The following is a 57,671-nucleotide window of genomic DNA, read 5'->3' on the forward strand; positions in this document are numbered from 1 at the left end:
TCGGGGCAAAGACCCTGTTCTCGACCCATTATCATGAGCTGACCGTGCTTGCAGAAGAGCTCCCTGATCTGCAGAATATCCATGTCAGTGCCATTGAGCAAAATGGCAAGGTCGTGTTCCTTCATAAAATTAAAGAAGGAGCAGCAGACAAGAGCTATGGAATTCACGTCGCCCAGCTGGCAGAGCTGCCGTCAGAACTGATTGACCGGGCAAATGAAATACTGGAGAAGCTTGAAAAGAAAGAGGGAGAACCCGCTGAAAAGCCCGTCCGCGAAAAAGTAGCAGCAGGCATGCCTGAGCTCACTGCAGCTGACCCGGCCCCAGCTCCAGCTCCAGAAGTTCACGATGCCCAGCTGTCATTCTTTGATGGTCCGGCAGAGCCGAAGAAAGCAAGCTTGAGCCCGGCCGAAAAGAAAATCCTGGACAAGCTGGCCAAGATGGATATTCTTGAAATGACACCGCTTGATGCGATGAATACTTTATATGAACTGCAAAAAACGGCAAAAAGCACGAAGAAATAGTAAGAGGAGGTGTTGCTCGTGGGAAAGATAGTTCAGCTCGATGATGCCCTTTCCAATAAAATTGCCGCAGGTGAGGTGGTCGAACGGCCGGCATCTGTCGTAAAAGAGCTGGTGGAGAATTCCATTGATGCGGGAAGCACCATAATCGAAATTGATGCAGAAGAGGCGGGCCTCGCAAAAATCCGCATCATTGACAACGGGGAAGGCATTGAAGAAGACGATGTGATGACGGCCTTCCAGCGCCATGCCACAAGCAAGATCAAAGATGAAAATGATCTGTTCCGCATCCGGACACTCGGCTTCAGAGGGGAGGCGCTGCCCAGCATCGCCTCTGTCTCCAGGCTGGAGCTGAAGACCTCGACAGGAGATGCAGGCACAAGGATCCTGATTGAAGGCGGAAAGGTTGCGGAATTTGAAAAGGCCGCGAGCCGGAAAGGGACAGATATCACCATTTCCGATCTGTTTTATAATACACCGGCCCGGCTGAAATATATGAAGACGATCCACACGGAGCTTGGGAATATTACCGACGTGGTCAACCGCCTCGCACTTGCCCATCCCGAGGTGTCCTTCCGCCTTGTCCATAATGGCCGGAAGCTCCTGCATACAGCCGGGAACGGAAATGTCCAGCAGGTGCTGGCTTCTATTTATGGCATGAATATTGTCAAGAAAATGATTCCCGTCGAAGCAAGCTCGCTCGACTTCCATGTTCATGGCTATATCGCGCTCCCGGAAATCACCCGCGCTTCGCGCAATTATATTTCAACAATGATCAACGGCCGGTTCATCAAGAATTATCCGCTGGTTAAAGCGATCCAGGAAGGCTATCATACCCTGCTGCCGATCGGGCGTTATCCGATTGTGCTTTTGAATGTACAGATGGATCCGCTGCTTGTGGATGTCAATGTCCACCCTTCCAAAATGGAGGTCAGGCTGAGTAAGGAGCATGAACTGAATGAGCTTGTAGCGGGTACCATTAAAGAGGTCTTCAAGTCACAGGAACTGATTCCTGCCGGCTTTGCCCCGGCAAGGGCTGAAACACCGAAGTCTGAGCAGACCTTTTTTGAACTTGACCATCTTCCGGAAAAGGAGATGGAATATAAGGAACAGGCTCAGAACAGGCAGAATGACAGCAGGCAGGCCCCATCTGAATCCGGACAGCCAATGTTCATTAAAGAGGAAATAGCTGTCCGGCAACATGAGGAAGCACCGGCATTTAAGCCGCAGGATTTACTGCGGACTGACAGCATGGCATTTCCATTCAAGGCCGAACAGCCTGCGGAAAGCCAAGCCTTTTTGGAAGATGATGAAGAAGAGGTGATCGAGGGGACAGCAGAGCCGGAAGCTTCTGCCGTTCACAGGGTGCCGCCATTATATCCGATCGGCCAGATGCATGGCACCTATATTCTCGCCCAAAATGACCGCGGACTCTATGTCATTGACCAGCATGCTGCCCAGGAGCGGATCAAGTACGAGTATTTCAGGGACAAAGTCGGCCAGGTGGAAAGCGAGCTGCAGGAAATGCTCGTTCCACTGACATTTGAGTACCCTGCAGATGAATATATTAAGATCAATGAGCATATTGCTGAGCTTGAAAAGGTCGGGATCTTCCTGGAACACTTCGGGCAGAACACATTCATTGTTAGGTCCCACCCCCAGTGGTTCCCTAAGGGAGAAGAGCAGCAGATCATAGAGGATATGATTGAACAAGTGCTTTCCATGAAAAAGGCCGATGTGAAAAAGCTGAGGGAAGAAGCAGCCATCATGATGAGCTGCAAAGCTTCTATCAAAGCCAACCACCATTTGCGCAATGATGAGATACAGGCTCTGCTTGATATGCTCCGCAAATCGTCAGACCCGTTCACATGCCCGCACGGCCGTCCGATTATCATCCATTATTCTACCTATGAAATGGAAAAGATGTTTAAAAGAGTCATGTAGTTCTGTCATGTCTTACCTATATTTTAAAAGTTTTATGAAATCCTGCAGAAAGCCCTTCCCACAGAGGAAGGGCTTTCTATATGATAGAAAAGGAGGCGAAATGAAATGAAAAGGTATTGGCTTGTGAGACTCAGGAAAAAAAGGAATCTGACCCAGGCAGAAATTGCAGAGCTTATTCATATAGACAGAGCCTATTATTCACAAATTGAATCCGGCTTGAGAAATCCGAGCGAAGAAATCAGCCGATCGATCGGCAGGGTCCTTAACATTGATCCTTTGCTCCTTTTCTCAGATACCAATGCTTTTCAGGATGCATTTTTCCAGACCCAAAGCATCCTTGCCCACAGCGACCTCGACCTCCGCTATACATGGGTCTATAATCCGACCGGCATGGAGAAGGTCCAGCATTTTATCGGTGCCAGGGATGATGAGCTTAATTACACGATTGATGCAAAGAAAATACTCGACCTGAAAAAGAAGGTCATCGATACTCAAAAGACCGTCTCCGTCTATGACAGCTGTTTCCACAACGGAGAATCTTATAATTATTGCTTTATCGGCTATCCTCTGGTCGATCAGTCAGGCGTATTGATAGGGGTAGGCACCATTGCCATGAGGATGGATAATATGGCAGTGGAAGAATAAATACGATATGCCCTTCTGGCAGGAAGGGCATATCGTGTTTAACGCCCGATTTCCAGTCTTATCTGCTTTCTTTTCTGCACTCTCTTTTGATAAGCTCCTTTTTCAACTCTTCAAATGTGCCGATGAGATGGATAACCTGCGGCAAAAAATAGAAGGTGGAAGCTTCAGCCGGGTTATCCGTCAAATCTTCCCCAGCGTATAGATACACCCGTTTCCCAAAGCCAAGGGCGAAACCAAGCTCAATATGGCTTCCTTTCCCTGCCGGAAGGAGAATGACAACAAAGTCAGCTTCCTTCACTGCTGCAAATTCAGCTTCCCCGATTGAGCGGAGCTCCTCCGCATCTTCAGCCCGGCTATTGCTGGTCCAGTCATAGGTTTGCCGAAAACCCTGCTCCTTTAAGAATGCCGCCAGCTCCCGAACCTGAGAAATATTGGAAAAACTTGAGCCGATGTAAAATTTCATCCTATCATCCTTTCAAGTAGTTATTCATAGTGTATAGTGTCAGAACAATTTGTCAATGAGAGCCAGAGTTGAAGGTTATGATAATAATATTATGTAAACAAAGATCCTGATTTCTGCCTGCATCCGTTTTACACACCTTCCAGTATAGTTTCGGCAGAAGGGAAATAAGGCAAGAACAGCGAAATAATGATTGAGAACTGGAAGGGGGAGGATATTGTATGCTGCTCGGCTTAAATCCTGATGAAGTGAGGCTGGCAGACCATTCACCAGGCTGGAAAACAGAATTTCAAAAGGTGCGCAAAAATCTGCTGGAAAACACAAATATCCCTGACAGCCATATTGCACATATTGGCAGCACCGCAATCACAGGCATCCCAGCCAAACCCGTCATCGATGTTATGGCAGCTGTTGAAGACCTGGCTGCTATTGATAAACAACTGATTGCCGGACTGAGAGCCGCAGGATTTCTTCAATTGAAAGTCAAACGGCCAGGGGAAATGGTTTTTGCCAGATTTGCGGATGAAGATTATAAAATCAAAACCCATTTCCTGCATCTTGTCGAATATGAAGGAGTTTTATGGAAGAATCTCCTTTTCTTCAGGGACTATTTAAACGATAACGAAGATGCAAGAAAAGAATATGTACAGCTGAAGCTTGATTATATTAAGAATATTTCCACAGGCATTAAAGCGTATACAGAGTACAAGGAAAGCTTTGTGAACAGGATTACAGAGCTGAGGGGCACAGAGGAAAAGTGATAGGTGGCCAAAACGGAAAAGCCATTAAACTGAAAAAAGAAGTCCGGTGGATCTTTTTTGATGCGGGCGGTGTACTTTTTGATACACCTGTAAAACTGGGTGAAAGGGTTCAGGAGTTCCTGGTGAAGAAAGGATTCAGTCTTTCAGAAATAGAGAAAAGCATTATAGCGGCTAAAGGGATACAGACACCCTTTGTGACGTCTTTTCAGGAAGAAGAGGACTTTTATAAAAGGTTTTATGGGACGATGGCAAGGGAGCTCGGTGATGAGGCACTAGGAGATGAATTGTTTTCTGAAACTCATTATGCAGCCCACTGTGAGCTTTACCCTGAGGTGATCCCTGTTTTGGAAGAGCTGAGCAGGAATTATGAACTGGCTGTCATCTCGAATGCGATGCCCAGTATGGACCAGGTGTTCAGCAGGCTGGGGATACGGCACTATTTTAAAACCATCATTCTCTCTGCTTTTGTACATACCGAAAAGCCGGATCCAGCTATCTATCAAAAAGCCCTTGACTGTATGAATGCTAAAGGTGAGGAAAGCGTCTTTATTGATGACAAGTTGATCAATATTGAAGGAGCCGGCAGGTCTGGGATAAAAGGTTTTCACCTGGACCGGAGCGGAATGGATCTAGCCGCGCTTCTGATAAAATATAACCTGCTGCAAAAAAATCTGTCCGGCTGAAGCCATGACTGGGGGATAAACAAACGGGCAAAGTTCCAGGAAGTCTGTCTTTTAAGGACTTTTTGCTCGTCTGCCAATCCAGTCGGAACAAGCTTTTACCACTATGCCTAAAACAAAAAGTGACAAGAACGAATAGGTATAATTCCATTTATACAAAATGTATAAACGATAATGCACAAACAATGGAATCATGATATACGAGACGAATAGGAAAATGGCCGCACTGGCAATCAGATAGTTTCTCCATTTGCGGAAGAATTGATAGCTTAAAGTGATCATAACCGGAATAACCGCAAAATCAACAGCATTGAAAGAGCGCAGGACGGTTATAAACTGATGCGGATAGGTCCACAGGCCATAAAAATAGCCTAATTCATCCACAATCCCGACAAGGATAAAACTTATAAGGAAAGCAAGGCTCATTTGCATCAGCCGGTAGCGGTCAATCAGAACCAATAACAGAAGTATGAATAATAGATTTAAGATAGTAATGAACCACCAGTGCGGACTGAATAAATCTTCAATCAGCCAGTATTCCAATTCCAGCCGGCTGGCTCTTTCATTCAGGTCCTGGACCATCTTGAACATAATGGGTGCCTCCTATTATATTATCTAGTTGTTGATTATATCCAACGAGGCTTAAAATTATTCAGCAGTTGCTGCCCATAAAAAACAGCCTATAAACGGCATGAAAGACCGTTTATAGGCTGTTTTTTTAAAAAGAAATACACTATCTCACTGCTGTCTGCAGCTTATCAATAAACTTAAGCGCCTTGCCTGTCCCGATTGCTACAGATTCAAGCGGGCTGGACGCGAGGTGGACGGGAACGACGATTTCTTGTGAAAGCCAGTCCTGCATGCCATTCAGCAGTGAGCCGCCTCCTGTGAGGATAACGCCGCGGTCCACTATATCGCCGCTCAGTTCTGCCGGGCTGTCTTCAAGAGTGGCCCGGATCGCTTCAAGGATATGAAGCAGGGATTCTTTCATTGCATCCCTGATCTCATATGAGGTAAGGCTAATGGTCTTCGGCAGTCCTGTTACCAGATCCCTGCCGCGGATATCCATTTTCATTTCCTCATGGTCGATGAGGGCATAGCCGATTTCCATTTTGACCAGTTCGGCTGTTCTTTCCCCGATCAGGACATTGTACTCTTTGCGCACATATTGGATAATATCGTCGTCAAGCCTGTCTCCGCCTATGCGGACAGAATGGCAGGCTACCACTCCGCCAAATGAAATGATCGCCACTTCTGTCGATCCTCCGCCGATATCGACGATTACATTCGCGACTGGTTCATCGACCGGAAGCCCTGCCCCGATTGCTGCAGCTACAGGCTCTTCAATCAGGTGAACCTTCTTTGCTCCCGCATTCCGGACAGCATCATGGATGGCCCTTCTTTCAACGCTTGTTGAGCCTGATGGTGTGCAGACCACCACATTCGGCTTGCGGATGGCAAAGCCAAGCTTTTTCGATGCCTGTCTCATGACATGGCGAAGCAGCTCGGTCGTAATATCATAATCAGCAATTACTCCATCCTTCAAAGGACGGATGGCAACGATTTTGCCCGGCGTCTTGCCGATCATTTCCTTTGCTTCCGTGCCGACAGCAAGCACCTTCCTTGTATCTGTGTCAATGGCCACAACAGAAGGTTCGTTAAGGGCGATGCCTTTATTTTTGCTGTACACCAGTATATTAGCAGTTCCTAAGTCAATTCCAATTTCAGAAGTTGAAATCATCCTATCACCTATTCTTTCATTATGATTGCCTAATAATCTTCTGTAACATTAGCACGAAAAAGGGGGTCTTCTGACGAATGTTATCGAATCGTTAAATAAATGTAATGAATGATGAAATTTTTATCATAAATGGTAAAATAAAAGGGAGGAATTGGCTGAATAAAGAAAAACCTTGTTGGCAATACTGCATAGATATTCAACTGCACAGTCAAGTTATGGTAGGATATAGGAAAGCCAAAAGGATCAACAGCCCTTATGGCCCAGAGAATGAAAGATAAAGGCAGTGTGAATGGATTGGATACAAAGCAGAAATTGATCGTGCTGATCGGCCCGACAGCTGTCGGCAAAACCAGGCTCAGCATTGAATTGGCCAAAAGGTTTGATGCTGAAATCATCAGCGGCGACTCTATGCAGATTTATAAAGGCATGGATATAGGGACAGCCAAGATTACAGAGAACGAAATGGATGGGATCCCCCATCATTTGATTGATATTAAAGCGCCAAATGAACCTTTTTCAGCAGCTGAATTCCAGGAGCTCGTCAGAAAGGAAATCGCCTGCATCGCTTCCCGGGGGAAAATGCCTATGATTGTTGGGGGAACAGGCCTTTACATACAATCCGTCATCTATGACTATCAATTTTCAGAAGCCCCGTCAGATGACGCCTTCAGGGGTGAGCTGGAAAAGCGCCTTGAAGCAGAAGGGGCAGAGAGCCTATTCAAGGAACTTTGTGAAATCGATCCTGCCAGTGCCGAAAAAATGCACCCCAATAACACGAGAAGGGTGATCCGCGCGCTTGAGGTATACCATTGTACAGGAAAGACCATGTCCCAGTACCAGGAACAGCAGGTGCCTGAGCTGCTGTATGATACAAGCATCATCGGGCTCTCCATGGACCGGAAAAAGCTGTATGATCGGATCAACAGCCGGGTTGATAAAATGATGGACGATGGCCTTCTGGAAGAAGTCGAAGCTCTTCACAGGCAGGGGCTGAAGGACTGCCAGTCAATCCAGGCAATCGGCTATAAGGAAGTCTATGAATACATAAACGGCCGCATCTCTTTAGAGGGCGCGGTCGAAAATCTGAAGCAAAATTCACGCAGATACGCAAAAAGGCAGCTGACCTGGTTTCGAAACAAGATGAATGTGGAATGGTTTGATATGACATATGTATCCGATCCAGGCTTGCTTGAAAAAAAAATCGCGGAAATTTCTGCGTATATTGAAGGAAAGCTTCAAATAAAATCGAATACATAATATTAGAGACAAAAGAGGAGGATTTATCATGAAACAATCCGTTAATATTCAAGACCAATTTCTTAACCAGCTTCGCAAGGACGGCACAGGGGTGACTGTATTCCTTTTGAACGGATTCCAATTGCGCGGGCAGATCAAAGGGTTTGATAACTTCACGGTGCTGTTTGAATCAGAAGGGAAGCAGCAGCTGGTCTATAAGCATGCCATTTCCACTTTTTCTCCGCAGCGCAACGTCCAGATCGATCTTGAAGGACAGCAATAGTCCATACTATAAACGCAAGTCCGCTTCTTCCTGGGAGCGGACTTTTTATATTGAAGGCTAAGTTAAAGTTCAATGGTGATATTACTTATACTTGCTTATTACACTGACACACTCGATAGTTAAAATTCATCTAAGAGCCATTCCCCGCCCAGCTATAAAAGAGCGGACTTTCACGAGCCTGAATGAGGGAATCAGTGACAGGCTGAGGTGGAAATTAGCGGAGGAACTCCCCTTAACTTCGAAAAAACACTAAAAACAGCTCAAATAGACGGAGAAATTACAACTATCAACTCAGAAAACAGGAAAACGGACACCTTCGCTACCCTTAACCGGAAATTCTCCGCTTATTTATACCTACTCTGGCCAAATTCAGCAGCTTAACAGTAGAATCTCCGCTTATTTTAAGGCTTGGCTGACACTCAATCAAGGATAGGACTTCCTGGTTTATCATTCCATTTAAACATTTATCACCAACAGAGTTTAACAAAGCGATATTGAAAGAACAATTTCCCTTTTCAGCAACTTTCTTTAATGATTTTGGAGGCTTGTGAATATATATAAAAATAACGGTTATTTCTCGGGAAACCGCAGGATATGACATCTGGAAGCTCCTGTATGGAGAAAAATCCGATAATATGTCGCTTCAGCAGTAAATATGGCTTTTTTTCTGCCTGAAAGATAGGCATTTGTCACAAGAGTCAGCTTCAGGGAGTATACTGGTGGGAAATAGTGAGGTGAAAGCTTTGGACCAGCCGATACGCATGAAAAATAATGGCCAGATCAGCATTGTGCTCAATTCGCAGAAAAGGAAGCCATTTACAAAGGAAAGCCCGGACATCCAAGTTGTTCCAAGGGTATTGCCTCAGGAGCATGCAGCACTTAAAGAAATTGAGGAAGAGCTCGGGGCTCTTGTCGGCATGGAAGAAATGAAGCGGATGATAAAAGAAATTTATGCATGGATATATGTGAACAAGAAAAGGGAAGAAACAGGGCTGAAGGCAGGGAAACAGGCTCTGCATATGATGTTCAAGGGAAACCCGGGTACAGGGAAGACGACGGTCGCCAGGCTGATCGGCAAGCTATTCCTCAGGATGAATGTCCTTGCCAAAGGCCATCTGATCGAGGCGGAAAGAGCCGATCTTGTCGGTGAATATATCGGCCACACTGCACAAAAGACCCGTGACCTTATCAAGAAGGCAATCGGCGGCATTCTTTTCATAGATGAGGCCTATTCACTCGGCAGGGGAGGAGAGAAAGATTTTGGCAAAGAAGCGATAGATACGCTTGTCAAGCATATGGAGGACCGGCAGCACGAGTTCATCCTGATTCTTGCCGGCTACTCAAGGGAAATGGATTATTTCCTCACACTCAATCCCGGACTTCATTCAAGATTTCCGCTCGTCATCGATTTTCCTGATTATACAATCGAGCAGCTGATGGAAATCGCGCAAAAGATGCTGGTGGAAAAAGAATATTCCCTGAGCCATGAAGCGGAGAAGAAGCTGCGGGAGCATCTTGTGTGGGCAAAATCGGATATCAGCACAACCGCTTTTTCCAATGGGCGCTATATCCGCAATATCCTTGAAAAATCGATCCGTGCACAGGCGATGAGGCTGCTGATGCAAAGCCATTTCGACCGGCATGAGCTGATGACGATCAGAAGCAATGATTTAATGTTTGAAGAAGATATGTAAGAAAAGCGCAAGCGCCTTGTTCACCCTTAAGGAACGCAGACTAAGAACGCCACGTCCTGTGGCAACGTCTGCATAACCCCCATCCTGGGGGCCTCAAGACGATCATCCCGGAAAGGCGTTCTTTGCCTTTTTGGGATGATTGGCTTGTGACCTTGAGGGGGTAGGCGCTGGAGCTAGACAGTAATCAAATTCGTAAAAGTTATATTTTCTTATCTTGTAAGAAAAAAAAGCAGGCTGCCGGGCCTGCTTTTTGCTTTCTGTATTTTATTGCCTGGCTGCGCCAAGCCGCCTCGCCGGAAGCTTCCAGTGATAGGTGTATGACAGCACCCGGAGAAGGGTGATGGACACAAACAGGCTGTATAATGCAACGGCCGAGTCTGCCAGCCCGAGCCCGATGGCAAAGCCGCAGAGGATGGCCCAGACTGCGTAGATTTCCGATCTCAGCACCAGAGGCTTCCTTCCGGCAAGAAGGTCGCGGATGATGCCTCCGCCGCTTCCTGTCAGGACAGCAGCCACGATGACAGCGCTGAGCGGATGGCCCATTTCCGATGCGTAAATCGCACCCTGGATCGCAAAGGCAGAAAGGCCGATTGCATCAAAGAAGTTCCCCCATTTTTGCCAGTGCCTTAACAGATTATTAGGGAACAGAAATACCGCTGTAATGGACAGCAGGGCAATCTGGAAGAACATCCCCTGCTCCCAAAGGGCTGAAACCGGTACCCCGATCAGAATGTTGCGGATGGCGCCTCCGCCAAACGCTGTCACAATCCCGAGTATGTAAACCCCTAAAATATCATATTCTTCTTCCATGGCAATGATCGCGCCGCTTACTGCAAAAGCAATCGTGCCAATCATGCTCAATACTTCCCAAGTCATGGTGCATTTCTCCTCTGGTGAAGGCCGTAGCAGGCCAGCTTTTCATTTATATAAGGCAGTGCGTTTTGCGTATTCCCCTGCATAAAATTCTATTCAAACCAAATATGATTTTAACATGCAAATATGATTTTTCAATCTTTATTTTCCAGCAGCGGAAAAGAATAAGAAACAGAAGGGTTTTAAAGCGCTCAGGCTGGTGAAAATAGTAGGATGGAAAGCATATTTTTGGTATGATATTTGAAGGTCAGCTGTACGTGATTATGTTTGAAGACTTATACAGAAAAGAGGGATTACTTGGAAAATAAAACGAAATTCGAAAGGGTTATTCTCGTAGGCTGCCAGACTGGCGAGGACGACAGGCATTTCCAGTATTCAATGGAAGAGCTTGCCTCATTGACAGAAACAGCCAACGGCAAGGTGCTCGCCGAGCTGTCCCAGAAAAGAGAAAGAATCCATCCTTCTACATATATAGGAAAAGGCAAGGTTGAAGAATTAAAGATGCTTGAGGAAGAGCTTGGAGCAGACCTGATCATCTTCAATGATGAACTTTCACCAAGCCAGGTCAGGAATGTTTCCAATGAAGTGAACAGCAGGGTCATTGACCGGACTCAGCTGATCCTTGATATTTTCGCACAGCGGGCCAGGTCGAAGGAAGGGAAGCTGCAGGTTGAGCTTGCCCAGCTACAGTATCTGCTCCCAAGGCTTGGCGGGCAGGGTATCCAGCTTTCCAGGCTTGGTGCTGGGATCGGGACAAGGGGGCCGGGGGAAACGAAGCTTGAATCCGACCGCCGCCATATCCGCAGGAAGATCGATGATATTAAGTCCCAGCTGTCTGTCATTGTGCAGCACAGGGACAGATACCGCGAGCGCCGCAAAAAAAATAAAGCGTTCCAGATCGCCCTTGTCGGCTACACAAATGCCGGGAAATCGACCCTGTTCAACCGGCTTGCCGAAGCTGAATCCTTTGAAGAGAACCAGCTCTTTGCGACGCTTGATCCGATGACAAGGAAGCTCATCCTCCCAAGCGGTTATCTGGCGCTTGCAACCGACACGGTCGGGTTCATTCAGGATCTGCCGACAACGCTTGTTGCAGCCTTCAGGTCGACGCTTGAGGAAGTGAGTGAAGCAGATCTGCTGCTACATGTCATTGATTCATCAAATCCGGATTATTTTCAGCATGAAAAGACCGTGAACAAGCTGCTCGAGGATCTTGATATCCAGCACATCCCGCAGCTGGCGGTTTATAATAAAAGTGACCAGGTGCATCCGGATTTCGTTCCATCGGCAAAGACCGAATCCGTTGTGATCAGCGCATTTGCGGATCAGGACCGCAGCATGCTGAAGCGGAAAATCGAGGAGCTTGTCCTGGGCATGATGAAGCCTTATCAGGTAGAAATTCCGTCAACTGAAGGCAGATTGCTGTCGCAGCTGAAAAACGAAACCATATTGAGGGAGCTCTCATTCCAGGAAGAGACAGAGGTTTATCTCTGCAAAGGATATGCCCTTGAAGATCACCAGATCACTGGAGAATTAAATAAATACACAGTATAAAAAAGGCCGGAGGGAATGAACCCTCCGGCTCTTGGATTGGAGAACAGCATGTTTCAGCATTTAGAATACGGAAGCCGGATTCAAGAACTGGCTTCACAGGCAGAAGAAAAAATTGCATCCGTTCATAAAAAGATTGACCAAAGAATCGAAGCCAACCAGTTCAGGGTGCTTGAAAGCTTTCAGCATTATAAGGTAAGCGATTCTCATTTCATTCCTTCGACAGGCTATGGGTATGATGATATCGGAAGGGATACACTTGAAGAAATATATGCGAGGGTGTTCGGAGGGGAAGCAGGTCTTGTAAGGCCGCAGATCATCTCAGGAACACATGCCATCTCTACCGCTCTTTTCGGTATCCTCCGCCCAGGGGATGAACTGCTTTATATGACCGGTAAACCTTATGATACCCTTGAAGAAATCGTCGGCATCAGAGGCAAAGGGACAGGCTCTCTGAAGGAATTCGGCATAAGCTACAGCAGCGTTCCGCTCGGTGAGGCTGGCTATGTGGATTTTGAAGCCGTCAGGAGCGCCATTAAGCCGAATACGAAGATGATCGGAATACAGCGGTCTAAAGGCTATGCTGTCAGGCCTTCTTTTACAATTTCCCAGATCAAGGAAATGATTGAGTTTGTAAAAGGAATCAAGCCGGACGCGGTCGTCTTTGTGGACAATTGCTATGGGGAATTCATCGAGGAAATGGAGCCTTGCCATGTTGGCGCTGACCTGATGGCCGGATCCCTCATCAAGAATCCAGGCGGCGGCCTTGCCAAAACCGGCGGCTATATTGTCGGCAAAAAGGAATTGGTTGAGGCTTGCTCTTACAGAATGACATCGCCAGGGATCGGTGCGGAAGCGGGAGCCTCCCTATACAGTCTCCAGGAGATGTACCAGGGATTCTTCCTTGCTCCGCATGTTGCCGGCCAAGCACTGAAAGGGGCAGTATTCACTGCGGCACTGCTTGAAATGCTCGGGATGAATTCTTCGCCAAAATGGGATGCAGAGAGGACAGACCTGATTCAATCCGTCCAGTTCGATGACCGGGATAAAATGGTGGCATTCTGCCAGGCCATTCAATATGCATCTCCGATCAATTCCCATGTAACCCCTTATCCTGCTTATATGCCGGGCTATGAAGATGATGTGATCATGGCGGCAGGCACATTCATCCAGGGTGCGAGCATTGAGCTTACCGCCGATGGACCGACGCGTCCGCCGTATGTGGCCTATGTCCAGGGGGGGCTCACATACTCGCATGTAAAAATTGCCGTATGCACAGCGGTCAACCTTTTAGCAAAAAAGGGTTTAATACAACTTTAATAGGTGAATATATAAAAGGGCAGCAGAGGCTGTCCTTTTTAATTTTTGTCAGGGGGAAAATTTTTTGTGTTTTTAATGTTATAAAACCTTACATAAGGTTGACAACAAATCTTACATTACATATAATAAACACAAGAAATGCTTGAAAAGGAGGAGAAATCGGATGAAAGGCAGTGAAATACGCCGTTCCATGCCGCTATTTCCAATTGGGACTGTAATGCAGCTGACTGAGCTGACGGCCAGGCAGATCCGCTATTACGAAGAGCACCAATTGATTTCTCCAGCACGAACTGACGGAAATAGACGGCTTTTTTCCTTAAATGATATTGATAAGCTCCTGGAGATCAAGGATTTGATCGATCAGGGAGTCAATATGGCGGGAATCAAGCAATTATTCGCCATGCAGGAACAAACATTATCAGCTGAAGTACAGCAGCAAGCAGAAAAAGTAAGGCGCGATTTGTCTGATGATGAATTGAGAAAGCTCCTGAGGCAGGAAATGATGCAGGCCGGCCGATTCAACCGGCATTCACTCCGCCAGGGAGATATGTCCCGCTTTTTCCATTAAATAAAATTGATGTGTCCTAAGGGAGGAAAAACTAATGGCTAACTACACTAAAGATGACATTAAACGTATTGCTGAAGAAGAAAACGTAAAATTTATCCGCCTTCAATTTACGGATATCCTCGGAACAATCAAAAACGTGGAAATCCCGATTTCCCAGCTTGAAAAAGCGCTGGACAACAAAATGATGTTCGACGGCTCTTCCATCGAAGGCTTCGTCCGCATTGAAGAATCAGATATGCTTCTGTATCCTGACCTCAGCACTTGGGTTGTATTCCCTTGGACAGCTGAAAAGGGCAAGGTTGCCCGCCTGATCTGCGATATCTACAACCCGGATATGACTCCATTTGATGGCGATCCGCGCAACAACCTGAGAAGAATCCTTGATGAGATGAAGGAATTAGGCTTCACAGACTTCAATCTCGGACCTGAGCCGGAGTTCTTCCTGTTCAAGCTTGACCAGCAGGGCGAACCTACTCTTGAACTGAACGATAACGGAGGCTACTTCGACCTTGCGCCGACAGACCTTGGCGAAAACTGCCGCCGCGACATCGTGCTCGAGCTTGAAGAAATGGGCTTTGAAATTGAAGCTTCCCACCACGAAGTGGCTCCAGGGCAGCATGAAATCGATTTTAAATATGCTGATGCGCTGACTGCATGCGACCAGATCCAGACATTCAAGCTAGTTGTTAAAACAATCGCCCGCAAGCACGGCCTGCACGCAACATTCATGCCAAAGCCATTGTTCGGCGTAAACGGATCAGGGATGCACTGCAATATGTCCCTGTTCAATGAAGGCAAGAACTCATTCTATGATACTACTGGAAACCTTGAGCTAAGCGATACTGCCCGCCAGTTCATCGCCGGCATCATCAAGCACGCTCCGGCTTTCACAGCTGTAACGAACCCGACTGTCAACTCTTATAAGCGCCTTGTGCCCGGCTATGAAGCACCTTGCTATGTGGCATGGTCTGCAAGGAACCGTTCACCGCTTATCCGCATCCCGGCATCACGCGGCATGAGCACACGTGTTGAAGTCCGCAGCGTTGACCCGGCAGCCAACCCATACCTGGCTATGGCAGTGCTATTAAAAGCAGGGCTTGATGGAATCAAGAACAAACTGACTCCTCCTGCACCGGTAGACCGCAACATTTACGTGATGAACAAAGAAGAGCGCGTAGCAGAAGGCATTGAAGATCTTCCTGCAACACTAGCCCAGGCGCTTGACCAGCTGAAGAGCAATGAAATCATGGTTTCAGCCCTCGGGGAGCACATCTTCGAACACTTCATTGAAGCGAAGGAAATTGAGTGGGATATGTTCCGTACGCAAGTTCACCCTTGGGAGCGCGAGCAGTACCTGCAGATGTATTAATAGATTTAGCCCCTTGATACCATTGGTATTGAGGGGTTTTTTATTTCATGCATTCTCAAATGTTAGCCTCTGCCAGAAATATATTTATTAGAAATGGCCGCCTGCTGGCGGCTTATTTATTTTGGCTTGAAAAGAAGATTGATATGAGATTTTTAGTGAAGTGGGGTATTGTACAAGCAGTTTTTGAATAGAAGCATACATCATAGTGAGGTGATATTAATGGTAAAGATTTTTATTGATCCGGGTCATGGCGGTACAGATTCAGGAGCAGCAGGAAATAGTCTGCAAGAGAAAAACCTGACGCTTCAAATTGCCACAAGAATTAAAAATATATTGACATCAGAATATGACAATGTTTCCATCTTAATGAGCCGTACTGGTGATACCTTACCGACACTTAATGAACGGACAAGCAAAGCGAATGCCTGGGGGGCAGATTTTTTCCTGTCCATCCATGTCAACGCCGGAGGCGGGACAGGTTATGAGGACTACATTTATCCAGGTGCCGGTTCTCGAACTTCTACCTACCAGTCCACCATTCATGCAGAAGTTCTGAAGCTGGTCAATTTTACTGATCGGGGAAAGAAGAGCGGGAATTTTCATGTGCTCAGGGAATCGAATATGCCGGCACTTTTAACGGAGAATGGGTTCATTGATAATGTTAATGATGCAGCCAAGTTGAAGTCAGCTTCTTTCTTAGAGTCGATTGCCCGCGGCCATGTGAATGGAATCGTGAAGTGCTTTAATCTGCCTAAGAAAGCAACTGCAGTTTTTCACACAGTTGTTGCAGGCGATACGGTGTATGGATTAAGCAAGAGATACGGCAGCACAATAAATCAAATCAGACAATGGAATAATCTTGATGGCAGCTATACCATATATGTTGGCCAGCGCCTTAGAGTAAAATAATCTCTTGCGAAAAAAATTAGACAATACACAAAGTTATTGTTAAAAGTATATGCTAAATGATAATTAATAAAAGTCCAATTTCAACCCACCCATTTATGGTGGGTTCAATATTTCCTCTGAAAGATCATTAATGCTGTCTCTGCATGCAAAAAAACTCCTATAATATACGAGCAGCGAGTCTTGTCTTTTTCGCAGCAAATCAATCTTCTTTCACTGTCCAGCCATCTACACATATACCACTAACCCTTACTCCCCAAAATCTAAATATATATAAATGAAATAGGAAACTTGCAAATAAAGAGTATGATGTTTATGAATTAAACTGACTTTTTGAGATTGCTTGAGTGAACATTGTAAGGACATTTTCTGCCATCAAATTATAGTCCCATTTATTCAATGCCCATCGGATGGACTGTTCTCCAAACTCACGCCTTTTTTTTGCGTCATCCAGGAGAAAATGAAGCTGAATTTTCAAAGCCTCAATGTTATGAGCCCGAAAAATAAATCCGTTTATCTGATGCTGAACCATTTCGGGGAGACCAGTAGCATCACTTACGATAACTGGTAGCCCGGCTAACTGTGCTTCCATGACTGAATGAGGCTGGGTGTCCTGCAATCCTGGAAGGACAAAAATATCAGCACTTTTTAGATATGGGAAAACATTCTTGACGTTTCCAAAAAACTTTACTGAACTTGTAATCCCAAGGTTGCTGCACTGCTGTTCCAAATTAGTTTTTTCCTCGCCATCTCCCAAAATCCAGCACTCCCAATCTTGCCTTTCCTTAACCAGCATGCCAAGAGCTGATATGAGGGTGTTCACACCCTTTAAGGTTACAAGCCTGCCTGTGAATATAATGATTTTCTTTCCCCCAGTATCCAACTTTTCACTGGTTCCAAATGTTTCAAGAATGCTGCTTGTATCTACTCCGTAAGGGAATAAGACAACTTTTTCCTCCGGAACTTGTGAGCCGTTTACTATCAGCTCTCTCATCCATTGGGATTGGGAATGAATCATGTCACAGTAATAATACCCCAGCTTTTCAAGAGATTGAAAAAAATTATATACTTCAGTTTTTTGGAGAGTTTCATCTGAGGCATTTGGGAATTTACTCTTAAGATAAAATAAAATTTCACCTAGCAAATATCCATGTGCGCTCATTACCATAGGGACTTTAGAGGGTTTAATTCTTCCTATTACTCCCGCTGACATGACATCCTGAGCATAAATTACATCATAGTCTTCCAGACCATAATATCTAGCAGCATTATAAAGAGAGTACCGATACACCTCTGTTTGAAATATAAAGCTATCCGGATTGTAATCTGGATATGCTTTTAAAATTTCGCTAGAAGAAAAGGCACTCTGTTCAGTAAGCTCTTCAATCCTGTCATGAATTCTGTAATTATACGTTTTGAGATTCATGCTAAGGATAGACACCTCATGGTTAAGTGAGCGTAATCGATTAACCAGCTTGGACACGTACGTCCAAATGCCTCCTACTGAGGGTTGAGGATAATAGGATACAATCAATATTTTCATAATTGATCACTGTTCATATTTTTATAATGCTTCATATTGTTTATCTCCCTTTTTAACTTAGCTAAAAGTTATTGGTAATTTGGCAGAAAAAATTGGAGCACATTACCTTATTTTAGAGTATGTACTTAATCTTTTTAGGTGCTGGGTATCAGCCAAATCCCTAAAGGTCATTGTAAATAGGTGGTTAAATCAAATGCTGTAATTCGAAAAAATATAACTTAAAAATAGGTTTTTGATTTATAGTCTTAACCCAATCCGCCTTATTGGGACTTGCATAGAATAAAATTAGAAAGGTGGTGAAAAATATGGGGATATTTTTAGACGGTCGCACTAGTCAAAATGCTAGTCTTGCCAATTCATCAGCAGTTCCTATTCTTGTAGGAACTGAATCATTGTTTGGAGGTGTTGGTCTTCAAGTTGGACAACAACCACCTGGCATTATCAGGGTTAATTTCAACGGTACTATAGCCGTTCAGTTACCACTGCTCCCTGTTTTAACATCAGTTACAATTGAAGTTGTAAGGGGTACTGAAGAAACTGGTCTAACAACTGTTTATAGTGCTGAACAGCAGTTGAGTTTAGAAATTTTAGGCCCTCAAGTCATTAGCTTCAATGGAGCAGATTTTAATCCGCCTAAGCCAGCAAATGGACAACTAGTCTATCGCGCCTACATTACTGCATCGGCAGTCGGAACAGTAAGAGTCGGTCCTGAAAGCTTTAATGCTTATGCAACGGCTGGATAAATAATCTAACTAAGCTATTATTAACGCTTGGTGCGATTTATTACTCTAAAGTGTCGACTTTTCGATATATATGGAAAAAGAGGACAGTTTCAAATTCTGTCCCCTTTTTTTATTCTTTAACAGATATAAATCAAATTTTAGTCGAGGAAGGCTTTCACGCACACTTGCTGTTTAGGATCATGAATATAACTGTTAGAAGCATAAACTTTTTGCACTGCTATAAAACACTTAACATTCCCATTGTGATGTTTATATTCCTTCGGATTGATCCTTACTTTGGCTGTGCCTCGATGACCGTCGTTCCGAGTAATGAGTTATCCACATACGTGTTTATTTTCCAGCGTCCTTCCCTGACAGGGGTAATATTTGCTATAAATTTTAGTGCATTTTCCGAATAGGGCATGCTTTGTTTTTCATCGCTGGACAAATCAACCAACTTGGTGTCTGCTAGGTATATTTCTTCGTTTTTATCCTTCTCGCTGATTCCCTTAATTGTAACTTTCTCATGAAGCAATTCTTTTTTTTCTTCTGGTTTCATCCATAAATACCAAGTGTGTTTTCCTTGGGTATCTACCCTGATTACATCCGGAGAAAGGGCATATTTCCCTATTTCTCCATATAAATTCAAAGACTTCCCTTCCAGTTCTATAGCTGTGCGAGCTGTAGGCGACCAGGTTTTCAGTTCTTCTATAGAATTGTGGCTTACGGCAGGAAGTTCTTTTATTTCATTTTCATTAGAACATCCTGAACTTATCAATAGTGTGAAGAGTACATAAGCTAATATTTTCTTCAAAAGTCTATCTCCCAACTGTATAATATATACAATTATAACGTGATATTTTAAGAGCAGGAATAACAAGACGGTTGGGAAAATTTTAAGCACATGGTTTATAAGTGATTGCACCCTTCTAATATGAGAGCGAATTTACGCCGTAAAGGCAGGCAAAAAGTTGATAAGGGGGTTATATGCATGCACTTTGACAGGATACTGAATTCTACTGAACTGGAAGCATGGGACATTTTTTTGGATGATAAAACGTATCGAATGATAATCATTGATGAAAAAAGACCCAGCACTCCTGATGATTTTTCTCAGGAAGATAGTTTGCCATCTGACGAAATGAGATCGAACATCATCAAAGCAGAAGTTTACTCAGAGGAAAAAGTTCTGGATGACCACATATATCCTCTGGATCAGCTGGCAAAAAGCTTTACTGATCATCTTGCGCTTGCTCATTGCCATGTAAGAGTGAATTTTTATGTGGAAGATATAGAAAGTGCACTGAATGACCATGTAAAAAGGAAATTGGGCTGCAGTTACGATGAGATTCCTATGGAAAGATTTTTTTATCTCAATCAAAATCCGGATTCGAAATAATGGCCAATCGTTATTCATTGAAATTACACATTGACTAAGTTCTATTCCTTCTCTTTTCACCAAGGGGGCCGTATTATGATAAAGAGGGGGGAATAGTATGAAACGCGACTGGCTGATAACGCTTAGAAAAAATAAAAATCTGACTCAAGCGGACGTGGCAGACTCGATTTTTATCGACCGGGCCTATTATTCGCAGATCGAATCTGGTACAAGAAATCCCAGTGTGGATATAAGCAGGAACCTTGCTAAGGTTTTAGATATAAACCCTTCGCTTCTATTGTCTGATTTAGCCGCCTTTCAAGAGGTGTTCACGCGAACGAAATGCATGCTTGCGCATAGTGACCTTGATCTGAGATATACATGGATTTTTGATTCGGCCAATCAGGAGGAAGTCAATCAGTTTATCGGTGCAAGGGATGATGAATTAAGCTTTTGCATCGATTCCCAAAAATTGATCTCTCTTAAACAAAGAGTACTAGATACCAAAGAAACATCAGGAACATTCGCAGAATATGAATATAACAATGAAGTACACACTCATTATATAGTAGGATATCCCCTGCTAGGGGAAGAAGGCGAATTAATTGGCATTGGTACATTTGGGATCAAAATAAATGCTTTGGGTTTATAATTCCTGGATTAATGTAGGATGCAGATATTCTAGATGGCCATAAACAAATAGCGCGGCCAGCTAAAAAGGGAAATGCCTTGAACAAAAGTTCAAGGTATTTCCCTTTTCTTATACTATCTCACTGCATCAAAAGCATTGATTTGCCACTTCCCGCGTACCTTTACAAACGTAACCTTTTTCTTTTCATGCTGCTTTTCGCCGTAAGGCACCGTGAATTCAAACTGGCGGATATCTTTCCTGGAATAGATCAGCTTTGCCTTAGCTTTATTCCACTGGAGCAGGCTGCCGCCATCGGCATTTGGCTGTGCCATTTTTCCTTTATACTCAATGAATCTGTATTTCTTGTAGCCTTTATCGATTGCATTTAAGGTGAAAGATTCGTTAAGGTACTTGGTCAGCTTTGCTTTCGTATTGATTTCACTGCAAAGGTAGCGATATTCTGTGCCTTTGTACTGAAAAGTCTTGATGGAGCAGGCTGTATTCTTCTTAGATGGGATATGTCCGTTCATAGCATTCCAGTGATGCACACGTGCGCTCTGCGCCAGTTCGACTGCTTTTTTGCTGCTTAAATCTCCGCTCGCGGATTTGGCCGAGGCGCCAAGGCTGAAAGTAAACAGGGCGACAGCAGCCAGCAGGATGGATAATAATTTTTTCATTTTAAAGCCTCCAATAAGTTGTAGTCACTTGCTAACCTTATATTATCGTTCCATCTCTTCAAAAGAGTTACAGAAAGGTTACCGAAATGCAGATAATTGTTTACAGTTTTCAGGCATAAAAAGAGCCTCTGCCCAATTTCCCGGGAGAGGCTTCTTACGTCTTTACTTTTGCTGTTTTAAGCATAGCTTCTGCATTTCCTCCTGCTTCATTTCTTTTCGGCCCTGATGAGGTCAAGGCTGCGGATCAGAGCTTCACCGCCAAGTCCTGCCAGCATGGACAGGAATGCTACCTTTAAGAGGGAGCTTGCATCTGATGAAAACACAAGCAGCGCTGAGGCGAGTGATCCTAATACCATTTCCTCCAAAAAGCCGAGATAGATGAATTGCTTTGTTCTTTTCGGCATGATCAGCTTCCCGTGCTTCTTAAGATGCCCAACCGCGCCGACAAGGCCACCAATGAATATTGCGAAGACGACATGCTGCCACATTTGCCTCACACTCCTAAAGCCGGTATTTTTGGTGCGACCTTAGGTCAATCATGGTGCTGTCTCTATTATATAACAGAGCGGGAGAGGAAAGATATGCATAAATCGACTGAATTTTCAGCACACAGCGAATGGTACATATGTACTCTTCAGGAAAAAGTAAGCAGCAAAGATGCGACTATTCTAGTGCTCGCAAGGTTTTTGGGCAGAAAAAAACCCAGGCAACACATGGCCCGGGCTGAGAGAATCATATAATCAGTGGATATGGCGGTAGACGCCAATGACCTTGCCAAGAATGGAAACATTCCTGAGAATGATAGGCTCCATTGTAGAGTTTTCAGGCTGAAGCCTGATATAATCCCTTTCCTTGAAGAAACGCTTGACAGTTGCTTCATCCTCATCTGTCATTGCAACGACGATATCGCCATTGTTGGCTGACTGCTGCTGGCGGACGATGACATAGTCTCCGTCAAGGATGCCGGCTTCAATCATACTTTCACCCATGATTTCAAGCATGAAGACCTGTTCGGCTGCCGGTGCCATGCTTTCAGGAAGCGGGAAGAACTCTTCTACATTTTCAATCGCAGTGATCGGCTGTCCTGCTGTAACCTTCCCGAGGATAGGAACGTTGACGACATTATTCCTTGGAATGTGAGATGTTTCATCAAGCTCCAGGATTTCAATTGCACGCGGCTTTGTCGGATCCCTTCTGATCATCCCTTTGCTTTCAAGGCGGGCAAGATGCCCATGCACAGTCGAGCTGGAGGCCAGGCCGACTGCTTCCCCAATTTCCCTGACTGAAGGGGGATAGCCCTTCGCTTTCACTTCTTCCTTGATAAATTCGAGTATATCCTGCTGCCTTTTTGATATTTTAGCCATGTATTCGCACCCCGTATGGTTATTATTGATTAAATTATAGCATGTACCCGGAACAGATACAAACATAAGTTCGAATTTTTGTTGACGGAAAACACATGTTCGGTTTATAATAAATTTAACGAAATGCGAACATATATTCTTGCGGTGGGGTGTCTTGTATGAAAAAATTGTGGAATCAATACTCATATGCTATTATACTTATCGTTTTAAGCTTTGGGGCGGCTTTGCTGCTTACCGGATACGACAGAATTTTCGGTGAAGAAGACTACATAAAGGTGACGGTTGATGAAGGAGATACATTATGGGGGCTGTCTCAGCAATTTTCGGACAAGCATAAGCTGTCTGCAGAAGACTTTGTGATGTGGGTGGAAGAGGAGAATGGAATCGCCGGCAGTGCAATCCAAGCGGGGGAGCAGATTATGATCCCGGTTAAAGCAGACAGCCATACAAGGCAGCTGCAGGATGATCTGCAGAACTTTGCGGGTGAATGACATAAAGGAGCATATATGAAAGCAGTAATCTATTGCAGGGTATCGACAACAAAAGAAGCGCAGGAAACATCCCTGGAGAGGCAGGAGGAGGAACTGACTGCGCTTGCCGGGGAAAAAGGCTTTGAAGTAGCCGCGATCATCAGGGAACAGGCAAGCGGGTATGACCTGGAGAGGGACGGTGTACTCGAGCTTCTTGATCTTATAAAGGATGAAGGCATCAAAGCGGTCCTTATCCAGGATGAAACGAGGCTCGGAAGGGGCAATGCCAAAATCGCCCTGCTTCACTTCATATATAAAGAGGGCGCTGTGCTCTACAGCATTTCCCACAATGGTGAGCTGCAGCTTTCCGAATCAGATTCCATGGTTCTTAATATCGTCTCGATGGTGGAAGAATATCAGCGCAAGCTGCATAATATCAAGATCAAAAGAGGCATGAAAAGGGCAGTGGACAAAGGATTCAGGCCAGAGAAGAACCTGAAGAATCTGGGGGAGCACTCTGGAAGGGAACGGATCGAGGTTCCAATAGAAGAAATTGTCCGCCTGAGAGCCAGCAGGCTGACATTTTCGGAGATCGCGGCAACTCTCAGGGGCTTCGGCTATCCCATTTCCAAGGCGACAGTGCACAGGCGCTATCAGGAATACATAGATGCACAGGAAGAGTAAGAGTGTTTGCCTTGGCAAACGCTTTTTTTTATAGTAACATTTGATGTATTCTCCGGCCGTTTAGACCAGGGCCCTAAGGGGAAGACGACTAGAGAAAGCTAAATGAAATGAATGAAAAAGGAGCGTTATTATGCTGCCTAAAGATAAAATGGCCAGAATCAATGAGCTGGCAAACAAAGCTAAGACCGCAGGGCTGACGAATGAAGAGGCAAAGGAACAGACAAAGCTTCGCAGCGAGTATCTGCAGACATTCCGTTCCAATATGCTCACAACCTTAAAAGGTGTAACCATCATGGATCCAAAGGGGAATGACGTTACACCGAAAAAGATAAAAAAGCTGCGTGAGGACGAGAAGAAGCGCCTTCATTAATGCATCAGGCCAAAAAGGAATACAACAATCTGTGTTCCTTTTTGGATTTATTTTTTGGTTCTCTTTTACATACAGGTTTCCAAAATGCACAAGATATACAGAAGCTTCTCAGTTGTGTAAAATAAAGAGCCGCTATAAAATTAATTGAGCAGGATTTTTTTAAAGAGAGGATGTAGTATATGTTTGAATCTATCGATGATTTGTCCATAAGCTCGATCAGAACTCTATCTATCGATGCTATTGAAAAAGCAAATTCCGGCCACCCTGGCATGCCTATGGGGGCAGCTCCTATGGCGTACACACTCTGGAGCCGTTTCATGAACCATAACCCGGCAAACCCTGAGTGGTTTAACCGTGACCGTTTTGTCTTATCTGCAGGACATGGTTCCATGCTTCTATATAGTCTGCTCCATTTATCAGGCTATGGTCTCACAATCGATGACCTGAAAGAATTCCGCCAATGGGGAAGCAAGACTCCCGGACACCCTGAATACAAACATACAAAGGGCGTTGACGCGACAACTGGTCCGCTTGGACAGGGAATCTCAATGGCAGTCGGCATGGCTATGGCTGAGCGCCACCTGGCAGCCGTCTACAATAAAGACAAGTATAATGTAGTCGACCACTTTACATACAGCATTTGCGGCGACGGTGACCTTATGGAAGGTGTATCTGCCGAAGCAGCATCGCTGGCAGGCCACCTGAAGCTTGGCAAGCTCGTTGTCCTTTATGATTCAAATGATATCTCCCTTGACGGCGACCTTGACCGCTCTTTCTCTGAAAGTGTGGAGCAAAGGTTCAAATCTTACGGCTGGCAGTATATCCGTGTTGAAGATGGCAATGACCTTCACGAAGTGGCGAAAGCGCTTGAGGAAGCAAGAGGCGACCTTGACCATCCGACTATGATTGAAGTAAAAACGGTCATCGGATTCGGCTCACCTAACAAATCCGGGAAATCAGATGTTCACGGCGCACCGCTTGGTGCAGATGAGCTGAAGCTGACGAAGGAAGCTTACAAGTGGACTTTTGAAGAAGATTTCCATGTTCCGGATGAAGTGTACAGCCACTTCAAGAAACACATCGCTGAACGCGGAGAAAAGACTGAGCAGGAATGGAACTCTATGCTTGAAAGCTATAAGCAGGAATTCCCTGAGCTCGGTGCACAGCTTGACGGAGCAATGAAAGGCGAGCTTCCGCAAGGATGGGATAAGGATATCCCTGTATACGAAACAGGTTCAAGCCTGGCAAGCCGCGCCTCTTCAGGCGAAGCACTGAACGGAATCGCGCAGAATCTTCCATTCTTTATCGGCGGATCTGCTGACCTTGCCGGTTCAAATAAAACGATGATCAAAGGCTCGGGCGACTTTACCCCTGCTTCATTCGAAGGCCGCAACATCTGGTTCGGCGTAAGGGAATTCGCCATGGGTGCCGCCCTAAACGGTATGGCCCTTCATGGAGGCTTAAAGGTATTCGGAGGAACATTCTTCGTATTCTCTGACTATCTTCGCCCGGCAATCCGCTTAGCTGCCCTGATGGGTCTGCCTGTTACTTATGTATTCACGCATGACAGCATCGCTGTTGGTGAGGACGGCCCTACACACGAGCCGGTTGAACAGCTTGCATCACTTCGTGCGATGCCTAATCTGTCTGTCATCCGCCCGGCTGATGGCAATGAAACCTCTGCTGCCTGGAAAGTGGCGGTAGAATCACAGGATAAGCCGACAGCTCTTGTGCTGACGCGCCAAAACCTGCCTACCCTCCAGGATACTGACAAAAACGCGTATGAAGGCGTATCTAAAGGAGCTTATGTTGTCTCACCGGCTGGCAAAGATCAGGCAGATGCCCTGCTGCTTGCTTCCGGATCTGAAGTGCATCTTGCTGTAAAAGCGCAGGAAGCACTGAAGAAAGAAGGCATCGATGCAGCAGTTGTTTCCATGCCTGCATGGGACCGCTTTGAAGCACAGTCCAAGGAATATAAAGAAAGCGTCATTCCGAAGGCTGTCAAGAAGCGCCTTGCCATTGAAATGGGCTCTTCACTTGGCTGGCACCGTTATGCCGGTGATGAAGGCGATGTATTAGCGATCGATACATTCGGGGCATCTGCACCAGGTGAGAAGATCATCGAAGAGTACGGCTTCACAGTTGAAAACGTGGTTGCACGTTTAAAGGCCCTTCTGTAAAGGGTATAAAGAGAGCGTCAGAGTACGCTCTCTTTTTTATTTCCTTACAATTGATTGAATATTTTTATTTTTTATATAATTGATAGGCAAATAAGCCTGTTCGACAAAATTAGTGCCTATTTTTGACGCTGAAAGACAAAGTAACTGATTCTGTTCCCTTATACTTGAAGCAATATAGAAGATATTGGAGGAGATGTTGGTGAGAACCTATCAGCTTTATTTAATAGAAGACGAATTTGCTTCCCATTATTTCGGCAGAGAGCGGATGTTCTACCAGCTCTTTCAGGAATACAGCCGTTCGAAGGGAGAGCTGAAATCGATCCTGTCACGCCAGATTGAGTTTATCACAAGGCCGATTCCCGCCCTCAGGCTTCACCAGTATCTTACACAGCAGCTTTCAAGGAAAAAAGGAGCATCAGCCGATCAGGGGGCCTATGTTATCCAAAACGGAAAAAACAGTTCAGCGCGGCTTGAAATCTATGACCGATGTTTAGTGATTGAATCACATGGGAATTATGATGCAGAAACGGTGTTCTTTGAAATCCTCCGGAAAAATGAATCCTCTTATCTGGCGGTTGATATGACGAACAGGCGCTTTGGCTGGCTGAAGCCGATCAAAGAAAGAAAATTTATTTAAATAGGGGAAAAACAGGTGCAAATATTGTATAATAACCTTTGGTTTAGTACACTGTATGATAGACAACATGAAGGAGGAAGTTTTGAATGTGGGACGTTATTCTAGTTGGTATACTGGCATTGATCGCCGGTGTAGCACTAGGATTTTTCATCGCTCGTAAATATATGATGAGCTACTTAAAGAAAAATCCGCCAATCAACGAACAAATGCTTAAAATGATGATGATGCAAATGGGTATGAAACCATCTCAGAAGAAAATTAATCAGATGATGTCTGCCATGAATAAGCAGTCCGGCAAGTAAGGCTTACATAGGGCTCCCTATTGTAATAAAGTCTATTACATGGCCATCACTGTACATCAAGAAAGCCGCTTTTTCTGTGATTATGACAGAGAAAGCGGCTTTTTAGATAAATATAGTAAATGTTAAGCTGAGGGTAACATGAAAAAATACAGATTGAAAACCGGCTTTAACGGCAGATTCAAACGCGGTACAGTATTCTGGCTGATTGCTGAATCCGAATTCATCGGCATTAAGGAATATGTCCTGCGGACGAAAGACCTGGAGCACCGGATCCAAATTTCAGAAGAAGAGCTGATGAAGCATTTTGTGCGTCTTTATGACGGAAACGGAAGCTGATAGAGGACAAGCACCCTGGGTGACAGGGATACTTGTCCTCTTTTTATTATGCTTCTGGCGTGGATGTGAAAACGGAAAATCCGTAGATGCCGAAATCAAGAAGGGTCACGAGCTGAAAGCCGTTAGCCAGAAGGCATTCTGCAGCAGGGTTGTATCGTGCTCCTGTTTCAAGTGTCTCAAGGCAGGCTTCTGCATCATTTCCCAGAACAGTCGCCTGGGAAATCCTTCTCAGTGATACAGGACTTAATGGGTTCCGGAACCAGCAGACTGTTACGACTGTCGGAAGGCTTGGCAAAGATGGAATACCAGCAGACATTTAAACACCTCTTTTCCTTTTTATCTCTATAGTTAATGCTTGTACGCTCCAACTTGTCCCTGCCAATATCACGGATTCCGATAAATGATGAATATGTCTTTAGTGCGCCCCTTGAAAAATCTTTCTTATTTTTAAAATATTTGATAAACTATTTGGAGCATAATTGAGGAAAAATCAGGAACACGAGAGCCGGGGGAAGCAAGCATGAAAGTATTTGCAGATTTAATGTGGTTTTTTAAGCAAGAGAAGAAATCGTATGTGACAGGGATTTTCCTGCTGCTGTTTGTAGCATTCCTGCAGCTGATTCCGCCGAAGGTCATCGGGATTGTGGTTGATCATATCAAAAACGATACTTTGACCAGCGGCCTTCTTGTCAACTGGCTCCTGATATTGATTGGAGCCGCACTCATGATGTACATATTGCGCTATTATTGGCGGATCATGATTTTCGGATCTGCCGTCAAGCTGTCCAGGCAGCTGAGGAACAGGCTGTACCGGCATTTTACAGAGATGCCGCAATCGTTTTACCAAAGAAGGCGGGTCGGGGACCTGATGGCCCATGCGACAAATGACCTTCAGGCGGTCCAGCAGACGGCCGGCTCAGGCGTTTTGACCCTTGTCGACTCGCTTGCCACAGGTGGATTTGTCATCATCGCCATGGCTGCGACGATTAGCTGGAAGCTGACGCTCATCTGCCTGATCCCGATGCCTCTCATGGCGATTTTGACGAGCTGGTATGGGACGCTCCTCCATAAGCGGTTCCATGGGGCACAGGAGGCTTTTTCTGCTTTAAATGATAAGACACAGGAAAGCATCACAGGCATCAAGGTCATCAAGACCTTTGGCCAGGAGAAAGAAGATATAGAGGATTTCCGCAAACAATCACATGATGTGGTGGAGAAAAATATTTCAGTGGCCAAGGTGGATTCACTTTTTGATCCAACAATCAGCATCATCGTCGGCATTTCCTTTTTCCTGTCTGTCGCTTTTGGCGCCAGATATGTGATTTCAGGTGAATTAACAATCGGGGAGCTTGTTTCATTTACAACGTATCTCGGACTCTTGATTTGGCCGATGCTTGCCTTTGGCTGGCTCTTTAATATCGTCGAAAGAGGGCGGGCTTCCAATGACCGGATCATGAGCCTGCTTGCCGAAAAGGCAGAGGTGGCTGACAAGGAAGGTGCACTTGCAATCGTTCCGAGCGGGGATCTTGTTTATGATATCAATAAATTTCTTTACCCTAACGAGGAAAAGCCTGTCCTCGAAGACATCCGCTTCCAATTGAAAAGGGGTGAAACCCTTGGGATCGTCGGGAAGACAGGTGCCGGGAAAACAACGCTCCTTAAGCTGCTGATCAGGGAATTTGACGGTTTTGAAGGGGATGTCCGCTTTGGCAGCCATTCAGTCAATGATTATACGCTTGAAAAGCTGCATGAGGCCATTGGCTATGTGCCGCAGGATCATTTCCTTTTTTCAGCCACAGTCGCTGAAAATATTGCCTTTGCGAACCCTTCCTCTGAGCGGGAGGAAGTATTCAAGGCAGCAAAGCTTGCCAATATCCATGAAGATATCCTTCAATTTACGGAAGGTTATGAAACGGTTGTCGGTGAGCGCGGCGTTTCCTTGTCTGGCGGGCAGAAGCAGCGGATCTCAATCGCCAGGGCGCTCATGATGGACCCGGAAGTACTGATCCTGGATGACTCTCTGTCAGCGGTTGATGCGAAGACAGAGGAAGCCATCCTGAACGGCCTCAGGAAAAACCGGGCAGGCAAGACGACCATCATCACCGCCCACCGCTTGAGTGCGATACAGCATGCGAATCTGATCCTTGTGCTGGATGAGGGCAGGATCGCGCAAAAAGGCACACACGATGAGCTGATGGAAGAAGAAGGCTGGTATAAGAGCATGTATCTCCGCCAGCAGCTTGAAGAACTTGTAGAGCACGGAGGCAGAAATCATGGAGCATAACCAGCAGGATATCAATAAGAAAGAACAGCGGACCGTCCTATACCGGCTCCTTGCTTATACAAAGCCGCATAAAGCAACGCTTATCCTCGCCTTCAGCCTGTTGCTGCTGACAACGATCGGCGATATCATGGGGCCTATCCTTGTTAAAATATTCATTGACGATTATCTGACCCCAAGGAATCTGGCATTTGAGCCTTTGTTCCTGCTCGGGGCAGGCTATATCGGCATCCAGGTCATGAATGTCCTGATCTCTTATTTCCAGCTGCTTAAGTTCCAGGAGATCGCACTAAAGATCATTCAGCAGCTGCGGATCGACGTTTTTTCAAAGGTGCAGTCGCTCGGCCTGAAATACTTCGACCAGACGCCGGCCGGAAGCATTGTCTCGCGGGTCACGAATGATACAGAGGCCATCAAGGATATGTTTGTCAGCGTCCTGGTCATCTTCATACAGAGCGGCTTTCTGCTGATCGGGATATTCATCGCGATGTTTGCCCTGAATGTCCAGCTCGCCTTATTCTGCCTGGTGATCCTGCCGATTATCTTTATGATCATGCAGATGTACCGCAAATACAGCTCGCGCTTTTATCAGGATATGAGGGAAAGGCTCAGCCAGCTGAATGCGAAGCTCAGCGAGTCGCTCCAGGGAATGGGGATCATCCAGGTGTTCAGGCAGGAAAAGCGCCTGCGCAAGGAATTTGCAGACATTAACCAGAAGCATTATGACGCAGGAATGAGGAACATCAAGGTTGATGGGCTGCTACTCAGGCCGGCAATAGACCTGGTCTATACACTTGCGCTTGTAATTGTCCTGGGCTTTTTCGGGATCACCTCATTCAGCAATCCGATTGAAGTCGGAGTTTTATTCGCATTTGTCAGCTATCTGGACCGCTTTTTCGAGCCGGTCAACAATATGATGCAGCGGTTATCCATGTACCAGCAGGCCATCATTGCCGGCTCCAGGGTCTTCAGGCTCCTGGATGAAGAAGAGCTTGCGCCCGCTCAAAAGGAAGAGAAGCTTTCAATCGGGGACGGACAGATTGAATTCAAGGATGTCAGCTTTTCGTATGATGGAAAGCGGGATGTGCTGAAAAACATCAGCTTTACTGCCAAGCCGGGCGAAACAGTGGCGCTGGTTGGCCATACAGGAAGCGGAAAGAGCTCGATCATCAATCTGATGATGAGGTTTTATGAATTCTCAAGAGGTGACATTCTGATTGACGGGCAGTCGATTAAGTCTTATCCAAGGGAAGAGCTGAGGGAAAAGCTTGGTCTAGTCCTCCAGGATCCTTTCCTGTTTTATGGAACGGTCAAGGACAATATCCGCCTCCATGATACAGAGATGACCGATAAGGAAATAGAGGAAGCTGCCCATTTCGTTCAGGCGCATACCTTCATTGAGAAGCTTGATGACCGCTACGATCACAAGGTAGTTGAGAGGGGCTCGACCTTCTCCAGCGGTCAAAGGCAGCTGATCGCTTTCGCACGGACGATTGCAGCCAACCCGAAAATCCTTGTGCTTGATGAAGCGACTGCCAATATCGACACTGAGACAGAGGAGGCCATCCAGACGGCCCTGGAGAAGATGAGGAAGGGGCGCACAACCATTGCCATCGCCCACAGGCTTTCCACCATCCAGGATGCTGAATTGATCCTTGTCCTTCACCAGGGGGAAATCGTGGAACGGGGCACCCACCAGGAGCTGCTCGCACTGAAAGGCTTGTACCATAAAATGTACCTGCTGCAGAACGGTTCAGTCGAGAGGGTGGAAGATGCTGTCGGCAACGCTTAAAAGACAAAATAAAAACAGCTTGGGCTTATATAGCTTCCAAGCTGTTTTTCTATTGTGTCTGAACCTTTTTTATAAAAATACGGTTATATTCGTTCAAGAGATGGTCAAGCTCCTGACTGTACTTAATCGCAGCAGTTGAATGCAGGCCATTCTTCATGGCGACTTGGATTAGTTCAGCCCGCTTATTCTCAATCAAAGACAGTAGTTCTTGTTTTCCTGCCACGGCTGATAGTCCTTTCCTGTGGATTTAAAAGAGGCCCCATTTTATTATTGTCTGTATGTAAGTTTCCAAATCAAAACCATGTAAAAACATGAAAGATTATAACAAATAATGTTAGTTACTCATACAGTATATCGAATAATGGTAATAAATTCAAAAGAAAGTTTCTCTGATATGACAAAAACATTATCAAAATTATAACATGTCCTTTATATGTTTTTAATATAATTATAGTAGGTCACAAAGTGTTCACAAGGTGTCCATTATCTTTCTTGGCGAGATTTTGTTAAAATGGTAAAGAATCAAGAAAAAGTAGGTGTCTTGAATGACTGATGTCAATATATTCATCGCCCTTGGAGCGGGCTTCCTGAGCTTCATTTCTCCCTGCTGCCTGCCATTGTATCCCGCATTCTTATCTTACATAACTGGCATGTCAGTGGGCGAGCTGAAAGAAGAAAACGCGATGCTGCAGAAGCGCAGCATGCTGCATACCCTTTTCTTCCTGCTCGGGTTCTGCATTATTTTCATTGCCCTCGGTTTTGGGGGATCTTTTATCGGAAGAATATTCAGCGATCATAATGATCTAATCAGGCAGATCGGCGCCATCTTCATTGTCATTTTCGGATTGATGGTTGTCGGCGTTTTCAAGCCGGAGGCGCTCATGAAGGAAAGGCGCCTGGAATTCAAAAACAGGCCAGGCGGCTACCTGGGTTCAGTCCTGATCGGCCTTGCATTTGCAGCAGGCTGGACGCCATGCACAGGACCGATCCTCATGTCCGTTTGGGCACTCGCTGCCTCAAATCCTGGCTCAGGCCTTGTGTATATGATTGCCTATTCACTCGGATTTGCGATTCCATTCTTCGTGCTGTCGTTCTTTATCGGCAAAATGCAATGGATCCGCCGCAATAACGTAAAAATCATGAAGATCGGCGGCTATGTGATGATTGTCATGGGTATTGTGCTGTTCTTTGACTGGATGACTCAGATCATATCTATAATGACTGCTATGTTTGGCGGATTTAAAGGTTTCTAAAGGATGGCCCGGCAAAAATGCCGGGTTTTCTTTTATCCTTCCATAAATTACAACTTGAAATTTGAAGAAAAAGCGAAATTTGTCGGATTCTTTGGATTGAATTCTCACTCACATTCCGTTATATTGAAATATGTGCTCTTTTATCTAATACTGTTTTTTGACGTGTGAAATATAGAAAGAAACATAATAATAGATTGATTTCTGTTGCAGTGTCGAGGGGGAACCAGCATGGCAAGAATATTAATTGTAGATGACGCAAAATTCATGAGACTCACCTTAACCGGCATCTTAAAGAAAGCCGAACATGAAATCGTCGGGGAGGCCGAAAACGGCCGCGAAGCAATTGACCTTTACCGCGAGCTCAAGCCGGAGCTTGTAACCATGGATATCACCATGCCGGAGATGAGCGGCCTGGAAGCCATGAAGGAAATCAAACAGGAATTTCCTGACGCCAAGGTAGTCATGTGCTCAGCGATGGGCCAGCAGAAGATGGTCGTCGAAGCCATCGAGGCCGGCGCCAAAGACTTTATTGTTAAGCCATTTGATGAAGGCCGCGTGCTCGACGCAGTCAACCGGGTCCTCAGCTGACCCAAAGCCATTTAAGCCTGCTTAAATGGCTTTTCTTTTTGCACCGATGCCCAAAGTCCCGAAAAATATTTTCTAAACAGAGGAATTTAGGATATAATATAATGGTAAATATTAAACATACAAAGGATGAATGCTATGAACATGGTTGTAGCTTCTTCGATCGGAGCCATCTGCATGGCTGTTTTTGTCATGTTCATCCGGATGCGGGCAGCCAAGAAACCTGCTTCAGCCAAAAAGATCATCTTGCCGCCGCTTTTCATGAGCACGGGCGCCCTGATGTTCGTCTTTCCGTACTTTCGCGTCACACCGCTTGAGATATTAGAAGCTGCCGGAGTCGGCATGCTGTTTTCAATCCTGTTGATCAAAACCTCGGCATTTGAAGTGCGTGATAATGATATTTTCTTAAAAAGATCAAAGGCCTTTGCCTTTATCCTGGTCGGCCTTCTTGTCGTCCGGATTGTGGCCAAGCTGATCCTCAGCTCCACGATTGACGTCGGACAGCTGAGCGGCATGTTCTGGATCCTTGCATTCGGTATGATCGTCCCTTGGCGGATCGCCATGTACCTGAACTACAAAAAGATCTACAATGAGCTCAATGGTACCTCATTGAATACAAAAACAACCGTATAAAACAGTGAAAACATCGAACTCGCTTTCGGTGTTTTTTTTATAAAATATGAAAGTATATTTTTTATCCTCGATTACTGTCTAGCTCCAGCGCCTACCCCCTCGAGGTCACAAGCCAATCCTCCCAAAAAGGCAAAGAACGCCTTTCCGGGAGGATCGTCTTGTGCTTGTCGGGGGTGACCAAGGCGCTTGCGCTTTTCTTATGAAAAAAACCACTCCACGGACAGCGGAATGGTTTCTAGAATAAATGCTCATAAGGAGCCATATCAATTTGTCTTTCAGTCAGTTTGCGGCGCAGGAATTTGTGATCACGCTTGGGAGTCGCCAAAATATAGCCGCGAATGATGAGATCCTCCGTAATGCGCTTCGCCTTCTCATTCAATGCCAGCTCGCCGATCTTCCCGGCAATCTTCTGCCGTGCCACATCACGGAAAAGCTCAGGCACTGGACTCACCAAATCCTCCAAGAGCACCTTCTGATCCTTAGCCCAAAGGCTCCGCGTCTGATTCACATAATGCTCTTCCCAATCAAGAATCGACTTCCCATCCTCTTTCGGCATCCGCTTCAAAAACTTCCGGAACATAAAAAAGCCGCCGATCGCAAACAGTGATACCAGCACAACCACCCAAAACAAAATAAACACCAAAAACCAGCCAGTAAGCTCTGTTGTCATTCTATTCACCTACATTACAATAACTTATTTAATATTATTATAAGCATATGATGGGAAGGAGACAAGCCGAATCCTGCATAAAAAGTGAAACATAAGGGAAATGGCCAAGCCATGAAAACTTGTTTGATGGTACAATAAGGAAAAAGGGGAGGGGAACTGATTGGAAAGCATAGGCCGTCTTCAGCAGGAAAAAGAAAAGCTGCAAAAGCAAAAGGATGGGTTATTATTGCAGATTTTTCTGCGCATCGGTCTTCTCGTTGCAGCAGGTATCGCCTACGGACTCTTCATGAGCTTTTTCAGCCCTATTGAAGGGGCAGTCGAAACCATCATTTTCTTTGTCCTCGCCGCATTGGCCGTCTTTCTATGGATCCGCTTCATGGTGCAGCTTTTCCGGGTATACAAGGTGCAATTTGAAATCAACAAGAATAATAAAAAGCTTCTGAAAAAGATCGCCGAAGAAGACCAGGGTCAGAATAAAGGCAAAGGAACCGGCAGCTGGAGCTAAAGGCTTGAAAAGTAAGTTCAAATCCTGCATAATATCATTATTGCTAAATAACAAAAGCAGCACATAACTGCTTTACTCACGGGGCTGAATGGGGTACTGGTGTCCCTCACGGTCTTCAAAACCGCTCGTGACCTGCGTGCCAGGTCAGCTGGGTTCGATTCCCAGGCGGTCCCGCCATAATATACATATTAGTGCCGAACAGTGATAGTACTGTGCGGTTTTTTGTATTGTTTGTGGTTTATTGTGGGGTGGTGCCCCCCTGACTTATATATTTTTGTTTCAAAGAAGTTAGATTCGGATTGCTACCATACATTCCTTGTTTTCCCCACGCAGAAACTCTTTCGACACTGGAGGCTAATATAAAGTATGCAAAATGTTATAATAATTTACTTTAATAGTGGAATTCAAAAAATCTAACAAAAGTAGAAGACATCAATCTTCAAGATAGCTAATTTCCCGGGCTTTTACTTGTTCAGTGTCCTAAGTATTACATCCCAGTTTAGTAATCAGCTCCTCCACTACCACCTCTCAAATAGGGTTTCTTAGAAGATGCGTTCTGAATAAAAAGCTCTTCAATATCGTCATCATTCAGAAGTGCAGTTAACCAGTCGTCATTTTTGATTTCCGCTTTTCTATCATTATGATAAAACTCAACTTTACTTTCAAACAGTTGATTGTAGAATGTATCCTTCTTGACATATTCTTTTTGTTGATGAGGTTTTAGCCAACCTTTCACACTCATCTCATAAGCAAATAGCCAATTTCGCCCATATAACTCGTTCTCATTTAATAAGGTTTTGAAGTATTCTGGTTCGTAACCACCCTCAATATAACCATTTGTATAAGCTTCCATTGTTAAAATGTTTGAAAACGAATCTTCTAAGTTAAAGAGTAATTTACTTGACTCATTGCTAATTTTTAATTGAAGTTTATTGCTTAACGATAAAGCCCACATAATTTCGTAATTATTTCCAACTGCTATATTAGAAGCAAAAATTTCTGCTATTGTATCTTTTATTTTCTGCTCATTTATTGGATAACCAATTTCTTTATAACCAAATAAAATATTTTCTATGAGTGGTAAGGTTGTGGGGTCAATCAACATTATATGAAGAATTAACGCTTCAAATAATGACCAATTATCTTCTTTAATTTTTAAATTCTTAATTTTTTTTAAGCAATATTTTAGTACGCCTTCATAAGGTGATTGATTCTGGTAATAAAAGGCAGTACTGAAAAAGGTTTTAATATCATTCTTTTGTGCGGTGGCCGAACTTCTAAATTGATAGAGCTTTAAGTTTGATAGCCAAATAGGTTCTAAAAGATTGGGACTTGAAATTATTTCTGTTTTTACTGGATTTATATCTAGTTCAAAGTGCCTTACAATTTCTTGAATAGTATTAAGCACTTTTTCCGCTTCTGATTGAGTTTTAAAATAAAACTCAAAGTCATCTGTATAACGGCTGCCTATGATATTAGGGTGAGCTTCTTGAAGTTTTATATCAATTGCAGTTCCGATAACTTCTGAGATTATCAAGGATGTATCTGGTCCAACTGGTAAACCCATTGTTTGTCCATCTTGAATATTCCTGACATATTCATCAATAGTGTTTCCAAGCAAAGAATCTCCTCTTGTTTGTTTGGCAACTTCCTTGGTGTGTAAGGCCCATGGTATACTATGGGTATAAATTGTAGGAAAATACCTTGAAATGTCAGTTTTTAATATATATTTCTTGTCATTAATGCTTTCTATTCTTCTTTCGATTATTTTGGAAAAATGATATTTTCGCTCAACAGCTCTGTCGGACTCTTCTTTTACTATAGGCCTTGTCAATGAGAGTTTGGATTGACTATAATACTCATTTAATTCTTCAGTGTTTTTTACAAGCAATTGTGATAATCTCATTTGTGGAAAGGGTGCAGGTACATTTAAAATCCTTCTTGAATGAGCGAACTTGGGTATACTTATATTACTTGTTTTATACCATTTCCCTCTTTCTTTTTTAGTGAAAGTAGAAAAGTCAAGGTTAGAAAACTTTTCGGCCAAACTATTAGTACTAAATCCTTTTGGGATTTCTTTAGGAAAATAACCTTTACCTATCAAATCTTTAGCAGTCAGATCTTTCAACTGTGCTACTCCTTTTTTTTATGAAATTTGAAATTGTCAACATTATTTCAATATTATACCAAATAATTTCAAAGTATTTATAGTAACTTACAACTTTATTAAACCTAGCAGTTAAAAAGTTTATCATCAAGGAATCAACATTTTTTGAATATTGCCAAGGGACCCGTTCTTGTGGCTCATCATAAGAAATTCTCCTCACACCATGTCCATTTCCTATTCAAATCCATATATAAGAGATGAACAAACATATAGGAGTGATTAGGAATGCATATGCAGATCAAAGGGTGGACTCAGTTTAGAAGTCTGGTGCGCTGGAGTGTTGTGTTTCATCATGTGGAGGGCTTGTGGTTTTATTTGCTGCTGAAGTATGGTGCGATGTTGAAGGATGGAGTGCCTTGTGAGGGAATTATGCTGAATTCTGGGCAGTATGTCCGTTTTATTTATTTACTGCGGAAGGACCTGTGGTCTTATAACCTGAAGAAGAGGGATCTTTACAGTCATTCGCAGATTCAAAGTTCAATAATGCTGCTGAAAAAGCTCAGTCTGATTACGGCGGAGCTGTTTTCGCATGACTTTTTATTTCCGGTTCCTGGTGTGGGGAAGTATGAGAATAATCGGAAGCTGGCTGAAATGGAAGAGGCAAGTGCTGCCGAGGTACAGCCTAAAACAGACCAGAATCTTTTTTTTCGCCCGTAAGTGAATCGGTCGTGAATGACTCGTGAATCAAACCTGCATACACAATAGAGAAAAGAAATAAAGAAAGAATAGAAAGAATAAAAACAACAACAGCATCTCTGAAGAAGTCCTGAGAGCAAAAATCGCTAGTGCTGCTGACCACTTATGAGTGATGAGGGGCAAAAACTTTTTCCTAACAACAACGGAGTTGGCAGTCATTGAACAGGATCTGTAAGCTGCTATATTCAACTGAGCCCCTGACAGCATTTATGGACTAGCAGTGAAGGTACAGAGCGGGATACGTCACTGTGCATCATTACACTTTGACAAATACACTGTTGTCTTAATTGATATGTCCTTTACTAATACAATCAAAAAAATAAACCCGCCTACGCTGAAGGCGAGTTCACTTTCTGTATGACAGGCTCAGAACGATCTTGCGATTGCATTTGCTGCAGTCTTAACCTCCACCATCCGATTGAAACCGCAATGATGGAAAATGCGCACGTGATTGTGAGTACAGTGGCTCCATCAAGCTTTAATAAAAGAACTCCTCCCAATAAAACACCAATGGGCTGCGCTATAGTGGCTCCTGAAGATAATACCCCCATTGCGCTTCCTAAAATGTTAACCGGTATAGCTTCCTGCAGAGTTGTTTGAAAAATGATCGTTATTGGTGCCGCGAGCAATCCGAATAGGCCAAAAGCTATTAAACTGAATACGGTTGAATCTAAGAAGTGGCCACCCATGATGGCCGCTAGTGCTGATCCTATGTATAAAAATATAGAGGTATTAAAGTTTATCTGTTTGAATTTGTAGGTTAAAGCTGCCCCTATTAAGGTGCCAGCACCAATTGCAGTGAAGCACAATCCTAAAGCAGCTGAGCCATTAATTTTCAAATCAGAAAATAGAGTTGGCAAAAGAACATCCATGATCATAACGAATGACATATTCGTAAATACAGCTGAAGAAATAGCAATGAAAATCCATTTTTGTTCTTTCAGATCTCTGACAGTTGTCTTAAAGGCAGTCATTACACTATTATTTTGATTAGAGGTGTGAGGAATCTTTACTTTAACTAACAGAACGATATAGCAAAGGACAGAAAAAAATGACAGGATAACAGCCACAATCATGGATAGGGAAAAACCGCCTGTCAGCAGAAGTATCCCGGCTGCGCTGGTTCCCAATAAATTGGACACTTGTGTGACAACAGTTATCACACTATTAACGGACTTTAATTCTCCAGGATTGCATAATATCGGTATCAGAGTTCTTTCTAGGGGAGTGAGAACAGCGGATGAGATCCCTATGAATATGACGACTCCTGCATATATCCAATAATTAGCCCCGGATGGATCAATTTTTAACCATCCCACCACCAGCAAAAGCAAAAGAGAAAAAAGGTGCCAGATGCTTGACCACAGTCCTAAAGGTATCTTGTTCATACGATCAATGGCAATTCCGCTTAAAGTAGTTAATAATATGCCCGGTATGTAACGGAAAGCCATGAGTGATCCGAATACCAAAGGAGAATTCGTTATATTAGTGAAATACCAAGCCAGTGTTAAGAAAACAATGCTCGATTGCAAGGACTGAGTCCCTAAAGCAATTACTATTATGCTTACTCTCTTATTCATACGTCTTTACACCTTGTTTCATATACTCCATTAAGCTCCAACGTTGAGTTGGATAATTCATTGAACTTATACTGCTCTCCCAAATACAATCACCAGCCTAGTTGAAATTCTCCATTATTATGTGGATTTTTTTTCCTACTAACCAATCTTACTTTATATTTACTATTTTTGGTATTGGGAAAATGATTAAGTAGTTCATTCCTCCCGTATGAAGCGTTATAATCTTAATCAACAAGTGATTTACATAACCGAATTTAAACTCACACAAAGTATAAAAAACCCTGTTTATTGGAGTGCAAGGCACGCAGACTCCAGCGGGAAAGCAGCGGCAATGCTGAGACCCCGCAGCGCGCAGCGGGAGGAGGCTCAGCGTCGCCTCGCGGAAAGCGAAGTGCCTGGAACGGAAATGAACAGCCCCATGATACCGCCACCCTTGTAAATTTTTATAAATCTCAGTTGAAAAGAAAGAAGATTATCAGGGTACCCTCAAACGGTCTTATCTTTCATACTAATAAGAAATTAATCGGCACTGACCGCCGTTAACTCACCTGCAAAATTAAGCAAGCTAAAGGAAGGATAATCCATGTATTATATTAGAAGCATACTAACACAAACTGCAGGATTCCTTGTTCTGTTGCTGGTTGCTGCACTGCCATTATATCTATATAACTTGGATGGGAAGGTCATTTTTCTTCCTTCAAATATTCCAGGCGAGGTACTTGCTTTCATAAAAGGTCTATTTACAGGTGAGTCCTACTATTACATGCAGGGGGACAGAAGGAGATTTTTGCTTTTTGACCTATTGAGCTTTTTTAGTGTCTCATATGTCTATGTCTCAGTCTCATTAGCTATTGTTATTGTATTATCCTTTATTTTTGGTATATGGCTATGGAAGAAAAGTGAAAAGTGGGTAAACTCCATATTAGGATTTGTGGGGTTTATACCGGATTTCATTTTAGTTTTAATGCTTCAGCTTTCTGTTACCTATATTTATAAACAAACTGGTATGCGCGTTGCAAAGGTTGCTTCGTTATCGCTCGAGGAACCGGCCATTTTACTGCCCGTTTTGACGTTAACGATCCTGCCCCTTTTGTATTTAGTCCGTTCCTTAAACGACCGCACTTTTGAGGTGGCTTCTGAAGATTACATACTAACAGCTGTTTCCAAGGGACTTACGAAAAGACAGATTTATCTTTACCATGTGACCAGCAATGTACTTCCTTTTTTAAAGGCTGATATCTATAAGATTGTGGGGATAACGACAGCTAATCTTTTTATTATCGAGCATCTTTATAATACAAGGGGGTTAACGGAAATCCTATTCGAATATCCGGTGAACTTTGGCTACCAGTATAACCTCGTAGTCATTTCCCTGCTTTCTTTTTTTATCCTTTATATCGCTGTGCTATTTACGATGAAGTTCATTATTTTCGGAATAGAGAAGGTGTTATTGCGTGGGTAAATGGAATCTGAAATTAAAAGCAGGCATACTGCTGCTCATCTTCTTCTTCATCCTTTCATTAATAGGTCCTTATATTGCCCCCTATGGAGTAGACGAGCTTTCCGATGTTCAGTACGTAAAAACAGAATCAGGAAATAAATTAATAGCACCTCCATATCCTCCATCCGAAAATCACCTGTTTGGCACAGATCAATGGGGCTATGACATTTTATCCCTCCTTTTATATGGAGCCAAGTATACTTTTTTCACTGTATTAATCTGTGCTTTTTTGCGTTCCATAATAGGTGGTGCGTTTGGGCTTTATTTTGCTGTCAGCAGCAGGTCGTTTACTGGCAGGAAAGAAAGGAAAAAGATTCCCAATCTTTTAAGCGGATTTCCTGTCTTTATTTTTGTCTATTTTGTTCTCATCCGCTTGAATTTTGTTCCAGTATTGGGCGAAAACTCCTTAATCCTTCTCGCTGGGACCCTTATAGTGATTCTTGGAATTAATGGAGTGTACAATGTCGTATTTGCCAAAACAGCAGAATTAAAAACCAATCTTTATGTTTTAGCATCTCAAACGATAGGCGGGAGCCGGTGGCACATTGCTAAAACTCATATTCTACCTGCACTGAAAGGCCAGCTCATGATTATCTTTGTGAATGAAGTAATACTGGTCCTTCATTTAATTGGGCAACTGGGCATATTCAGTATATTTCTCGGCGGGACATTTGTCCGAATGGATCCAGTTATCTATATCTCTATGACAAAGGAATGGGCCGGGCTCATTGGCCAATTTAGATCGGCTTTCTATTATTCTCCCTGGGTCATCCTTTTTCCGCTAGCTGCATACCTCTTGCTGCTGTTTTCATTTTACTTAATTCTCCAGGGGTTTGTTCAGAAGGAAAGGGTTAAGCATAGGAAGGCGCCTATAATATAGCGTATGTCCGGGGCTTTTCCGAAATACTCTTGCTTCCTGCTCATTGAATTCTTTTTGCCCCGAAACTGGAAATTTTTAAAACAATAAATTAAACCGCCTTACATATAGATACTTACCAAGAAACATGCACTAGAAAAGAATTACATCATATATAGGTTATATCCCGTTTGAGGTCTGAGGAGGATATTATGAAACCTATATTACCCAGTGAAAAATATTTCGGTAATTTAGAATTGGTGTATGCATTTTATGGGCCTATGCCTACAGGTGTTACGGTTTCAGAAAATGGCCGTATTTTCGTTTGCTTTCCGAAATGGGGAGACGATGTTGAATTTACGGTGGCTGAAATTGTTGGGGATCAATTGCAGCCTTATCCTAATTTACAAACCAATTTGGTTAACCCCGGGAATGTCACAATGACTTTCATCAGTGTCCAAAGTGTAGTTGCGGATGGTTTGGGCACACTTTGGGTACTGGATACAGGAGCACCTAATTTTTCTGTACCCATTAAAGGCGGGGCAAAATTAGTGGCTGTTGATTTAAAAACCAATACGATTAGAAGGGTATATACCTTTACAGATGATGTTGTCCTGCCAACGACTTATCTGAATGATGTACGATTTGATTTTCGTGTTGGAAAAGCAGGTTATGCCTATATCACGGATAGTTCATCAAGAGGGCCAGGAGCTATTATCGTCGTAGATTTAGCAAATGGAAACGCATTTAGACGGTTGAATGGAGCCCATTCAACTTCGCCTGATCCCTATTTTATACCGAAAGTAGAAGGCCAAATCTTAATGAACCGAAACAAAGACGGTTCAATTTCTCCATTTAGATTGGCGTCTGATAGTCTTGCGATTTCTCCCGATGGAAAGATAGTATATTTTGCTCCACTAAGCAGCCGCCATTTGTTCTCGATCTCAACAGAAGCCCTCAGGGACAGAACGATACCGGACACGGATTTACCTTATCATGTGGAATATTTGGGTGAAAAAGGGGCATCTGATGGAATGATTACCGATGCAAAAGGAATCGTTTATGCCGGAGACTATGAAAATAACAGTATTCGAAAGATATTTCCGGATGGAGCAATCGAAACCATTGCACATGATCCAAGAATATTATGGCCGGATACTTTTTCAATTGGCCCTGATGGATACTTATATGTCATTGTAAACCAATTGCATCGGCAGGCCAGATTTCACTATGGAAGAGATTTACGGGAAAAACCTTATAGTTTACTTCGTATGTATATTGCGGAATTACCTGCTCCAGCCTTTTAACCATGAGGGTCTACTTCCTTCACTGCAGCAGGCCTTTTTAGTTCGCGCTTGAACCATAACACATATAATAAAGTGTACAAGTGGCTGAGATACATTCTGTGAAAAATAGGTGCCTGACCCCACATTATTAAAGCTTTAAAGTCTGTGGGGTCAGGCACCATACTTTTCAGGCATTTACTTTTATTCGAATCGTTATAACACCCAATTTTACATATTAGATAATAGGGAAGTTGAAACCATACTCGGGGTTAGTGTAATAAGGCGGTCTCCAACCTATTTCCGGCATTGGCCAGGAATGATTGATATAATCCATCCTTACTTTTTGATCTGAATGATTGACCAGCAATAGTTTTACTTTAGGACTAAACTCGAATTTCAAATGGCTGCCTCCTTAACATTTTTTCTTACGTTTTACCTTATTCATACTAATTGGATATGGAGCATGTACCACTTTCCTAAAACGGGTCATGAACAAACACCTGAGCCGATAGAAAGAGGGTTTTACTTATTGGAAAACAGGCACTTCGGTCAGACGCCCAACATAGGTTAAACATAAAGTTTTAAATCCAGGAGGTTTCCTATGAGTCAAGAAAATCAGAATCGCGAAATGCCGCAAGTGGATCAAATGCAAGATTTCGCTTCCACGGATCAAGATATGATGGATCAAATGCCGGAAATGAACCAATCGCAAATGTATCATCCTCCAATGTATCAGATGCAGCAAGCCAATCAGATGCCGCAGTACCCGATGTCTCCAATGCAGCAAGCCAATCAGATGCCACAGTATGTTATGCCGCAAATGGGCCAGCATGCTGGTAATGGGAAAGGGCAATATCAATACGAAGATATGATGGGACAATATCAACACGGCAACATGATGGGCCTGAAGGAGCAAAAGAAGCTGCGGCAGATCCAGCAGCTGCAGCAAGCATTTGATGCAAACAAAGTAGAACACCCATACCCGATGTATCCTAATTATGGAAAAATCATCCAATATGAGGAAATCCCATTTAATTTACCTGAACAGCGCCAGCTTTTCCATCCTGGTGTGGAAAGATTAATGGTACCCCGGCCGATCATCGAAAATCCCAATTATAAAGGAAGCGGAAAATTAAAGGGAAAGGTTGCGCTCATTACAGGCGGTGACAGCGGTATTGGGGCTGCGGTAGCGATTGCGTTTGCCAAGGAAGGCGCTGACGTAGCCATTGCTTATTTAAATGAACATGAGGATGCAAACCGCACCAGAATGAGGGTTGAACAACTTGGCCAGCGCTGTTTATTAATGCCTGGGGACTTGCGGGATAAAAGGCAATGTGTCGCCATTGTAGAGCAAACGGTAAGGACATTCGGCCGCCTGGATATACTCTGTAACCATGTGGGGATTCAGTTCCAGCAGAAGAGCTTGACGGACATTACCGATCAGCAATTTGATGACACATTTAAGGTAAATATCTATTCCCACTTCTACACAACAAGAGCCGCTCTTCCTTATATGAAGCCGGGAAGCTCGATCATCCAAACTTCATCTGTTGTGACTTATGTTGGCGAAAAACAAATGATTGATTATACTGCTACAAAAGGCGCCAACGTAGGATTTACCCGGGCACTGGCCAAAAACGTAGTGAAAAAGGGAATCCGAGTTAATGCAGTAGCGCCCGGACGGATCTGGACGCCGCTTATCGCTGCGAGCTTTTCGTCAGACCAAGTGGCGGTATACGGAGCCTTTAATCCTATGCAGCGTGTGGCCCATCCATTTGAATTGGCTCCAACATATGTATATTTGGCATCCGATGATTCACGCTTTGTCACCGGCCAAGTGCTGCATGTGGACGGCGGAGAATCTACTCATTCATAAAAGAAAGCTAAATTTCCGAAATCTAGTAAAGCGCAGCCGATTTCCAATTATTGTGGGGAATCGGTTTTTTATTGGTATGAACCTTGAAAAAACCGCTCTACTAAGGAGCGGTTTTTACAAACGGATTATTCTGGCCCCAGTCACGCTTTTTTCTTAGGTATCTTAGACAGGGTACCAGCGAAGCCGAAGACTTTATCATAGAGAATCCGGCTTTTATTTTATGCAACAATCCTCTTTTTGAACATATTCTCTTAGATGGATAGTGGTTCAAGTTTCAGGTGGCACTCAACTTTAATGTTTGCATTCGCCCAGAACTTGCGCCAATCTTTTTCTGACATTGGCTTTGCAAAAGGTGATGTCGCCTGCCGGCCAATTTCAAGGGGATCTACTTTTAATTCTTGGAATTTTTTAAGCAATGAAACATTTCCCTCCTCCATATAATGCTCAATCTCGTCATTTAATTGATAAAGGCTAGCTTGACTGTCCAGGGTTTTCGCGCCTCGGTATTCATCAATTTTTGCCCGATAATAAATTTTTAAGGTAACAGTATGGTCCATCAGATTTACTCGTGTTTCAACCTTTGAACGGACTTCCCCCAGAGAGACATCCAAAGGATCGATGACCATGTTTTTAAGAAATTTAGGATGGCTAAGAAGCTGAAAAAATTGGTCTTGTTCCTTATCCGTCTGCCCTTTAAGCTTTCCATTGCTGAAAAATCCAGTTCCCTCATAACTAAAGCCTTCTTTATCCATATTAAAAACCGGTATAAAGGGATCTGAAAAAGGAGTGTAGGACTTTTCCATAAATTCATGGATATTAGTAATAGTAATTTCTCCTTCATTATCCTTTTCGTAATGCTTGAGCTTCCTGTAAAGGTAGTAATCCAGATCTTTCTGCTTTTTCATTTGATTTTTCACAAACGCTTCGATATCACCTCTCATAACTACAAGGAAAACACGGTGCGAAACTTCCGGATCGGTTAAGAGCATGTCTACCAAGGGTACAATTTCATTTCTTGCAATTTTTTCATCTATGAACAGCATTCTCAGCTGTCCCAGCCTAATCTCCCGGTAATACTTCATATTAAATTCTTTTCTAGCCTGCTCTAACATTTTGACATCAGCGGAAAAGAATTGTCTTTCTTCGTTCATGGCAGGAGGAACCAGTGTAGAGACAGTTATCCTCTCTTTATCTTCCCCTTCTTCAACTGCCAAAAAGGTAACAGGTGCAATTTCCTCGACTGTATTCTTCTGATCTGTAAAAGAACAACCCGATAAAAGGTATATTAGAGTTAAAAAAATTATGGGTGCCTTCATAGGCGGGAACGCCTCCTCTTCCTTTTATTGGCTGCAAAGAGGAGAGTTGGAACGAGTATGTAGGTAATGGATCCAGTCCATAATTGCAGGTTTGTCCAGCCGTTAAGTTCCTTTCCTTCTCTCCAAAAGAGCTGATCTATTATGAATAGACATCCCAGGACAAATAAGCTGACTGCATATAAACTTCTGCGGGCAGTCTCCTTATACTGGGTTCCTGCAGAAATTCGAATAGCGCCGTATAAGCAAAGGAGAAAGAAGGAGGCAAAGAAAACATATTGGAACATTTGCAGAGAAATCATGATGATTTCTACTCTTTCAAAAATAGGTGACTGAAGGTATTCAACCATATTAACAACTGGAAAACTGATTTTCCCCAAGTACGGCGATCCGAAAAAAAACAGGCAGGCGATAAAAATTACCGTATATTGTAATATTGAAAGTAAATTGGCGATGGATAAATATTTCAGTGTCTTCTCTTTCGCATTGATCCATGGCAGCAATAGAATTAAATATTCCGGGCCTGATAAAGAGGACCAGACCATTAAGGTCCCTTTCCAAGGATGATGAGCCAAATCAACTGGAATCAAAGGGTATAAATCATGAATATCTGCTATAGGAGGAAGGAAATTCGGTATATAAAGAATAATTATCCAAAATGTACAAAAAAAAGCAATTATACCGAAGCGGAGTGTTTTTTCCATCCCTTGACTGGCAATATAGGTGCATGCCAGCATAATAAAAAGGATCAGCCACGGCCGCCGTATAGCTGGAAAAATAAATAAATGAACAATTTCAACGTATCCAAGAACGATAAAACATAACTTGATTAAAATGACAGCAATCCCTGTAAACGCGATTATCCTTAGTATTCTTTCGCCTAAAAGTTTGGCGAATCCTTCATAACCTTGCTGTGGGTCCATATAAGCTAGGCTTTTAGATAAGACAAACAGGTTAAGTTGAGACAGAATCCCTATGGCCAAAATTCCGAATAATAAATACGAATGCTGCAGTAACTTTGGTAACAATAAAACAAAATAGAGAATGTGGGATTGATGGACAAATGTAATTATATAACCATTTCCCAATTCAGCTGTCTTATCAAATAATTTGATTGCCCCCATTTACTTGTCATCTCCTTGTTTATATCTCCACTTAAAGAGAGGATGCACATGTTTGGGCCGCTTTTTCATCCATGTAATAGGAGCCCGAATGATGAAATCCTTCCAATCCCTCCAATAGAGTGGTGCAACCGGAGCCAAATATGGCTGCTTCAAGCTTGTGAGCCCATTAAGGTGTGCGAGCATGAAAATCAAACCTAAAACAATTCCCGGAATGCCGAGCAAGGAGGCTAAAATTAGGAATCCAAATTGAATCAATGTGTTTGTCTTGCTCAGCAGATAATTGGGAACCAAGAAAGAAGCAACTGCAGCTACTCCTACCAAAACAATTAATACCTTGCTTACAAAACCAGCTTCAACAGCTGCCTGGCCGATCACTATACCTGCGATTGTCCCTAGAGTTGTGCTGGTTTTATTAGGCATCCTTAAACTGGCTTCCTTAATGATCTCCAGCACCAGCAGCATTAACAACCCTTCCCAGAAGGGGCTAAAAGGCAATTTACTTCTTGATTCTAATAAAACAAACAGAATCTGAAGCGGGATTACCTGATAATGATAGGTGGTTAAAGCTACATATAGAGGAATTAATAAAAGGGACACCACGTAGCTGATATAGCGGATGCATCGCAGAAAGCTGGCGACTAACCATCGGTGAATATAGTCTTCAGGCGATTGAAAAAGATTAAAAAATGTTATCGGTGCAACTAAAGCAAAGGGTGTATTGGCTACTAGAATCACAATTTTGCCCAGTCCGAGAGAATAGGCACATTGATCCGGCCGGTCTGTCTGCTGAAATTGAGGAAAAACGGAATGGATATGATCCTCCATAAATGCAGCTAATTCTGACTGTTCAAGAATGATATCAAAATTTACTTTTGAAATTTTTTCACGAGCTATATCAATTATATCCGGATTGGCTATTCCCTCTATATACATCATTACTACCTTAACTTTAGTAAGATATCCGGCGGAAAAATTCTCCGTTTTGAGTTCTGTGAGAGGAAGCCTTCTTCTAAGCAGGGTGACATTCTGGTCAATCTGCTCCGTAAAGCTGTCTTTAGGGCCGTATAAAATGGTTTCTGATTCCGATTGTTCAACATTGCTCCCTAAAGGATTTTCAAGTGGAACGGCCAACCAGTTACCCACAGTGTCATGAAGAAGAACATGGCCCTGCATCAATAGCTTCTGGGCTTCATCTAGTCCTGTAACGGAATCAGCCTTTGCTGTAAAAAGGCAGGTATGTATCATTTCTTCTGGACAATTTTTGATTGGCTGTATGATGGATTCATTTAATCTTTCCTGGTCTATCAATGTACTGATATAAATAATTGTAACTTTCCGGTCTCTATTGATTCTGTGTTCTATCAGCTCTCCATCATCCATATTGGAAATCAGGTCCTTAAGAGTTTCAATCGATAAATGATCTCTTTTTTGAAGCAGCATGTTGCCGCCTTTTGTTTCATGCCGGATTTTTCTTAGTCTTTTTGTCCAAAACATGTATTTTATCCTCACCTAAAATCTTTAATTGATTCTGCTCAATAACTCTCTTGATTTCCGGTTTAGTCTGTCCGCGATGACTCTTTTTATCCATTTCTAAATTTAGAAAAAGCGGCTGCTCATCATTAGAAAATATATTTGAAGAGCCTGTATATTGCACGTTGAATTTAATAAGGGTGTTTGTACTTAAGTGAAGGATATATTTCTTATAAGCAAGAGGCAGGAAAACGGGGATTTTATTTCTGCCAAAATAGATGTTTATTATATTAGAGAAGGTGATCTATAAATCCTCCCATAAGAAAGACACCTATTAGTTTGAGGAAAAGAATTGTTGATTATCTATTTATTTTGCTAGTAATGTACGCGGGTTATTGAGCTAAAGGGGCAGGTTCTTTTGTTGAGGGAGGATAGTGATAGAAGGATTTTTATAAATAGAAAAAGAATATAAACATATTCATCCAAAATTAGGGGGATTGTAATGTGGAAAGAATTTGTCAATTCCATTTCTAAGGAATATCATTTTAAAGACCCTGCAACAAAGTTTGAGATTGCTCAAATTCAATAAGAATTAAATGTTGAATTACCAGAAGAATTAACAGCCTTATTTAATGAAACAAATGGTGTGTTTGACAACTGGAATTGTCCTTTGGTTTGTCCAGCTTCCCAAATGATTAAGGACAATCTATTTTATAGAAATTTTAAAGATTATAGAGATATTTATATGCCATTTGATAATCTTTCAGACGCAGGCAATGGCGATTTATTTTGTTATTTTGATAGGAAGAACGATGAACGCCTAATAGAATATGAGTTTAATGTTTTTCTTATATAAAAATAAGGCTTGAGGAGTTCCCCAAGTCCCTAGGTTGATCATTATTTTCACTTATTCTTTGCAATAAGCACTGAAGTTAGCATTTTTTATCGCAGTAAAAGCCTGCCCCCACAATGATAAGTAAAATAAACAGAACTACAATTAAGAAAAAATCGTTCCGGTGACTAGGGCAGCTGTAGCTATATGCAGGATATGGAGCTCCATAATCATATGCTGGGGATGTATAGGCAGGCATTGGAGCGGCATTAGGAGCAACGTTTGGAGGAACATTTGCACTAAGAGTCGGCGGTGCGTTAAGATTTGAATACATGTATCATACCTCCCTCGAGTAATGAATTTCTCTATATAGTACTCTCGAAGGTGAGTTTGGAGCCCGTCTATAAAAAAATGGGCGAATGTCCGGGTGATTTGATCTGACCGGTTATTAGATCGAATAATAGAGATAGTGTACATATGAAATGGAGCTTTTGTTATGGTGCACGATTGGACGCTGGGGTTTGTATGCTGCACTGTTCCTTTGCCAGCCTGCCGCTCTTAATAAATACTTGAAAGAAGGCCTGGTCACCAATTTTGTTATATATGCTGATTGCTGACTGTCCGGTTTTCTCGTCTCATTAAGGAGCCGAATCATTTCTTCTGATGTTCTAATATTAAATCCGTGTCCAAACAGCCTGCCATCCTCAAGGAGCACAGCATTAACACCCCTGAAATGTGGTGTTTTTCGATCAAAGTCAGGATTATTTACGTACAGGACGTCTCCAGGTATAAAATGATCAGAGTAAAAGGTGATGATGCCCAGGTCTGTATCTGTATGCCAGCTGTAAAGATAAAGATTTTGAAACAGTGAATTAAACCTTTCGCTGTCGATACTATTCAATATGGCATGGTAATAGATGATTGGAATAGCTGTCGCGCATTCAAATGCATAAAATGAACCGTTTCGAAAAATATCTATAATTGCATCAGCCGGCCGCACATCAGGCCTTAAAAGAAATCCGCCTGCTCTTGTTAATTGCCAGTACCTGGGATTGCAGCGGGCATATTCAAAGCTTGTAAACACAGCCTGACTTTTGTCCATTTCTTTCGCGCTTTGAATAATGTTCTTGCGCACTGTAAGCTCAAAAAGTAATTCATACTCGGAATTATAAGAATACAAAACTGGTGCAGACTGCATCTGCTGCAGGATCGTCTTCTCAACACTTCCAAGCTGGCCATTTTCTTGAATTTGAAAAGATACCCCTGATATCTGGATCATACAATCCCCCAATTCCTATTTCGCTTTTCTTTGTGCTCATTTCTATCGTATTCTCTTATTTATGAATCATGTTAAAAAGAGCCAAGGGGTCAGGTCCCTTGGCTCAACAAACAAATCCGCTAAGGTAATTGTTGTTTCAGCTTAAGGAGTCTGAGAAGAATTAAGAAGGTACAGCTGATTATGTTTATACTGGAGAACTTCTGCTCGGTGAAGGTTAGAAGAGGCAAAAAATAATAATGGCAAAAGTACGCATTTCTTCTGAAGATGGCTTAAATGCGCTTCCTTAGCCATTCTTGATGGTTTGGAACAACAGCAGCGATATTATATTTCGAAAAACGAAATTTTTCTTCAAAACTAAAAGGAATTTGTCTCATTCTGCCGAAATATGTACGTATGATATTTTTACTGCATAAGGAGGATCTTTGATGAATTTTAATGACTACCCATACACAAGACCTAATATGGAAGAGGCAGAAAGAAATTTTAATCAATTATTAGAGAAGTTCCAATCTGCGGAGTCCTTTGAAGTCCAGGACGCCGTAATGAAAGAAATCAATGAGCTGCGTTCTGAGTTTGACAGCATGAGGCAGATTGTGCAGATCCGTCAGACGATTGATACGACAGATGAGTATTATAAGAAAGAAAAGGATTTTTTCAATGAAGTGGGACCAGCCTATAAGGGTCTGATCACAAAATTTTATGAGGCCCTTACTGCTTCTAAATTCCGCTCTCAGCTGGAGGATAAGTGGGGGAAACAGTTATTCCTATTGGCGGACAGCCAGTTAAAGACTTTTTCACCTGATGTGCTGAAGGAGATGCAGGAAGAAAACAAGCTGGTTAGTGAGTATGTTGATTTGCTTGCTTCTGCGAAGATCCCATTTGATGGGGAGGTAAAAAATCTCGCTCAGTTAGTTCCTTACCACCAATCACCTGACCGCAGCATCAGGAAGGAATCCAATGAAGCGAAGTACAGCTTTTTTGTTGAGCATGCCGATCAGTTGGATGATTTATACGACAAGCTTGTAAAAGTGCGTACCCGTATTGCCAAGAAGCTGGGATTCTCTTCTTTTACAGAGTTAGCTTATGCCAGGCTTTCACGAACGGATTATGATGCTGAAATGGTAGCAAAGTTCCGTGACCAGGTGAAAGAGTATATCGTTCCATTAGCCACCAAACTCAAACAAAGGCAGCAGGAACGTATCGGCGTCGGAACATTCAGGTATTACGATGACAGCTTCAGCTTTAAGACAGGAAATCCTGATCCTAAGGGAGATGCGGAGTGGATTGTCGATCAGGCGAAGAAAATGTACGAGGAAATGTCCCCGGAAACGAACGAGTTTTACACTTATATGGTGGAAAACAACCTGATGGACCTGTTAAGCAAAGCTGGTAAAGCTGGCGGCGGATACTGCACCTATATCAGCCAGCATAAGTCACCATACATTTTCGCGAACTTTAACGGAACCAAAGGCGATGTTCGTGTATTAAAGCATGAAGTGGGGCATGCTTTCCAGGTATTTGAAAGCCGTGGATTTGAAGTGCCTGAGTACGGGTTCCCTACGCTGGAAGCATGTGAAATCCACTCCATGAGCATGGAATTCTTTGCCTGGCCATGGATGGACCTCTTCTTCGGGGAAGATACGGATAAATACAAGTTCTCTCATTTAAGTGAAGCGGTTCTGTTTATTCCTTATGGTGTAGCAGTCGATGAATTCCAGCATTTTGTCTATGCTAACCCGGAAGCAACCCCAGCTGAACGCAAGCAGGCCTGGAGGGAAATCGAGAAGATGTACCTGCCGCATCGCGATTATGAAGGAAATGACTTCTTGGAAAATGGCGGCTACTGGCAGCAGCAGGGACATATTTACAAAGTTCCTTTCTATTATATTGATTACACACTGGCACAAATCTGCGCGCTGCAATTCTGGAAGCGTACGCAGGAAAATACCGAAGAAGCCTGGAAGGATTACCTGCACTTATGCAAGCAGGGCGGAAGCCAGTCATTCACAGGCCTTGTCAAAGAAGCGAACTTGATTTCTCCGTTTGAAGATGGGTGTGTGAAGTCGGTGATTGGTGAGATTGAGGCTTATTTGGATACGGTTGATGATGAGGCGCTTTAAAAAAGGCATTTATAAGGGGATTGGCCGGTTTGGAGGGGCTAATCTCCTATTTTCTTGTTTTATCTGAACCACTCATGCGCTTTAACTCGAGTGCAATTCCCAAATGATATCGCCAATTAAACGTATGATTGGCGCCAAGAAATAAGATTGTGTGGCTTTTTATACGGGGTCATTTGCTTTTATATTAGAGGGAAAGCGCCTTATTGCTTTGTAAATCAAACAGTTATACAGCAATCTTTTTTATTAGTTAAATGTTTCTCGAGAAATTTTCTGTTATGATAATAAATAGGAAGAATTTAGGGGGTAAAATGGTGGGGTTCATTACAAAGACAAAGCTGTCAGAAGCGGTTGGGTGGTCAGAAAGTGGTGGAAGACGCTGGATTGATTTCTTTCATGATTATATTCCTTATACAAAGATAGGGAATAAAATTTCATATAATGAGAAATCTGTATATGCTTTAAAGATAATAAAACAGCTAAGCGAAAGTGGTCTCACCCAAAAAGAAATTTTTGAGGTAATTAAAGAAAAAGGGCTTCCAAATGACATTTCAGAAGTTAGTGAAATCATTAAAAATACAAATACTAATCCTAGCGACATACCATTATCAAGGGAGATAATGATTCCATTCTTGAAAGTAATTAGTACGGGAAAAGCTTTTACTTCTAGCTACATAACGGATGAATTAACAAAGCATTTTAATCTATCCGATGAACAAAGAAATCGATCATACGAAAACAGTAAAGACTCGGTTTTTATAACGAGAATAAGACAGGTTCGTTATAGTTTGAAAAAATCGAATTACATAGAAGAAGTCAGTCAATCTACATATCAAATTACATCTAGTGGTCTGTCCTTGCTCAATGATACTATATCCGAGATTCAGGAAGAAATTAAAGATATGGAGGAAGTTATTGATCCGTTTGAGGTTATGGAGGAAAAATTTATTGAGCTTAGAACGGATTTGGCCACGAATCTAATTCAAAAGGTTAAGAAAGCTCACTGGAAGAAGTTGGAGTATATAATTGTCGAATTACTGATGGCAATGGGTTATGGAGACGGTCGGATAACTGGGAAGACTAACGATGGTGGTATAGATGGAATAATTAAGGAAGACAAATTAGGATTAGAAAACATTTATTTGCAAGCTAAACGCTGGGATAATTCCATTGGGAGAGAATTAGTGCAAAGTTTTTCTGGTGCGTTAGACGATATGGGAGCGACCAAAGGTGTATTTATTACAACTTCTTATTTTACTAAGGGAGCTTTAGAATATGTAGAAAGATTACAGACAAAAAAAATAGTCCTTATTGACGGTGAGACTCTAGCAAAATTAATGATTGACTATGATATTGGAGTCAATATAAAAGAAAAATTTACAATAAAAAAAATAGATTTTAGCTATTTTGATGAAGAATAGTCTTTTCCGTTACTATTTAAAAGGGTTACAGAATAGTTAGGTGCTAGGGTCCTTAACTTTTGTCACCAACAGATTCTCTATAAATTAAATTTTTTCTTAAAAAATTATAAAGTAATTATATGAGGATAAAAAATTTGAAGTTTAAATGGACACATACAAAAATGTAATATTCAAAATTTACTTTAGTTTGATATACCTTGCCCATCCATGCTATAAGTGTATATGGAGCAAAAACTTTTGCCTAAGTTCTGGGATGAAAGTATGATAGAATATCCCATAATGAAAGGATTTGAATATCAGCATGACTAATAATTTCTGGCGTGAATTGCCACGGCCATTTTTTATACTAGCACCAATGGAAGATGTGACGGATGTTGTGTTTCGCCATGTCGTGAGCGAAGCCGCTCGGCCTGATGTGTTTTTTACCGAGTTTACGAATACGGAAAGCTATTGCCACCCGGAGGGAAACCAAAGTGTCCGCGGGCGGTTGACTTTTACCGAAGATGAGCAGCCGATGGTTGCCCATATATGGGGAGACAAGCCTGAGTTTTTCCGGCAGACGAGTATTGGTGTGGCGGAGCAGGGGTTCCGCGGCATCGATATCAATATGGGATGTCCTGTCCCAAATGTGGCTCAGAGAGGAAAGGGAAGCGGCCTGATCCTCCGTCCTGATGTGGCTGCAGATATCGTGCAGGCAGCAAAAGCGGGCGGATTGCCTGTCAGTGTGAAAACAAGGCTTGGCTACACAGAGGTGGATGAGTGGCAGGACTGGCTCACACACATTCTGGAACAGGATATCGCTAATCTTTCGATCCATCTTCGTACCAGGAAGGAAATGAGTGAAGTGGATGCTCACTGGGAACTGATCCCGGAAATCAAGAAGCTTCGTGACCGTGTGGCACCTGATACCCTTTTAACCATCAACGGAGATATCCTTGATCGCCAAGCAGGCCAGCAGCTGGTTGATCAATATGGAGTCGATGGTGTGATGATTGGCCGCGGTATTTTTAAAAATCCATTTGCCTTTGAAAAAGAGCCGAAAGATCATACTCCTAAAGAACTGCTTGATCTCTTGAGATTGCACCTGGATCTTCATGATAAATATTCGAAAGAACTGGAAGCACGTCCGTTCAGGGCTCTTCACCGCTTTTTCAAGATTTATGTGAAAGGTTTCCGTGGAGCGGGCGAATTAAGGAATCAATTGATGAATACGGATACTACGGAAGATGTGCGAACGCTGCTTGATGGGTTTGAGGGGACGATAGAGTAAAAGATTTAAGCATATGAAACAAAGTGACTGGGGAGTACAGGTTCATTTCATCAGCAGCACCTAAACAGGCTGAGACTTCAACTGATGTTGAGGTCTTGTTTTTTTCCGGTGGAGCTCAGCAGTCATCACGTGAAATTTACTGAGATGAATCCAGAGGAAAATTTTCGACGGATGAAAAAGAAATGACATCTCTAGAAATGCGCAGAGAAGGGTTTGAAGGATGCAAAAAAATCTCGTCTTGATGCTGGTTTTCCTGGCTTTAATCGGGCTAGGTACAAAAATATACTATTATTTCTTCTGGGAACAGGAAACTGAAGAGGAATATAGGAACAGAATGTTAGAGACACTTGATGAATGTCCCAGCCGGAACGGAAAATCAGGGTATTTTTCCAGAGGCACAAGAGTTGGGAAATATGATGGTGATTCAATTGAATGTGAAGAAGCATATGAATTCATGGATAAGCTATTAGAAGAATAGCTATATAGAACCTCATGACGTGGTGTCTGCCGCTTCCCGTTTTGTCGACTAAGACAAAAGGGAAGAGGCAGGCATCTTTTTTTCAATCAATGACAGAATCAATAAAAATCCTACAATATAATATAAAGCTTGTCGGAATTTGCATATTAAAATATACAGAAAATTTCAAATATACTGTTGACGTATAACATCATATGACGTACTATAATTATCAATATGATGTTATAGGACATCATAAAAAACCGGAGGTGCTAGTATGACACAATCAGTTTCTAAATCGCCAATCAAAAACAATAGTAAGGAGGGGGGAGTAATGAAACAGGAGCATACTAATCAAATCCAGATGGCCATTGAAGCCATTGAGAACAAAAATGTACAGAATGTGTTTTTCGTAGCATGCGGCGGATCGATGGCATCTCTATCTTTTGGAGATTATTTCATCACAAAAGATACGGGGAAACCGAGCTTTGTTTATACCTCTAATGAATTCGTCCATTTAAATCCCAAAGCACTAAATGAAAACAGCCTGGTTATCCTGCGCTCCCATTCAGGGACTACGCCAGAAACAGTTAAAGCAGCTACATATGCCAGGAGTAAAGGAGCTCTTACTGTAGCCATTTCTATGGATGTTGAATCTCCGCTCTGCAAAGAAGCAGAATATGTCCTTCACTACAATTACAAAGACGGATCAGATGCCATTGACGGTGAAATAGGAATCTATTACACATTCATTTTCAAGCTGTTAAAGATTTTTACTGGTGACGAAAAGTATGAGAGAGGAATTGAACAGTTAAGCAATCTGGGAGATTTGATCGAGAAGAACCAGCAGCTGTTTAGAGAAGC

At 43.0% G+C, this 57,671-nt stretch carries 60 protein-coding genes and 1 tRNA gene (2 of these 61 cut by a window edge); 41 read left to right on the forward strand and 20 right to left on the reverse strand.

Translation table 11 applies throughout. The features are described 5' to 3' along the window. The 3 genes from mutS to N288_RS24655 form a co-directional block, all read left to right on the forward strand. A protein-coding gene (gene mutS / locus N288_RS09500) for a DNA mismatch repair protein MutS (RefSeq protein WP_009791512.1) crosses the window boundary here: on the forward strand, nt 1–521 show its final stretch. The gene continues 2,131 nt to the left of window position 1, outside the view; 521 of the gene's 2,652 nt are visible here — the last part of the coding sequence; the start codon falls outside the window, past its left edge; its stop codon occupies nt 519–521. An 18-nt stretch (nt 522–539) separates the two neighbouring features. Beyond that, complete coding sequence (gene mutL / locus N288_RS09505) at nt 540–2,462, forward strand: DNA mismatch repair endonuclease MutL (protein WP_009791511.1); 1,923 nt, start codon at nt 540–542, stop codon at nt 2,460–2,462. A 105-nt stretch (nt 2,463–2,567) separates the two neighbouring features. After that, entirely contained in the window at nt 2,568–3,107 is a 540-nt protein-coding gene (locus N288_RS24655; protein ID WP_009791510.1) for a helix-turn-helix domain-containing protein, read from the forward strand. A 58-nt stretch (nt 3,108–3,165) separates the two neighbouring features. Here N288_RS24655 and N288_RS09515 read toward each other — a convergent pair whose 3' ends face one another. Continuing rightward, a complete protein-coding gene (locus N288_RS09515) occupies nt 3,166–3,570 on the reverse strand; it encodes a nucleoside 2-deoxyribosyltransferase (RefSeq protein ID WP_009791509.1) in 405 nt (134 codons plus the stop codon). Between the two features lie 218 nt (nt 3,571–3,788). On the opposite strand from N288_RS09515, the gene N288_RS09520 reads away from it, so the two are divergent. Continuing rightward, entirely contained in the window at nt 3,789–4,328 is a 540-nt protein-coding gene (locus N288_RS09520) for a GrpB family protein (protein WP_009791508.1), read from the forward strand. Continuing rightward, the gene (locus N288_RS09525; RefSeq protein ID WP_009791507.1) at nt 4,325–5,011 is read left to right on the forward strand and encodes an HAD family hydrolase; all 687 of its coding nucleotides are present in this window, start codon (nt 4,325–4,327) and stop codon (nt 5,009–5,011) included. The genes N288_RS09520 and N288_RS09525 overlap by 4 nt, the downstream gene beginning before the upstream one ends. A 51-nt stretch (nt 5,012–5,062) precedes the next feature. Here the strand turns inward: N288_RS09525 and N288_RS09530 are convergent, their stop codons facing one another. Together N288_RS09530 and mreBH are read right to left on the reverse strand one after the other, a co-directional pair. Further along, nucleotides 5,063–5,599, reverse strand: a complete 537-nt coding sequence (locus N288_RS09530) for a CBO0543 family protein (RefSeq protein WP_009791506.1) — start codon at nt 5,597–5,599, stop codon at nt 5,063–5,065. 142 nt (nt 5,600–5,741) lie between these two features. Then, nucleotides 5,742–6,749, reverse strand: coding sequence for a rod-share determining protein MreBH (gene mreBH, locus N288_RS09535; protein WP_009791505.1), 1,008 nt, complete (start codon nt 6,747–6,749; stop codon nt 5,742–5,744). Between the two features lie 255 nt (nt 6,750–7,004). Between mreBH and miaA the strand changes: the two genes are divergently transcribed. Both miaA and hfq read left to right on the forward strand, forming a co-directional pair. Beyond that, nucleotides 7,005–8,006 (forward strand): tRNA (adenosine(37)-N6)-dimethylallyltransferase MiaA, encoded by a 1,002-nt coding sequence (gene miaA / locus N288_RS09540; RefSeq protein ID WP_022543739.1) that lies wholly within the window; start codon nt 7,005–7,007, stop codon nt 8,004–8,006. Between the two features lie 28 nt (nt 8,007–8,034). Continuing rightward, nucleotides 8,035–8,268, forward strand: a complete 234-nt coding sequence (hfq, locus tag N288_RS09545) for an RNA chaperone Hfq (RefSeq protein WP_022543740.1) — start codon at nt 8,035–8,037, stop codon at nt 8,266–8,268. Between the two features lie 325 nt (nt 8,269–8,593). Here hfq and N288_RS09550 read toward each other — a convergent pair whose 3' ends face one another. Further along, nucleotides 8,594–8,869, reverse strand: coding sequence for a hypothetical protein (locus N288_RS09550; RefSeq protein WP_022543741.1), 276 nt, complete (start codon nt 8,867–8,869; stop codon nt 8,594–8,596). Nucleotides 8,870–9,011: 142 nt separating this feature from the next. Here N288_RS09550 and spoVK point away from each other — a divergent pair, with 142 nt between their 5' ends. Beyond that, on the forward strand, nt 9,012–9,962 hold the full coding sequence (gene spoVK, locus N288_RS09555) for a stage V sporulation protein K (protein ID WP_041825244.1): 951 nt from the start codon (nt 9,012–9,014) through the stop codon (nt 9,960–9,962). A gap of 264 nt (nt 9,963–10,226) precedes the next feature. Here spoVK and N288_RS09560 read toward each other — a convergent pair whose 3' ends face one another. Then, the gene (locus N288_RS09560; protein ID WP_009791581.1) at nt 10,227–10,838 is read right to left on the reverse strand and encodes a trimeric intracellular cation channel family protein; all 612 of its coding nucleotides are present in this window, start codon (nt 10,836–10,838) and stop codon (nt 10,227–10,229) included. 294 nt (nt 10,839–11,132) lie between these two features. Here N288_RS09560 and hflX point away from each other — a divergent pair, with 294 nt between their 5' ends. From hflX to N288_RS09585, 6 genes are all read left to right on the forward strand, one after another. Beyond that, entirely contained in the window at nt 11,133–12,389 is a 1,257-nt protein-coding gene (hflX, locus tag N288_RS09565; protein WP_022543743.1) for a GTPase HflX, read from the forward strand. Nucleotides 12,390–12,437: 48 nt separating this feature from the next. Then, entirely contained in the window at nt 12,438–13,706 is a 1,269-nt protein-coding gene (locus tag N288_RS09570) for a methionine gamma-lyase family protein (protein WP_009791585.1), read from the forward strand. Nucleotides 13,707–13,869: 163 nt separating this feature from the next. Further along, complete coding sequence (locus tag N288_RS09575; protein WP_009791586.1) at nt 13,870–14,274, forward strand: MerR family transcriptional regulator; 405 nt, start codon at nt 13,870–13,872, stop codon at nt 14,272–14,274. Between the two features lie 34 nt (nt 14,275–14,308). After that, on the forward strand, nt 14,309–15,643 hold the full coding sequence (gene glnA / locus N288_RS09580; protein ID WP_009791587.1) for a type I glutamate--ammonia ligase: 1,335 nt from the start codon (nt 14,309–14,311) through the stop codon (nt 15,641–15,643). Nucleotides 15,644–15,690: 47 nt separating this feature from the next. Continuing rightward, nucleotides 15,691–15,834 carry a hypothetical protein gene (locus tag N288_RS25090; protein ID WP_022543744.1) on the forward strand — a complete coding sequence of 48 codons (144 nt, stop codon included), beginning with the start codon at nt 15,691–15,693 and terminating at the stop codon, nt 15,832–15,834. A 28-nt stretch (nt 15,835–15,862) separates the two neighbouring features. Continuing rightward, nucleotides 15,863–16,552, forward strand: coding sequence for an N-acetylmuramoyl-L-alanine amidase (locus N288_RS09585; RefSeq protein WP_009791589.1), 690 nt, complete (start codon nt 15,863–15,865; stop codon nt 16,550–16,552). A gap of 310 nt (nt 16,553–16,862) precedes the next feature. Here the strand turns inward: N288_RS09585 and N288_RS09590 are convergent, their stop codons facing one another. Further along, on the reverse strand, nt 16,863–18,092 hold the full coding sequence (locus N288_RS09590; RefSeq protein WP_035401290.1) for a glycosyltransferase family 4 protein: 1,230 nt from the start codon (nt 18,090–18,092) through the stop codon (nt 16,863–16,865). Nucleotides 18,093–18,397: 305 nt separating this feature from the next. On the opposite strand from N288_RS09590, the gene N288_RS09595 reads away from it, so the two are divergent. After that, nucleotides 18,398–18,835 carry a hypothetical protein gene (locus tag N288_RS09595; RefSeq protein WP_009791591.1) on the forward strand — a complete coding sequence of 146 codons (438 nt, stop codon included), beginning with the start codon at nt 18,398–18,400 and terminating at the stop codon, nt 18,833–18,835. A 271-nt stretch (nt 18,836–19,106) separates the two neighbouring features. Here the strand turns inward: N288_RS09595 and N288_RS09600 are convergent, their stop codons facing one another. Continuing rightward, entirely contained in the window at nt 19,107–19,628 is a 522-nt protein-coding gene (locus N288_RS09600; protein ID WP_022543745.1) for a hypothetical protein, read from the reverse strand. Nucleotides 19,629–19,859: 231 nt separating this feature from the next. Between N288_RS09600 and N288_RS09605 the strand changes: the two genes are divergently transcribed. Together N288_RS09605 and N288_RS24660 are read left to right on the forward strand one after the other, a co-directional pair. Beyond that, the gene (locus N288_RS09605; RefSeq protein WP_156917002.1) at nt 19,860–20,213 is read left to right on the forward strand and encodes a hypothetical protein; all 354 of its coding nucleotides are present in this window, start codon (nt 19,860–19,862) and stop codon (nt 20,211–20,213) included. A 97-nt stretch (nt 20,214–20,310) separates the two neighbouring features. After that, nucleotides 20,311–20,844 (forward strand): helix-turn-helix domain-containing protein, encoded by a 534-nt coding sequence (locus N288_RS24660; protein ID WP_009791594.1) that lies wholly within the window; start codon nt 20,311–20,313, stop codon nt 20,842–20,844. A 113-nt stretch (nt 20,845–20,957) separates the two neighbouring features. Here the strand turns inward: N288_RS24660 and N288_RS09615 are convergent, their stop codons facing one another. From N288_RS09615 to lexA, 3 genes are all read right to left on the reverse strand, one after another. Further along, a complete protein-coding gene (locus N288_RS09615) occupies nt 20,958–21,500 on the reverse strand; it encodes an IseA DL-endopeptidase inhibitor family protein (RefSeq protein ID WP_009791595.1) in 543 nt (180 codons plus the stop codon). A gap of 206 nt (nt 21,501–21,706) precedes the next feature. Continuing rightward, nucleotides 21,707–21,988, reverse strand: a complete 282-nt coding sequence (locus N288_RS09620) for a DUF4257 domain-containing protein (protein WP_009791596.1) — start codon at nt 21,986–21,988, stop codon at nt 21,707–21,709. A gap of 252 nt (nt 21,989–22,240) precedes the next feature. Then, a complete protein-coding gene (lexA, locus tag N288_RS09625) occupies nt 22,241–22,864 on the reverse strand; it encodes a transcriptional repressor LexA (RefSeq protein WP_009791598.1) in 624 nt (207 codons plus the stop codon). A 158-nt stretch (nt 22,865–23,022) separates the two neighbouring features. Between lexA and yneA the strand changes: the two genes are divergently transcribed. The 7 genes from yneA (at nt 23,023) to N288_RS09660 (ending at nt 27,843) form a co-directional block, all read left to right on the forward strand. Beyond that, on the forward strand, nt 23,023–23,355 hold the full coding sequence (gene yneA / locus N288_RS09630) for a cell division suppressor protein YneA (protein WP_009791599.1): 333 nt from the start codon (nt 23,023–23,025) through the stop codon (nt 23,353–23,355). Between the two features lie 15 nt (nt 23,356–23,370). Next, nucleotides 23,371–24,018 carry a YneB family resolvase-like protein gene (locus N288_RS09635; protein ID WP_009791600.1) on the forward strand — a complete coding sequence of 216 codons (648 nt, stop codon included), beginning with the start codon at nt 23,371–23,373 and terminating at the stop codon, nt 24,016–24,018. Between the two features lie 130 nt (nt 24,019–24,148). Next, entirely contained in the window at nt 24,149–24,388 is a 240-nt protein-coding gene (locus N288_RS09640; RefSeq protein ID WP_009791601.1) for a DUF896 domain-containing protein, read from the forward strand. Between the two features lie 179 nt (nt 24,389–24,567). Further along, complete coding sequence (gene tkt, locus N288_RS09645; RefSeq protein ID WP_022543748.1) at nt 24,568–26,568, forward strand: transketolase; 2,001 nt, start codon at nt 24,568–24,570, stop codon at nt 26,566–26,568. 199 nt (nt 26,569–26,767) lie between these two features. Next, the gene (gene sirA, locus N288_RS09650) at nt 26,768–27,205 is read left to right on the forward strand and encodes a sporulation inhibitor of replication protein SirA (RefSeq protein WP_022543749.1); all 438 of its coding nucleotides are present in this window, start codon (nt 26,768–26,770) and stop codon (nt 27,203–27,205) included. Between the two features lie 86 nt (nt 27,206–27,291). Then, nucleotides 27,292–27,507 carry a YneF family protein gene (locus N288_RS09655; protein ID WP_009790944.1) on the forward strand — a complete coding sequence of 72 codons (216 nt, stop codon included), beginning with the start codon at nt 27,292–27,294 and terminating at the stop codon, nt 27,505–27,507. A 138-nt stretch (nt 27,508–27,645) separates the two neighbouring features. Next, nucleotides 27,646–27,843 carry a hypothetical protein gene (locus N288_RS09660; RefSeq protein ID WP_009790945.1) on the forward strand — a complete coding sequence of 66 codons (198 nt, stop codon included), beginning with the start codon at nt 27,646–27,648 and terminating at the stop codon, nt 27,841–27,843. A gap of 46 nt (nt 27,844–27,889) precedes the next feature. Here the strand turns inward: N288_RS09660 and N288_RS09665 are convergent, their stop codons facing one another. Continuing rightward, on the reverse strand, nt 27,890–28,159 hold the full coding sequence (locus tag N288_RS09665) for a hypothetical protein (RefSeq protein WP_009790946.1): 270 nt from the start codon (nt 28,157–28,159) through the stop codon (nt 27,890–27,892). A gap of 204 nt (nt 28,160–28,363) precedes the next feature. Between N288_RS09665 and N288_RS09670 the strand changes: the two genes are divergently transcribed. Both N288_RS09670 and N288_RS09675 read left to right on the forward strand, forming a co-directional pair. Beyond that, nucleotides 28,364–30,127: an ABC transporter transmembrane domain-containing protein gene (locus N288_RS09670; protein ID WP_009790947.1), complete on the forward strand. Its 1,764-nt coding sequence runs from the start codon at nt 28,364–28,366 to the stop codon at nt 30,125–30,127. Further along, on the forward strand, nt 30,117–31,916 hold the full coding sequence (locus tag N288_RS09675; protein WP_009790948.1) for an ABC transporter ATP-binding protein: 1,800 nt from the start codon (nt 30,117–30,119) through the stop codon (nt 31,914–31,916). The genes N288_RS09670 and N288_RS09675 overlap by 11 nt, the downstream gene beginning before the upstream one ends. Before the next feature lie 49 nt (nt 31,917–31,965). Here the strand turns inward: N288_RS09675 and N288_RS09680 are convergent, their stop codons facing one another. Next, nucleotides 31,966–32,139: an aspartyl-phosphate phosphatase Spo0E family protein gene (locus N288_RS09680; RefSeq protein ID WP_009790949.1), complete on the reverse strand. Its 174-nt coding sequence runs from the start codon at nt 32,137–32,139 to the stop codon at nt 31,966–31,968. A 322-nt stretch (nt 32,140–32,461) separates the two neighbouring features. Between N288_RS09680 and N288_RS09685 the strand changes: the two genes are divergently transcribed. From N288_RS09685 to N288_RS09695, 3 genes are all read left to right on the forward strand, one after another. Next, complete coding sequence (locus tag N288_RS09685) at nt 32,462–33,169, forward strand: cytochrome c biogenesis CcdA family protein (RefSeq protein ID WP_009790950.1); 708 nt, start codon at nt 32,462–32,464, stop codon at nt 33,167–33,169. 228 nt (nt 33,170–33,397) lie between these two features. Further along, nucleotides 33,398–33,757, forward strand: a complete 360-nt coding sequence (locus N288_RS09690) for a response regulator (protein ID WP_009790952.1) — start codon at nt 33,398–33,400, stop codon at nt 33,755–33,757. Between the two features lie 135 nt (nt 33,758–33,892). Beyond that, nucleotides 33,893–34,387: a CcdC family protein gene (locus N288_RS09695; protein ID WP_022543750.1), complete on the forward strand. Its 495-nt coding sequence runs from the start codon at nt 33,893–33,895 to the stop codon at nt 34,385–34,387. A 235-nt stretch (nt 34,388–34,622) separates the two neighbouring features. Here the strand turns inward: N288_RS09695 and N288_RS09700 are convergent, their stop codons facing one another. Then, nucleotides 34,623–35,057 carry a DUF2621 domain-containing protein gene (locus tag N288_RS09700; protein WP_009790954.1) on the reverse strand — a complete coding sequence of 145 codons (435 nt, stop codon included), beginning with the start codon at nt 35,055–35,057 and terminating at the stop codon, nt 34,623–34,625. A 160-nt stretch (nt 35,058–35,217) separates the two neighbouring features. Here N288_RS09700 and N288_RS09705 point away from each other — a divergent pair, with 160 nt between their 5' ends. Continuing rightward, the gene (locus N288_RS09705; RefSeq protein WP_009790955.1) at nt 35,218–35,562 is read left to right on the forward strand and encodes a hypothetical protein; all 345 of its coding nucleotides are present in this window, start codon (nt 35,218–35,220) and stop codon (nt 35,560–35,562) included. 80 nt (nt 35,563–35,642) lie between these two features. Then, nucleotides 35,643–35,739 (forward strand) — tRNA-Sec (locus N288_RS25095). Nucleotides 35,740–36,061: 322 nt separating this feature from the next. Here N288_RS25095 and N288_RS09710 read toward each other — a convergent pair. Next, nucleotides 36,062–37,690: an RNA-directed DNA polymerase gene (locus tag N288_RS09710; RefSeq protein WP_009790956.1), complete on the reverse strand. Its 1,629-nt coding sequence runs from the start codon at nt 37,688–37,690 to the stop codon at nt 36,062–36,064. A 264-nt stretch (nt 37,691–37,954) separates the two neighbouring features. Between N288_RS09710 and N288_RS09715 the strand changes: the two genes are divergently transcribed. After that, nucleotides 37,955–38,386 carry a hypothetical protein gene (locus tag N288_RS09715; RefSeq protein WP_009790957.1) on the forward strand — a complete coding sequence of 144 codons (432 nt, stop codon included), beginning with the start codon at nt 37,955–37,957 and terminating at the stop codon, nt 38,384–38,386. Between the two features lie 368 nt (nt 38,387–38,754). On the opposite strand, the gene N288_RS09720 is transcribed toward N288_RS09715, so the two are convergent. Next, nucleotides 38,755–40,005, reverse strand: coding sequence for an MFS transporter (locus tag N288_RS09720; RefSeq protein ID WP_009790958.1), 1,251 nt, complete (start codon nt 40,003–40,005; stop codon nt 38,755–38,757). 583 nt (nt 40,006–40,588) lie between these two features. Here N288_RS09720 and N288_RS09725 point away from each other — a divergent pair. The 4 genes from N288_RS09725 (at nt 40,589) to N288_RS09740 (ending at nt 45,524) form a co-directional block, all read left to right on the forward strand. Further along, entirely contained in the window at nt 40,589–41,467 is an 879-nt protein-coding gene (locus N288_RS09725; RefSeq protein ID WP_009790960.1) for a peptide ABC transporter permease, read from the forward strand. Then, nucleotides 41,460–42,386, forward strand: coding sequence for a peptide ABC transporter permease (locus N288_RS09730; RefSeq protein WP_009790961.1), 927 nt, complete (start codon nt 41,460–41,462; stop codon nt 42,384–42,386). Before N288_RS09725 ends, N288_RS09730 begins: the two co-directional genes overlap by 8 nt. Nucleotides 42,387–42,574: 188 nt before the next feature. After that, entirely contained in the window at nt 42,575–43,669 is a 1,095-nt protein-coding gene (locus N288_RS09735; RefSeq protein ID WP_009790962.1) for an L-dopachrome tautomerase-related protein, read from the forward strand. A gap of 877 nt (nt 43,670–44,546) precedes the next feature. Beyond that, nucleotides 44,547–45,524 carry an SDR family oxidoreductase gene (locus N288_RS09740; protein ID WP_035401017.1) on the forward strand — a complete coding sequence of 326 codons (978 nt, stop codon included), beginning with the start codon at nt 44,547–44,549 and terminating at the stop codon, nt 45,522–45,524. 251 nt (nt 45,525–45,775) lie between these two features. Here the strand turns inward: N288_RS09740 and N288_RS09745 are convergent, their stop codons facing one another. The 5 genes from N288_RS09745 to N288_RS09765 all read right to left on the reverse strand — a co-directional run bounded on the left by N288_RS09745 (nt 45,776) and on the right by N288_RS09765 (nt 51,542). Continuing rightward, on the reverse strand, nt 45,776–46,840 hold the full coding sequence (locus N288_RS09745; RefSeq protein WP_009790966.1) for a Ger(x)C family spore germination protein: 1,065 nt from the start codon (nt 46,838–46,840) through the stop codon (nt 45,776–45,778). Next, the gene (locus tag N288_RS09750; protein ID WP_009790967.1) at nt 46,837–47,961 is read right to left on the reverse strand and encodes a GerAB/ArcD/ProY family transporter; all 1,125 of its coding nucleotides are present in this window, start codon (nt 47,959–47,961) and stop codon (nt 46,837–46,839) included. The genes N288_RS09745 and N288_RS09750 overlap by 4 nt, the downstream gene beginning before the upstream one ends. Beyond that, nucleotides 47,962–49,455, reverse strand: a complete 1,494-nt coding sequence (locus N288_RS09755) for a spore germination protein (RefSeq protein ID WP_009790968.1) — start codon at nt 49,453–49,455, stop codon at nt 47,962–47,964. 908 nt (nt 49,456–50,363) lie between these two features. Further along, nucleotides 50,364–50,522 carry a YjcZ family sporulation protein gene (locus N288_RS25640; protein ID WP_156917049.1) on the reverse strand — a complete coding sequence of 53 codons (159 nt, stop codon included), beginning with the start codon at nt 50,520–50,522 and terminating at the stop codon, nt 50,364–50,366. A gap of 189 nt (nt 50,523–50,711) precedes the next feature. Then, complete coding sequence (locus tag N288_RS09765; RefSeq protein WP_009790972.1) at nt 50,712–51,542, reverse strand: protein-glutamine gamma-glutamyltransferase; 831 nt, start codon at nt 51,540–51,542, stop codon at nt 50,712–50,714. A 425-nt stretch (nt 51,543–51,967) separates the two neighbouring features. On the opposite strand from N288_RS09765, the gene N288_RS09770 reads away from it, so the two are divergent. The 5 genes from N288_RS09770 to N288_RS09790 all read left to right on the forward strand — a co-directional run. Then, nucleotides 51,968–53,662, forward strand: coding sequence for a M3 family oligoendopeptidase (locus N288_RS09770; protein ID WP_009790973.1), 1,695 nt, complete (start codon nt 51,968–51,970; stop codon nt 53,660–53,662). A gap of 308 nt (nt 53,663–53,970) precedes the next feature. After that, the gene (locus N288_RS09775) at nt 53,971–55,080 is read left to right on the forward strand and encodes a restriction endonuclease (protein ID WP_022543753.1); all 1,110 of its coding nucleotides are present in this window, start codon (nt 53,971–53,973) and stop codon (nt 55,078–55,080) included. 301 nt (nt 55,081–55,381) lie between these two features. Further along, nucleotides 55,382–56,350 carry a tRNA dihydrouridine synthase gene (locus tag N288_RS09780; RefSeq protein WP_035400989.1) on the forward strand — a complete coding sequence of 323 codons (969 nt, stop codon included), beginning with the start codon at nt 55,382–55,384 and terminating at the stop codon, nt 56,348–56,350. 220 nt (nt 56,351–56,570) lie between these two features. Then, the gene (locus N288_RS09785) at nt 56,571–56,828 is read left to right on the forward strand and encodes a hypothetical protein (protein ID WP_009790976.1); all 258 of its coding nucleotides are present in this window, start codon (nt 56,571–56,573) and stop codon (nt 56,826–56,828) included. A gap of 313 nt (nt 56,829–57,141) precedes the next feature. Then, nucleotides 57,142–57,671 carry the 5' portion of an SIS domain-containing protein gene (locus tag N288_RS09790; protein ID WP_009790977.1) on the forward strand. 445 nt of this gene lie beyond the right edge of the window, so the window shows 530 of its 975 coding nt (coding positions 1–530); it begins with the start codon at nt 57,142–57,144; the stop codon falls past the right edge of the window.

Origin of the sequence: Bacillus infantis NRRL B-14911, assembly GCF_000473245.1 — a bacterium.
In the GTDB taxonomy this organism is placed as follows: Bacteria; Bacillota; Bacilli; order Bacillales; family Cytobacillaceae; genus Bacillus_AB; species Bacillus_AB infantis.

Excerpts from the sequence above, each read along its gene's own strand:
- N288_RS09570 (WP_009791585.1), top strand. The coding sequence starts at position 12,438 with ATGTTTCAGCATTTAGAATACGGAAGCCGGATTCAAGAACTGGCTTCA.
- N288_RS09715 (WP_009790957.1), top strand. The coding sequence starts at position 37,955 with ATGCATATGCAGATCAAAGGGTGGACTCAGTTTAGAAGTCTGGTGCGC.
- N288_RS25640 (WP_156917049.1), bottom strand. The coding sequence starts at position 50,522 with ATGCCTGCCTATACATCCCCAGCATATGATTATGGAGCTCCATATCCT.
- yneA (WP_009791599.1), top strand. The coding sequence starts at position 23,023 with ATGAAAAAATTGTGGAATCAATACTCATATGCTATTATACTTATCGTT.
- N288_RS09720 (WP_009790958.1), bottom strand. The coding sequence starts at position 40,005 with ATGAATAAGAGAGTAAGCATAATAGTAATTGCTTTAGGGACTCAGTCC.
- N288_RS09530 (WP_009791506.1), bottom strand. The coding sequence starts at position 5,599 with ATGTTCAAGATGGTCCAGGACCTGAATGAAAGAGCCAGCCGGCTGGAA.
- N288_RS09575 (WP_009791586.1), top strand. The coding sequence starts at position 13,870 with ATGAAAGGCAGTGAAATACGCCGTTCCATGCCGCTATTTCCAATTGGG.
- N288_RS09590 (WP_035401290.1), bottom strand. The coding sequence starts at position 18,092 with ATGAAAATATTGATTGTATCCTATTATCCTCAACCCTCAGTAGGAGGC.
- N288_RS09735 (WP_009790962.1), top strand. The coding sequence starts at position 42,575 with ATGAAACCTATATTACCCAGTGAAAAATATTTCGGTAATTTAGAATTG.
- N288_RS09520 (WP_009791508.1), top strand. The coding sequence starts at position 3,789 with ATGCTGCTCGGCTTAAATCCTGATGAAGTGAGGCTGGCAGACCATTCA.
- N288_RS09585 (WP_009791589.1), top strand. The coding sequence starts at position 15,863 with ATGGTAAAGATTTTTATTGATCCGGGTCATGGCGGTACAGATTCAGGA.
- N288_RS09560 (WP_009791581.1), bottom strand. The coding sequence starts at position 10,838 with ATGACTTGGGAAGTATTGAGCATGATTGGCACGATTGCTTTTGCAGTA.
- N288_RS09620 (WP_009791596.1), bottom strand. The coding sequence starts at position 21,988 with ATGTGGCAGCATGTCGTCTTCGCAATATTCATTGGTGGCCTTGTCGGC.
- tkt (WP_022543748.1), top strand. The coding sequence starts at position 24,568 with ATGTTTGAATCTATCGATGATTTGTCCATAAGCTCGATCAGAACTCTA.
- miaA (WP_022543739.1), top strand. The coding sequence starts at position 7,005 with ATGGCCCAGAGAATGAAAGATAAAGGCAGTGTGAATGGATTGGATACA.
- lexA (WP_009791598.1), bottom strand. The coding sequence starts at position 22,864 with ATGGCTAAAATATCAAAAAGGCAGCAGGATATACTCGAATTTATCAAG.
- N288_RS09695 (WP_022543750.1), top strand. The coding sequence starts at position 33,893 with ATGAACATGGTTGTAGCTTCTTCGATCGGAGCCATCTGCATGGCTGTT.
- N288_RS24655 (WP_009791510.1), top strand. The coding sequence starts at position 2,568 with ATGAAAAGGTATTGGCTTGTGAGACTCAGGAAAAAAAGGAATCTGACC.
- N288_RS09745 (WP_009790966.1), bottom strand. The coding sequence starts at position 46,840 with ATGAAGGCACCCATAATTTTTTTAACTCTAATATACCTTTTATCGGGT.
- N288_RS09690 (WP_009790952.1), top strand. The coding sequence starts at position 33,398 with ATGGCAAGAATATTAATTGTAGATGACGCAAAATTCATGAGACTCACC.
- N288_RS09770 (WP_009790973.1), top strand. The coding sequence starts at position 51,968 with ATGAATTTTAATGACTACCCATACACAAGACCTAATATGGAAGAGGCA.
- N288_RS09675 (WP_009790948.1), top strand. The coding sequence starts at position 30,117 with ATGGAGCATAACCAGCAGGATATCAATAAGAAAGAACAGCGGACCGTC.
- N288_RS09615 (WP_009791595.1), bottom strand. The coding sequence starts at position 21,500 with ATGAAAAAATTATTATCCATCCTGCTGGCTGCTGTCGCCCTGTTTACT.
- N288_RS09515 (WP_009791509.1), bottom strand. The coding sequence starts at position 3,570 with ATGAAATTTTACATCGGCTCAAGTTTTTCCAATATTTCTCAGGTTCGG.
- N288_RS24660 (WP_009791594.1), top strand. The coding sequence starts at position 20,311 with ATGAAACGCGACTGGCTGATAACGCTTAGAAAAAATAAAAATCTGACT.
- N288_RS09635 (WP_009791600.1), top strand. The coding sequence starts at position 23,371 with ATGAAAGCAGTAATCTATTGCAGGGTATCGACAACAAAAGAAGCGCAG.
- N288_RS09595 (WP_009791591.1), top strand. The coding sequence starts at position 18,398 with ATGGGGATATTTTTAGACGGTCGCACTAGTCAAAATGCTAGTCTTGCC.
- N288_RS09740 (WP_035401017.1), top strand. The coding sequence starts at position 44,547 with ATGGGCCTGAAGGAGCAAAAGAAGCTGCGGCAGATCCAGCAGCTGCAG.
- hfq (WP_022543740.1), top strand. The coding sequence starts at position 8,035 with ATGAAACAATCCGTTAATATTCAAGACCAATTTCTTAACCAGCTTCGC.
- N288_RS09755 (WP_009790968.1), bottom strand. The coding sequence starts at position 49,455 with ATGTTTTGGACAAAAAGACTAAGAAAAATCCGGCATGAAACAAAAGGC.
- N288_RS09665 (WP_009790946.1), bottom strand. The coding sequence starts at position 28,159 with ATGTCTGCTGGTATTCCATCTTTGCCAAGCCTTCCGACAGTCGTAACA.
- N288_RS09660 (WP_009790945.1), top strand. The coding sequence starts at position 27,646 with ATGAAAAAATACAGATTGAAAACCGGCTTTAACGGCAGATTCAAACGC.
- N288_RS09655 (WP_009790944.1), top strand. The coding sequence starts at position 27,292 with ATGTGGGACGTTATTCTAGTTGGTATACTGGCATTGATCGCCGGTGTA.
- glnA (WP_009791587.1), top strand. The coding sequence starts at position 14,309 with ATGGCTAACTACACTAAAGATGACATTAAACGTATTGCTGAAGAAGAA.
- N288_RS09725 (WP_009790960.1), top strand. The coding sequence starts at position 40,589 with ATGTATTATATTAGAAGCATACTAACACAAACTGCAGGATTCCTTGTT.
- N288_RS09775 (WP_022543753.1), top strand. The coding sequence starts at position 53,971 with ATGGTGGGGTTCATTACAAAGACAAAGCTGTCAGAAGCGGTTGGGTGG.
- N288_RS25090 (WP_022543744.1), top strand. The coding sequence starts at position 15,691 with ATGCATTCTCAAATGTTAGCCTCTGCCAGAAATATATTTATTAGAAAT.
- N288_RS09780 (WP_035400989.1), top strand. The coding sequence starts at position 55,382 with ATGACTAATAATTTCTGGCGTGAATTGCCACGGCCATTTTTTATACTA.
- N288_RS09785 (WP_009790976.1), top strand. The coding sequence starts at position 56,571 with ATGCAAAAAAATCTCGTCTTGATGCTGGTTTTCCTGGCTTTAATCGGG.
- N288_RS09685 (WP_009790950.1), top strand. The coding sequence starts at position 32,462 with ATGACTGATGTCAATATATTCATCGCCCTTGGAGCGGGCTTCCTGAGC.
- mreBH (WP_009791505.1), bottom strand. The coding sequence starts at position 6,749 with ATGATTTCAACTTCTGAAATTGGAATTGACTTAGGAACTGCTAATATA.
- N288_RS09765 (WP_009790972.1), bottom strand. The coding sequence starts at position 51,542 with ATGATCCAGATATCAGGGGTATCTTTTCAAATTCAAGAAAATGGCCAG.
- N288_RS09700 (WP_009790954.1), bottom strand. The coding sequence starts at position 35,057 with ATGACAACAGAGCTTACTGGCTGGTTTTTGGTGTTTATTTTGTTTTGG.
- N288_RS09670 (WP_009790947.1), top strand. The coding sequence starts at position 28,364 with ATGAAAGTATTTGCAGATTTAATGTGGTTTTTTAAGCAAGAGAAGAAA.
- N288_RS09640 (WP_009791601.1), top strand. The coding sequence starts at position 24,149 with ATGCTGCCTAAAGATAAAATGGCCAGAATCAATGAGCTGGCAAACAAA.
- N288_RS09550 (WP_022543741.1), bottom strand. The coding sequence starts at position 8,869 with ATGTCATATCCTGCGGTTTCCCGAGAAATAACCGTTATTTTTATATAT.
- N288_RS09750 (WP_009790967.1), bottom strand. The coding sequence starts at position 47,961 with ATGGGGGCAATCAAATTATTTGATAAGACAGCTGAATTGGGAAATGGT.